Origin of the sequence: Bacillus sp. FSL K6-3312 (genome assembly GCF_038007485.1) — a bacterium.
Classification (GTDB): domain Bacteria; phylum Bacillota; class Bacilli; order Bacillales; family Bacillaceae; genus Bacillus; species Bacillus pumilus.
In genome coordinates this window covers 3,796,432-3,854,102 of sequence record NZ_JBBOXI010000001.1, presented here as the reverse complement: position 1 = coordinate 3,854,102, position 57,671 = coordinate 3,796,432, and the positions used below count along the sequence as shown (strand labels likewise).

The window sequence follows — 57,671 nt, the reverse complement described above, 5'->3', positions numbered from 1 at the left end:
TCCAAGTAATGCACTATTCGTTTCAACGATTGTAGTTTCGGTCGGTGCTCTTTTAAGCAAGCTGATTCCAGAGCAAGCCTTTGGTATTGTCACAACCATCAGTGCCATCTGTTTCATTTGGGTATGGAGTATTATTTTAATTTGCCATTTGAAATATAAAAAAACAAAGCCTGAACTGCATGCAGCATCTACCTTTAAAGCGCCGTTCACACCTTTTGTGAACATTTGTGTTCTTGTCCTTTTTGCTGCCATTCTTGTGATCATGCTGTTTGCGGATGCAACACGTCCGGCGCTCTTGTTAACACCGGTTTGGTTTGGTTTCTTATTATTGATTTATGCCCGAAAGAAACGCCGTGCGTCATAATGGACAGAAAAAAGCACAGCCTTTCCAGTAGGCTGTGCTTTTGTTCATTTAACGATTTCTAATCCTGAACATATAATTTGCATTCAAAATGATTAAAACAAGTCCAATCACGATGATTGAGAAGAGTTGAGAGTGATTGGCTCCAAGGGAATACACAATCAGAATAAACATGGCACTGGTCAATAAGATGTTCATCATTTGATACGTGTGAAACAGTCCGCCAAGCATCACATGCTTTTCACCTTCGTCAGAAATAGCGAGCAGCTTTTTACTATAATCTTTGTCAGACGGGCTTGGGAGATTGCGATTAGGGTAGACAAGCTTTAGAACGGATATCGCTACGTAAGAACTGATAATGGTGACGATAAATAAAGCAACATTGACGAAAATCAGCCAAATAGGCTGTTCGGTGACAATGGCCATACCGATGGCAATAATGGACAAAATGGTACTCACCGTATTGGCTAAAGTCAAATCAGTAAAGGTGCGATACTGTTTTACTTCGAGTTCATCCTCTTCATCTCCAGATACCGAAAGTGATACTCTTTTCTTCATACGTGAAATCCCTGAAAAACAATAAACAATCAATACAATCGTCAAGCCGCTGATGACAAGAGTCGCTTCAAATGCAACATCAAGAAGGGTCATCTCAAATTCAGCTGCAAGCAGACAGTAAGCGCCGAGAAAGCCAAGGAGAGCACCTAAAAGCATTTTGTATATAGTTTTCATGATAGTTCATCCTCCTCGAATAGAAAAATACGTTCAATGGGTTCCTGAAAAATTCGTGAAAGCTTAACAGCGAGCAAGAGAGACGGCATTAATTCATCGCGTTCCATTAAGCTGATGGTCTGACGAGAAACTTTTGCACGCTTGGCAAGCTCAGTTTGGTTCAAACCATCACGCGCACGAAGCTCTTTTAATCGATTTTTCATTCTGTCACCTCAATTTTGATCTGATTCTTTCTTTGATTGTAAAGCATATTATTCAATTTGACAAATAAAGTTGTCAAATTGATAAAAATAATTGTCAGAAAGATCATCTTTCTTCAAAAGATGAACCATGATACGCTAAAAGAAAGAGAAACAGAAAATAGGTGATGCCCGTGTTCATTGACCAATTAAAAAATGACTTACATCAATCTCAACCGTTATTTATTGGAGAAGAAACAGCGTTCAAAGCTGCAGTCCTTGTCCCTTTGGTGCAAGTAAACGGAGAATGGCATATTTTATTTGAGGTGCGATCGCTCATCATGAGAAAACAGCCGGGAGATATTAGTTTCCCTGGTGGCAAACTCGACGGCAGCGAAACAGCACAGGAAGCTGCATTGCGAGAAACACATGAAGAGCTGGGCATTCCGCCAGAATCGGTGGAGATTCTTGGACAGCTTAGTCCTTACATTGCGTCTCCATCCTTCGTGGTCTACCCATATGTCGGGATCATTGATGAACAAAAAGTGAAACACTCCTTCAATCAAGAAGAAGTAGAAGAGACCTTTACCGTGCCTCTATCATGGCTAATTCAATATGAGCCGTACCTACATCATGTATCCGTTCAGCCAACTCCTGCTGAGGATTTCCCTTATGAAAAAATCATGAATGGTGAGAAGTACCGCTGGGGAAGCCGTTCGATAGAGGAATGGTTTTATGATTATGAAAACTACACCATTTGGGGATTAACAGCCCGCATATTAAAACATTTTGTGACCGTTGCAAAAAGAAATTCCTAGAGATTCGCTCTCTAGGAATTTGTTGTTTTCAGCCGTTCTTTCGCTGTTTGTTTTCCTTTACCAATTTGAATAGACGCTCTCGCTTGGCTCAATCCATAAGAAGGCATATTCACATAGACAGATCCATACGAGCCGGCTTGAATTTGATAGGTTTCATGATAAATACCCACTGCGTCATTGTTCTGAGCCCTCTGATGAAAGTTCTTCCAAGCTGCCAAATGTTTTTCCATCTTCGCATAAGCCAGAAGGTCATCTGTTGATTTCCAATATTGGATCATCGCTGTCGTACGTAAGCCAAAGTAATTCTCTGTCCCGAGGAAACCAAGCTCATCTTGATGGGTATACAGCTCTCTGATCATGCCAGGCATCGACATGAACACAGGCATCCATTGATGAACCGCCCAGCGTTTGTTGATCCGCATGCCGATAATAAACACAACAATCGAGTCAGAATTCTCTGTTGTAAACCTGCCAGCACGTATGTCTTTTTTCATTCATTTACCCTTCCTTCTTCATCAAGTGGGATGTTTCCACGCACCAATCAATTCCTGCTTGAGCCACTCTTTTTCCGTAATCTAAAGTAAACAGCCAATACTTCGCATCTGCTTCATCTGGATAAAGCTCTTGAATGTTTTCTTCAATCGAAACATAGGTCTCATAACGGATACGAAGCTGCCTTTCATAATCCTGTAGCAGTACCAGCTTTTTCTCAATCGAAAGATATTGACCGAAGAATAACTTTAATAACACTTCATTTCGTTCCGTTGGTAACTGATCGAGAGGCTTTGCCAGCCACTCTCTTAACGTCTCCAGCCCTTTTTCAGTCAAATGATATTCCCGCTTGTCTGAGCGGCCTGACGAAGAAGCAGGTGAAACCTCAGCAAGCCCTTCCTCGACTATTAACTTTAAAGCTGGATAAATTTGTCCATAACTAATTTTCCAAAAATGATGCAAGCTCTTATCAATTAATTGCTTCACTTCGTAACCAGACTTACAATCTGTCGTTAAAATACCTAAAATCGCATACGTCGTATCATTGTATTTTTTCATATCAGCACACCTATCTAAAAGATATATCAATTAGATATATAATAAGCGATGTGCAGTGGCATATACAAGAGGATTTTAAAAAATACATTTTATAAAGGAGGTGAAGAGACAACAGATTTTGTGAATTGGGAAGATGAATCACTCATATAAATTGACATGACGATGGAGAAAAAAATAATGATAGCGGAGGGGGACAAATGAGCAAATCAAAAATTTGGATCATGGCTGTCCTGACGGTACTAGTCATTGGTGCAGTTGGCTGGATAGCATATCAAGCAACCGCAAAAAAGAGTGCACTGAATCACTCCTACGCCTTTGCGTATAAAACAAAAGATCGTGTGAATTGGTTTAAGGTAACGGAGAGAAAAGGGAAAGTAACAGGTCATCTGAATGAAACCATTCTGGAAGAAAATCCGGAAATGCATTATGATCCTAATCTATTTAAAAATAAAAATCAATTAACTGGAAAAGTAATTGAAAACGGTTACGAATTTCAAGTGAAGCAAGGAAAAGATACGGCTATATACGAAGTTCATATTGCTGGAAAAGATCTTTCTGTGAAAAAACAAGGTGAAAACAAAAGCACCACATACAAAGCGGTTGATCAAAAAAAGCTAAAGGCGTATCAAAAAGTCATTCAAGATCGATATGATGAACTAATAGATGACTCAGAAAATAGATTTTATGATTATTTAAGAGACTACATCAAGAAAGTAACAGGCGCTTACGGTTATCTGTATACTGCGGAGGATGATTCATACCAACTATTTCTACAAGTAAAGCACATGCATATTGAGTCAGAATGGTCAGGGTCTTTTCTGATGAGAACAGTTCCAGGGGATGGTAGTGAACCTTATAAAGAGACGAAACATAAAGCCAGTGGTGTTTCTGATGGAATCATGTTTGATATCAGTACCTATCCTCAAATCGAAGAGCACAAAACGGGTATTATCGTAGGTTCGACGAATCGAGGTGCAAAATCAATAAAACTTCCTCTGAAAATAGCAGGCGGCACTGTAGAATTTAAACCAGTCACGAAACAGGAATATCAAAAACAATCTGAAGCATTTAAAAAGCAGGCGGAAGAAAAGAAAAAATAGACTGTGTTAAACCAGATGAGTGAGTCAACTTATCTGGTTTTTTTATGGTGGAAATAGTTCTTATTAATGATAAAAGGAAATAGGTGTATTAAAAAAAGAGAAAGGCTGCTTCAAGTAATTAAAAAAAGCAATTTAGGTATATGGACCTTAATAATTTTTAGAAAAATAAATGTTGACGCTTTCATATAATCGATATATACTAAAATCAAATCCAATATTGATAAATTAGACATGTGACTGGTCATGCAGGCAGGATCTAAAAACGATGAATTTCTTTAATTTGTCGTTTTAGGTCCTTTTTTTGTTGCTAAAATATAGGTCTCATGTATGAGAAAAGGGGGAGAAAAAATGGATTACACACAGGTTGCCAAAGACGTTTTACAGCATGTAGGTGGCAAAGAAAACATTGCGCACCTTGAGCACTGTTCAACAAGACTTCGCTTCACACTAATTGATCAGAAAAAAGCAGATGTACCAGCACTAGAAAAAACACCAGGTGTCATAGCTGTCAGAATGTCAGGACAATGCCAAGTGGTCATTGGGAATGACGTCATTGAAGTGTATCAAAAGGTAACAAAATTAATGGGCGGCAGCTCGCCTGGACAAGACGTGCCATCCAATCAGCCAAAAGAAAAAAGAAAAATAGGCACAGTTCTGTTAGATTTCATTGTAGGTGTCTTCCAACCGCTTGTTCCAGCTATCGCAGGCGGAGGGATTTTAAAATCATTTCTTCTCCTTTTCTCTCTATTAGGCTGGATGGATGCAAAGGGTCAAACCTATCAAATATTGAACATGGTAGGGGACGCACCGCTTTACTTCCTGCCTTTACTAGTCGCTGTAACGACGGCGAATAAACTAAAGGTGAACCCACTGGTCGCATTATCAGCAGTCGGTGCGCTTCTTCTTCCGAACATGACGGCTATGCTTACTGAAGGTGCGCAATTGCTGTCATTCGATGTGAAAAATATAGCTTATGCGTATCAAGTGTTCCCAGCAATCCTTTCTGTATTGCTTTACGCTCAAATGGAAAAATTCTTCACACGATTTTCACCAAAACCAATTCGGATTTTCTTTGTTCCAATGATGTCATTGGTCATTACTGTACCAGTTACATTACTTCTATTAGGACCGATTGGTTTTACAGCAGGACAAGGTTTTTCATCTATCATTCTCGCAATGTTTAATACAGTAGGCTGGGTAGCTGTCGCGATTTTAGCAGCAGTCCTCCCATTCATGGTCGCATCAGGTATGCACAAAGCAATGGTCCCTTATGCAGTCACAACGATGGGTACCCTTGGGAAAGAAGCACTTTATTTGCCAGCATCACTTGCGCATAATATTGCGGAAAGTGGAGCATGTTTCGCTGTAGCACTACGCACAAAAGACAAGGTACTCAGATCAACAGCCATTTCGGCAGGGATTTCAGCATTTTTTGGTATCACAGAGCCTGCTTTGTATGGTGTGACACTTCAAAATAAGCGAGTTCTTGGAAGTGTCATGATTGGTTCGTTTGTTGGCGGGATCTTCATTGGATTAGTTGGTATACAAGCCTTTGTACTTGTTGGCCCTGGATTAGCAAGTATGTCGATGTTTATATCAGATGAGCTCCCACGAAATCTAATGTTTGCTGTCATTGGAGCAGTCATTTCCTTTATTGTCGCCTTTATCGCTGCTTTTGTATTAGGTAAGGATAAAACAGTAGAAGAAAAGACAAATGATCAAGCGGCATTTGCTGAACAAATTGGAGCAGGTGAAACATTCAAAAGTCCTGTGATTGGTCAAATGATCTCTCTATCTGAAGTAAAAGATGATATTTTCTCTTCAAAGGTCATGGGAGACGGAATTGCCATTGTCCCTTCAGAAGGAGCGCTTTATGCACCAGTAGATGGTGAGGTGACCATGCTGTTCGAAACAAATCATGCACTTGGTATGAAAACGGACCAAGGCGTTGAAGTATTATTCCATATCGGCATTGATACCGTGCAATTGGAAGGACAGTATTTTCATCCAAAAGTTCAGGCAGGAGAACGTGTTCAAGCAGGAGATTTACTGATTGAATTTGATGTAGAAAAAATCATAGCAGCAGGTTATGATCCAGTTACACTTGCTGTCATAACAAATACAGATCAATATGATATAAAGGTACAGCCATTACAAGAGGTCAATCGTCAAGATACATTGATGGTGGTCACACAATTAGGAGGCTAAATATATGACAACAATTAAAGGTTTTCCAAAAGGGTTTTTATGGGGTGGCGCCATTGCCGCCAACCAGGCAGAAGGCGCTTGGAATATAGATGGAAAGGGACCATCAGTTGCAGATATTGCAATGTATCGTTCCAATTTAAGTGTAGAAGACTATGAAGGACATCTTGCTGTGACTTCTGAAAATATAGACCGTGCAATAAAAGACCCAGATGATAAAAAGTACCCTAAACGCAGAGGTGTTGATTTCTATCATCACTATAAAGAGGATTTGGCTCTATTTGCTGAAATGGGCTTTAAAACACTTCGCATTTCTATTGCGTGGAGTCGGATCTTCCCTACTGGAGAAGAAGCTGAACCAAATGAAAAAGGGCTGCAATTTTATGATCGTGTATTTGCCGAAATGAAAAAACTCAATATAGAACCGATTGTGACACTCTCTCATTATGAAATGCCTTTAGCCCTTAGTGTGAAATATAACGGCTGGGTGGAAAGAAAAGTGGTCGATCTCTTTGTGAAGTTCGCCAATGTTTGTTTCGAACGTTATCAACATGATGTGAAATATTGGCTGACCTTTAATGAAATTGATAGTATTCACCGCCACTCATTCATTACAGCAGGAATTATTCCTGATCGTTGCCCAGAAGGTAAAGTAGAAGAGACCGTGTATCAAGCACTCCATCATCAATTTGTTGCATCTGCTCTTGTAACAGCTGATTGCCATCGTATTATCCCAGGTAGCCAGGTTGGGTGTATGCTGACAAAATTGACAACGTATCCGCATACGTGTCACCCGAATGATGTGGAACAAGCCTTGAAACAAAACTTAGAAAACTATTTCTATGCAGATGTTCAGGTGTTTGGCGAATATCCGCCACTGATTACACGGATGCTTGAGAGAAAAAATATTCATATTCATATGGAAGCAGAAGATCTCAACATTTTAAAAGAAAACACAGTCGATTTCATCTCTTTTAGCTACTATATGTCTTTAACTGAATCCGCCCAAGAAGGGTTAGAACAGACAGAAGGGAATACGATTCGTGGAGTCAAAAACCCTTATCTGCCTTCAACTGACTGGGGCTGGCAAATTGATCCGGTTGGTCTGAAAATTTCTTTAATCGAACTGTATGATCGCTATCAAAAACCTCTTATCATTGTCGAAAATGGAATGGGTGCAAAGGATAAAGTTGAAAGTGATGGCTCTATCCATGACGACTATCGGATTAACTATTTTAAAGAGCATTTCCGTCAGATGAGAGAAGCGATTGAAGAGGGCGTCGATCTCTTTGGATATACGAGCTGGGGCTCAATTGATATTATTAGTGCAGGTACATCACAAATGTCAAAACGCTATGGCTTCATTCACGTAGATCAAGATGATGATGGGAACGGAACATTAAAACGATCTCGAAAAGACTCTTTTTATTGGTACCAAAAAGTCATTGAGACAAATGGTGAATCGCTTGATTGAACACCACAATCATGAAAACAGGTGATGACGATGTTTAAAATCAAAAAAGTTTTAAACTCGAGTGTGGTCCTGGCTGAAGATCAGAACCAACAGGAGATGGTTTTGTTTGGCCGTGGGATTGGCTATGGACAGAAACCGGGTCAAATGATAGAAGAGAAAAATGCGGATCAAGTCTTTATGTCAGTCGATAACATGAGAGCAAAAGAATTTCTTCAATTGTTAGATTCAATGCCTCAAGAGTTTATCGATTTAACTCAGCGCATCGTCCAATATGCAGAAAAACGGTTAAATTCAAATCTAAATACAGGTGTTTATTTTACCTTAATGGATCATTTGAATTTTGCTGTTGAACGACATAAAAAGAATATTAATATTACGAATCGCGTGTACTGGGAAATCAAAAATTACTATACTGAAGAATTTGAAGTAGGGAAGTACGCTCTTGAGTTAGTCAATGATACATTGGGCATACAATTACCAAAAGAAGAAGCTGCCAATATCGCCTTTCACTTAATCAATGCATTAGGTGAAGAATCCGATTCAAAAGATAGCATGAAATATGCCAAAATGATCGGGAGCATTGTCAATCTTGTGCGCTATACATTGAATAGGAAAATGGACCAAGAGAATATTCATTACAGTCGGTTCATTACACATGTGAAGTTCTTTGTAGAGAGGTTTTATGCAAATAAATTACTGTCGGATCAAGAAAATGAGTTGTTTGAACAAATTGCACACTTGTATCCTCAGGCGATGGATGTTGCTTTTAAAATCAAAGATTATATTAAACAGGTGCATAGTATCGTCATTCCTAATGATGAGCTTACTTATCTTGCGGTACATATACACCGCCTCATATCTTATCAGCAATTAAAATAATGGTGGAACCACTTGCCTTGTGATCAGGCAAGTGGTTCTTTGCTGTGATCAATTTTTATATTAAGTTCCGATAGGTCGTTCTGTTGTGCCAGGATTCGTCTCATTTAACGAATTGAAAGACACTGTTTGTCCGAAAACAACGATGGTTAAAGCGAGGATCAATAAACTCATTTTTTTCATTAGAATTCCTCCATTCAAATATAGGATGGTTCATGTGATAGGCTTCCTTCAAAAAGAGATAGGCTTGATGAATGGCACCTAAATCTTCAAAGTGTTTTGCAGCTAATGCACTTAATTCACAGGCACCTTCAGCATCCTTTAATTCTTTTAGAATGCTGATTTCCTCGAAACAGGCTTGAGCTTTTTGAGACATATCCTCAGTAAAATATAGATGGTAAAGCAAATTCATTTTTGCTGTATAGATGGGGCATTTCTCTGATTCGTGTTTTTGGTTGACCAATTCGAAGTAATAGAGAGCTTGTGTTCTTTCATCAATAGAGAGCAGCTCTTTGACTAACATAAACATGGTGTGATGGAAATAGCACGATGAGAGGTAGTGTTCATCACTTAGAGCCTTTTCTAGGGCATCGATACATTTTTTCGATTCTCCAGCTTCGGCATACAGAATACTGATATTATGAAAAAGTTGTGAAGTTAGAAAATGATCATTTAGATTGTCAGCGATGTGTAATGCTTTTTTGTAGTAGTTTTCTGCTCTTGTGAAGTCGCCAATATCCATATAATTAGCAGCGGCGATGACAATGGCTGTCGCTAGTCTTCTTTCATATCCTTCATGACTTTTGAAAATATCTATAGCATTCTGAATATAGTGAAGAGAAATTAGGCTTTGACGAAGTAGCATATATAAGTTTGCGATTTTCGTATGGAATTCAGCTACTTCTATTTCATCCGGAATGTTTTGCAGTTTTTTCTCGGCAATTTTAAACAGTCCAATGGCTGATGCATAGTCTCTGTTATATGAAGCGTAAAGGGCTTTGTATAGGTAAAAATAGTATTCAATTAAGTCGTTTGTTTTAGAGGGGCAATCTAGCTCTGTCTGTTCATTCAGTTTTTTACCTCTTCGTTCATATATCATGAGTTTATACTTGCCTTCTAGCAATGAATAATAAGTCAATACCTCCTGATTCTCTTCCATTTCTTGAAGCAATTGCTTTAATTCTGTGTACATTGCGTTAGCACTTTGTACATCATGTTTGCGAATCGCAATTCGCCAATCATTTAAACGGTTCCCCACCTGTTCAGCAGAAATGATAGCCATGAAATTTCACCTCTTTAAGATCCTTTCACCTGTTTCACTAAAAAACGATATCACAATTTTTGGAAGAATATAATCATTTCTGTGAGGTGATTGCCAAGAGGTAATAAAAAGGACCTATGGTCATGTGATGTACGAAATTGTAATGGTGATTGAATGTTTTTACAAATGATTAAAATCTTTTTTTAATCGTCTAAAAAAGGAATATATACAATGGGTTTTATGATTATGATCAAAAATATCACTGGTATATTACAAATAAAGAGATTTTAGTTAATCGGTGGGTAAGTTGGAAGGTCGATCTATTAAAGAAAATCAGTTATGATGATGCTAGACCAAATTTGGAATAGACACGGATAGAAGCAGACAAAAATTAGTCTGTTGGAAAGGATGTTGATATGAAAAAAAGATTTAAAATCTCAAATTGGCAAATCACAGTGATTATGGCGACGCTGTTACTTGTTTTAGTGACTCTGTATATGTCAAAGAGATACTTTTATAGCAAAGAAATCGAATTGCTGACAGAATCTTGTCAACAAGTAGGCGGCAAAATCATACTAGAGACTAATAGTTTGTCTATGGATTATTCATTTGAGTGCCAGGAAAAGTAAAACAGGCAGAAAGGCTGCCTGTTTTATTCCAACTTAAAACCCTAAATCTTGAAGCCATTGATTTAATCTGGTCTCCCGTTTCTCGGCAGTTGACTCATCATCATATCTCCCTAAATGTAAGCTAGCCGTTATTTCTCCGTCATTCATAAACATGATTCTTTCAGAACGAAGAGCAACCTTTGGGTCATGTGTGACGAGCAGTAGTGTCGCTCCTTCAGAATGGATTTTCGAAAATATATTCATCACTTCCTTCGTTGCATTGGAGTTAAGAGCACCTGTTGGTTCATCAGCGAAAAGAATGTCTGGTTCATTCATAAGCGCTCGACAGATAGAGGCTCTTTGAAGCTGACCTCCTGATACTTCTGACAAATATCTATCTGCTAAATGATCAATATCAAGCTTCTCCATTAAATATCTAGCTCGCTCATTCACTTCTTTTCTTGGCTTTTTCTTTGTTAAGTAAGCTGCAACAATGATGTTATCAAATAGATTAAGATTTTTTAGTAAGTGGCTGTGTTGAAAGACAAATCCCATATCTGTTAAACGCAGAGCAGTTAACTGTTTATCTGTCATTTCTGATAATAAACTGCCTTTATATTTGATCTCTCCTGTTGAGGCTGATTCTATCCCGCTAAGCTGATAAAGCAAGGAGGTTTTCCCGCATCCGGAAGGTCCCATAATGGTCACAAATTCCCCAGGATTTATCGATAAATGGATATCTTTAAGAATGATTTGTTTCTGTCCTTTTAAAGAATCAATTTGCAAAGACAATCGCTTTGTTTCAATCAAGTGTTCCATGTGAAACATCTCCTTATGAAAGTGTATGACGTGTAGTTTGACTAGTAAAAAACGTCTTCAATAACGAAGCAGTTAAAGCTAAGCTGACAATCAATAGTGTGATTGGGTACACAACTGACACCCATTGTGGTGCCAGCCACTGGAGGCTTGATGCCCCTAAGGATGCTCCACCTACACTCATTAAAGCTGGTCCAATCGAGTGGACAGCGATCGTGCCAATAAATGTGCCCAAAAAGATAACGACGATAAAACTTGTGATATATTGTACTGTTACATCTTTTTTAGAAAATCCAATCGTTCGTAATAAATGGTTTCGGCTTGAATCTTTTGCTTTTAACATGTGCAGAAACATGAATAACATCAAACTGGCGGTTCCAAAAGCAGCTAATGTAGACAAAAATGCAACGACTTTTACTAAAGATGCTGTGCTGCCGATTGTTTGATGAACGTATTCTTTCATATCTGTTACTTTTGCAGGAGATATCTCTTTTTCAAATACTGTCTTTTTCTCAGCAATTTCTACTCCTTGGTTTAGTTGGATTTGAATGGTTTTCCAAAGAGCTGTTTGAGGAAATGGCTGTGATATTGCTTTTGCTGTTTTCCCGCCGTTGGTGACATCCTGATAAATGCCAGTCACAGTTTTTTGAATTTCCTGCCCGTTTGTTACGAGAGTAATTTTTTCTCCAACCTTTTTCTGGAGTGAATCTGAGCTGAGCACTGATAAGGCAATTTCTTTCTTCTTTAAAGGCTGTCTCCCTTGTAAATAGGTGAGAGGAAATGCTGAGAGATTACCTGCTTCTAAATAGAGTGTTTCTAATGAATTCTCCTTTGATTTTGCCTGAAGAGAAGTTGTTTCATATATGGCTGATGCTTGAATGTCTCCATCATCACGAATCATTGATTCTATTTTATTAGTATTTTCCTTTAGATGATTTCCTTGTCGTATATCAATTCGAAGGTCACTTTGACCAGAGCCAAGATATGTGATGAAATCCGGAGATTGTAAGGTGTACCATAGCTGAATAGGCAGCAGCATCAAAAATGTACAAAGGGCCATAATACAAGTAATCGTTGTGTACAACTTCTTTCGTGATAACAGATCTTTTAAACCAAGCCAAATATTGACTGATATGAACCTGTTTTTCTTGAGATGCAAGGGTATTTGTTTTTTATCATTCGTTGAAATGACGCTGCCTTGAAGTGCTTGAGCAGCTGATACTCGACCAAACTTTCTTAGGACAGTATAGCTGAAAGAAATGATGATCATTGCCATCACAATAGAAACACAAAGCGGGATGAACCAAGAAGTGAAAGAAGGCTGATTCCCCATGTATCGCTGAATATTGGCTGTAAACATATCACCAAATATAAACGTTAACCCATATCCTGCTATACACCCTATACCAGCAAGCAAGGCATACTTTCCAACGTATAATTGCTTGATTTTTGTTAAAGGAATCCCAAGTACCTTCAATATTCCAATTTCACGTTCGTCCTCTTCTATAGAAGCCGTCATAGCAAGGTGGAGAGAGAGAAGGGCTATACCGATGAGCAGCATGCAAGCAAGCAGCAGAATGGCGATCACCATTCCATCTGTCAATGCGTTCAGCATACGCAGCAAAGGTAATGTGACAGCAGGACCTTGTTGTGGAAGCTGTGATGACTGGTAGATTGCTTGAAAGGCATCTGCCTGCGCGGCATCATGCAATAAAAATTCAATTAAATATTCCTTTTTATGAAACACTTGATTCATTGCGTCCCAATCCTTGTGATGAAGAAGGAATCTTTTCGAACTAACAAGACTGGGGTTCATTTGTGCATCTCGCAAGAATGCTTTGATGCGGAAAGAGAATTGATTAGACCCTTTTCCAATCAGTAACGTTTCTCCTATTTTGAGATGATACTTTTGTTGAAAATAGATAGGGACAGCTACTTCACCTTTACTGACAGTGAGCTTTTCATTTTGTTCATTTAAAAGAAAATCAAAATAACGATTTTGTTTTACAAATAAATGATCCATCACACCTGCTTTGGCGGGTTCGTTTCCGAACTTGATATTTGCATGTTCAATTGGAATCATTGGGACGATTTGATGTGCTTTTACCATGGACTGCTTGCTTGAAAATGCCTCAATATCTTTTTCCTTTAGGCTGCCGTCATGCATTTGGACAAAGTCTGGTGCCTTGGCTGAATGGAGCAGATTAGAAATGGAACCATTCAGTTGTACTGTCATTTGAGCGGCGCTTGTTGCTAGAAATGATGTCATCATAATGCATATGGTTAAACCGATGGAAATGAGACGGTGGCGGGTTAAGTCCTTCTTTATAAACGTCAGTCTCATGAGGCTGATTCTCCTTCATGTTGAAGCATATTTTTTGTTAAGTAGGCAAGGACAAACATGAAAGTACTGACTATTAATACTGTCACATACATGTTTGCTGAAAACGTATTGAACAAGAACCCATACATCATTTGACCAAGCGGGGCAGCACATTGAGAAACCATTGTCAGATTTGCCATCACTTTTCCTAATTGACTATTTGGCGTTTTCTTTTGAACATGTGAAATCACAATGATTGAGATCATTGTAAGAAGCATAGCAATCGGAAGACATCCTGCTAGAAAGAGAAAATAAGCTGGATAAGTGCCAAATTGAAGAGCTGTGTTGGATGTAGAGAATGCGACAGGTAGCAAGATGATCGCGATGACGATCAGCCAGCGATATAAAGTAGGGATGCGCCAATGCTTTGCTACAAGTCCAACTAGCAGAGCTCCTGCGATGACAGCGAACTCAATCAAGCCCATGCCTACACCATACATGATGTCACTACTTTTCATTGTGACCCTTAAAATGATTGGACCACCTACGATAAAAAATGGCGTGAGGATGAAATTTAACATTGCAGCAAGCAACATGGCTCTTTTTAAAAATGGCTGACTGCCAATATAGGAAAATCCCTGTTTCATATCTTTTACGAGCACTTTGCCCATAGTTTCTGTAAGCGGGCTAGGTGAGAAGGATATGTTTAATCGTAAAAGCATGCATGCTGATAGAAAAAACACGATGGCACTGGCACCTATAATGGATTGACTTCCAATCAGTCCGTACAGAACCCCGCCGATAATAGGAGCGAGAACACCTGAAAGTGCCTGCACGCCATTGACGATCCCGTTTGCTTGTTCTAATTGTTCCTGTTTTACTAACTGTGGAATGCTGGACATCACAGCGGGAGCATAGAACGTACTCATCACACCAAGAAGCACCATGACCGCTCCGATCATAAAGAGTGAATCATTGCCTGAGAATAACCAAAAATAAAAAGCCAGAATCATGATGCCGGTGAGAACATCAAATAAAATCATTAAGTTCCTTCTGTTAAACCGGTCAGCGATTGCGCCTGCTAAGGGGGAAAGAAGGAGCGGTACATTGGATAAAGCGAACAGTAAGGCATATAAGTCAACACGCTGAGTCATATCCAGCACGTGTAAAGATAGAACAAACCGAATTAAGGAAGACCCAAAAACAGAAATAATCTGTCCGAGCACGAGGTAAATAAAGTGGGATGATCCTCTTTTGGATAATAAAGACATGGGTATCACTCTCCTTTTAGACCGACCGTCAGTCTATAATGTATGCAGGATTGGTATTGAAGTGACCAATCACTGATTATGTTCATCAAGTTCTCCAGTTAAACGTTTCAGAAGAAAGGAGAAGCTCCCCTTTTCTGCATGTAATGAGGATTCGAGGATATCGATAAAAGCTAGCGCGCGCTGCATACTCTCTTCGGCTGTCCATTGAAAAAGGCCCTCATCAAATATGACCTGTGCAGAAGCAAGAAGGAATTCCACCGTTTCTTGCGGGTACTTTGTTTTGAATGTCCCTTCTCCCACCCCTTGCTGAATGACATCAGCTAAAACGGGTGATAGTTCTTTAATCGCTTTGATTAAGCTTTTTTGGTGCATCTCCGCATTAGAAGGCTGATGAAATTGTTCAATCATGCCCTGTTTATTACTTCCTTGCTGCGGTGATTGTGCCATGATAATACGAAATAGTTTGTCGACGACTGGAAGGTCCGGCTCAGCTGCGATACGTTTTGCCACGATGATATCTGCTTTGATGATCCTGTCAATAATGGCATCCATTACTTCTTCTTTGGATGAAAAGTAATAATAAAAAGTGCCTTTTGCAATGCCAACAGCTTTCAGAATGTCGATAATCGTTGTTTGCTGATAGCCTTTGGTAGAAAAAAGCTCTTCGGCTGCGTTTAAGATGTCATTTTTACGTTCTTCAGGATGTTTAACGGTTCTCATAAAGCCATCCTTTCTTTTGACTAGACTGTCGGTCGGTCTCTTGATTTGATTAAACACTTTTCAATGTACCTTTGTCAATGCCCCAGTTTTAAACACTTTGCATTTATTGTGCAATGACACTATGATACATTGAATGAAAATACCTTCAGGAGAGATGCCTCATGCAATTTTTAACCACTGAATTGGCACAAGAAATGGTTGAACGTACGATGCGTATTTTAGATAAAAATATCAATGTGATGAATGCGGATGGTATCATCATTGGTTCTGGTGAACGAAACAGGATTGGTCAGAAACATGATGGTGCACGACTTGTGCTAACAAGCGGGAACAGTATGGAAATTGACCACGAGGCGTCCTTGCACTTAGAAGGAGTGAGACCAGGAATCAATTTGCCCATTTGCTTTCGTGAACAAGTAGTTGGTGTGATTGGCATTACTGGTGAGCCAGAGGATATTCGGCATCATGCCGAGCTGGTGAAAATGGCAGCTGAGCTGGTGTTAGAGCAGTCTTTTCTGCTTGAACGAGTTCAGTGGCGGCAGCGAATAGAGAGTGAAATTGTTAATCAGTTAATTTCTGATTCGGACGTTGGTGATCATCAGCTAAAGAACCGAGCTGCATGGCTGGGAATGGATTTAGATAAGCGTCGAATGGCCATCGTTTTTCAGCCAGTTCCATCCTCAGAAGACGCTGTGCATAAAATGATGCATGCGATTCAATACGATAAGAATGCGGATGATTTGCTTGGCATGACCTTTCGTCATGAATTGGTTCTTTTAAGGCAGCCGATTTCTGATCATTTTTTAAAGCATGTGGTTGGGCAGCTGCAAAGAACAATGGAAAAAGCAGTAGGAGGCCAGGTGCTGGTGGGGATAGGGACTGTCGCCGACGACATAAGCCAGCTGTCATTGTCCTTTGAGCACGCAAGAGATTCCTTGAGGTTGGGGAAGGCTCTTGATCCTGAGGAAAGTATTTATTTTTTTGAATCTTATCAGCTGGAAAGCTTATTCGTGACAGCAGGAGCTGCTGAAGAAAACAGGAGATGGACTGACTTTTACAAGCCATTAACACAAGAAGCTGAGCTTGTCCACACATTAAGAATTTACATTGAAGAGGGCGGTGATTTACAAAGAATTGTTGATCGGTTATTTATTCACCGGAATACATTGCGATATCGTTTAGATAAAATACAAGCTTTGACCGGAAAAGATCCCCGTCATGTGAAACAGTTGATGGAGCTTTATATGGTGCAGTTGATGAGTCAACTATCTTGATTGTGCATATGCACAATGAATTGAAGAGATAAATTAAAAAAATTCATCTAGAGTCACAACCTGATCCCCATTAGTAATCGCTTACAATTAAAGAAAGACATTTTGGGGGGATCGAGGATGAGTGGAGATGTGACAGTAAGTACACTAGGGGCCGTGACGGCACTTGTGGTTGCGATTGTTCTTATTCTAAAAAAAGTATCACCTGCATATGGCATGCTGGCAGGTGCTTTCATAGGCGGCTTGGTAGGCGGTGTAGATATTGTTCAGACTGTTAACGTCATGATGGAAGGCGCTAAGGATATGATTCCAGCTGTCCTCAGAATTATGGCGGCAGGTGTACTGGCTGGCGTTTTAATTGAGTCGGGTGCAGCTTTATCTATCGCCGAGGCGATCGTGAAGAAGCTTGGAGAGGCGAGGGCGTTATTAGCACTTGCACTGGCAACCATGATTTTAACAACAGTGGGTGTTTTTGTAGATGTAGCCGTTATCACAGTGGCACCTATTGCACTTGCCATTGCCAAACGGGCAAAGCTGTCAAAAACGGGAATTCTACTTGCTATGATTGGAGGAGGGAAAGCAGGGAATATCATGTCACCGAATCCGAATGCCATTGCCGCTTCTGATGCGTTTGGTGTACCGCTTACTTCAATGATGGCAGCAGGTATCATTCCGGCTATATTTGGCTTAGCTGTCACATACGTGTTAGCCAAAAAGCTTGCTAAGAAAGGAGCGCCTGTACTTGAAGAAGAAGTTAATCAAAGCCAGTTTCAAGTACCTGCCTTTTTACCAGCGGTGGTCGGTCCACTTGTCACCATTTTATTGTTGGCTTTAAGACCGCTTTTTCAAATCAATATAGACCCAATGATCGCCTTACCGATCGGAGGCATTATAGGCGCTCTTTTCATGAAAAAAGGGAGGTTTCTCAATGATTATGCGATGTCGGGGCTTCATAAAATGTCGGGTGTAGCAATTATGTTATTAGGGACAGGCACACTAGCAGGAATTGTATCGAATTCTTCCTTAAAAGATGTGTTGATCCAAGCACTCGATGCTTCGGGATTACCTCCGTATTTACTTGCACCAGCTTCAGGGATTTTTATGTCAGCCGCCACTGCTTCGACAACAGCAGGAACGGCGGTAGCGAGTGGCGTATTTAGCGGTACACTCATTGGGCTTGGTGTATCGGCTCTTTCAGGAGCAGCCATGATTCATGCTGGTGCAACTGTGCTTGATCATATGCCGCATGGGAGCTTTTTTCATGCAACAGCAGGAAGTGTTCAAATGGACATCAAAGAGCGGTTGAAACTCATGCCTTTTGAATCGTTAATTGGTTTGACATTAACTGTCGTATCGACCATTATTTTCGGCATTTTTCAGTTGTTTGGCTGATGACATTTGATAAGAAACGAGGGGCTTTAGGATGAAAATTGTGATTGCACCAGATTCATTTAAAGAAAGTTTATCTGCATATGAGGTAGCATGTGCCATCGAACGAGGATTTCATGCGATTTTGCCAGACGCTGAATATATTAAACTTCCCATGGCAGATGGAGGAGAGGGAACTGTTCAATCACTAGTTGATGCGACCGGCGGGTACATGATCAATCAAGTAGTCACAGGCCCGCTTGGTGACCCTGTCGATGCCTTTTTTGGCATGTTAGGAGACGGTGAGACGGCCGTTATAGAGATGGCCGCAGCCTCTGGGTTACACCTTGTTCCGCAAGAAAAACGCAATCCGTTACTCACGACATCCAGAGGAACTGGGGAATTAATGCTTGCGGCACTAGATCAAGGAGCGAAGCATGTCATCATTGGGCTTGGCGGAAGTGCAACAAATGATGGCGGCGTTGGGATGATGCAAGGATTAGGTGCGGCTTTTCTTGATCAAGCAGGACAGGAGCTGTCGCCAGGCGGTGGAACCCTTCATCAATTAGCTTCTATTGATCTATCTGGACTTGACCCAAGACTGCAATCCGTTCGGCTGGAGGCAGCCTGTGATGTGGATAATCCTTTAACGGGTGAGAGAGGAGCGTCTGCTATATTTGGTCCTCAAAAAGGTGCAAATGAAGAAATGGTTCAAGTGTTAGACAAGAATTTAGCTCATTTAGCTCACATAGCAGAAAAGCAGTTTAATGTATCCTTTGAAGATGCAGCGGGGGCAGGAGCGGCAGGAGGACTTGGTGCGAGTTTATTAGGCTTTTTACACGCCGATTTGCAGCGAGGAATTGATATTGTGCTGAAAGCTGTTCAGTTTGATGATGTCATCAAGGAGGCAGACCTAGTCATTACTGGGGAAGGTCGAATTGACCAGCAGACCATTTATGGAAAAACCCCAATCGGTGTAGCCAAAGCAGCAAAGCAGTATCATCTGCCTGTGATTGCTATCGCGGGCTCCCTCTCAAAAGACAGTGCTGTCGTACATAAGCATGGCATTGATGCCCTTTTTAGTATCGTTCCAGGTGTAACTTCTCTTTCTGAGGCGATGAGAGATGGGGCTATTCATGTAGAGAGAACAGCTCGAAATATTGCGGCTGCTATATCAATTGGAATAAATAAGTAAACGATGAAAAATGTTTCCTTTTCTATCACATTCTTTCTATAAGAAATGTGGTAAAATTGTATGAAATGAAATAGAAAGTTGGAGGAAACACAAATGTCTAATCTACCAAATTGTCCTTCATGCAGTTCAACGTATACTTATGAGGATGGCAGTCTGCTCATTTGTCCTGAATGTGCGCATGAATGGTCACTTGAACAAGAACAAGCCGCAGAGGAGCAGCTTGTGGTCAAAGATGCGAATGGAAATCTATTAAGTGATGGGGATACGGTCTCTGTCATTAAAGATTTAAAAGTAAAAGGTTCTTCTTCTGTCTTAAAAATAGGGACGAAGGTCAAAGGCATTCGTTTAGTGGAAGGCGATCATAACATTGATTGTAAAATTCCTAGCTTTGGTGCAATGAAGTTAAAATCAGAGTTTGTGAAAAAGGTATAATAATGAAAGGAGGCTGTCAGTAAGAGGCCTCTTTTTCATTTCTTCATTTATAGGTGAAAGGAATAATCTTAAACAAAATTCAATACATATATACCTGTTGAAAAAAGGTTCATTTTTAAAAAATCAAGCCTCTTTTCACATAAAAAATTGTTGTTTTCTTAACCCTACCTTAAAAAAGGCAGATGATTCACTAAATTTTGGCTCATCCCCTTCACAACTTTTGGGCATTGCTGTACCATATGGAAGTGTTCTTTTATTTTTAACGGATCATGGTGTTTATCAGGAAATAGATGATAGATGATACTTAGACAAAGAAGGAGAGGTAACGTGACGAACGTTTTAGAACTGCATAATGTATCTAGGCATATTCACGGGAAAAAGATCGTTCAAGACTTGAGCTTTTCTGTGCAAGCGGGCGAAGTCTTTGGCTTCTTAGGACCAAATGGCGCAGGGAAAACGACAACCATTCGTATGATGGTCGGTCTTTCTCCTATTACATCTGGTGACATTCTGATTAATGGTCATAGTATTCAATCCTCATATCAGCATGCTATCCAAGATGTTGGTGCCATTATTGAAAACCCAGAAATGTATAATCACTTAACAGCCAGACAAAATCTTGTTCACTTTGCCAGAATGAATGGGAAAGTGGATGAAGGGCGAATTGATGAGCTGCTAGAACTAGTCAGCTTACAGCACGTGAAACATAAGCGTGTTCGAACGTTTTCATTAGGAATGAAGCAGCGTTTAGGTATTGCGCAAGCACTTATACATAGACCGAAACTGCTGATATTAGATGAGCCGACCAATGGACTTGATCCAGAGGGAATTCGCATGATACGAGATTACTTGAGAAGGCTTGCAAAGGAAGAAGGGCTAGCTGTCATTGTTTCAAGTCACCTCATGTCAGAAATGGAATTGATGTGTGATCGTTTTGCGATTATCCAAAAAGGTAAGCTGATTGCGATTGAGGATCAGCGTGCAGAGACGAATCAAGACGAATTGGTCAATTATCGAATGAAGGTCGCATCTGGTGAGCTGGAAGAAGCGCAGAAGCTCATTGGTATATTTGAGGAAGGCACGACTGTAAGAGAAGAGGAGCAGTATTTATTCTTCTCCTTGGCAGAAGAGAAAATGCCGGAATTGATTCGTCATTTGAGCGGCGCGTCCATTCATTTGTACGAAATCAAAATAGAAAAACAAACCTTAGAAGATAAGTTCTTAAGCTTAACAGGTAAAAAGGAGGCAGACGTATGATACGCCTCATTCAAAACGAGTGGATGAAGATCAGTTATCGTGTTGGAACTTGGATTATGGTTGGACTTCTTGTTTTAGGTATGATCGCCACGCTGATCTTTGTAGTGAAAACAAATGACAAAGATCAAGCTTCAGGTGATTGGCAAACCCAGCTAGAAATGATGAATACGGAGAACAAGAAAGAGCTCAAAGAGACAGAAAATGGTTTCTTTAAAAGAAACCTTGAAAAAGAGATCGCTATCAATGATTATCGAATCAAGCATAACTTGCCGCCAGCTGATCAGTTTAGCCACAGTGTATGGGATTATGTGAAAACAAACGCCAATTTACTTCAGCTAGTAGGTGTGTTTGTGATCATTATTGCTTCCACTATTGTGTCGGCTGAATACAAGCATGGTACAATAAAATTATTATTGATTCGTCCACCATCAAGGCTAAAGATCCTAATATCTAAATATATTACAGTACAGCTGTATGCTCTTTTACTTGTTATGGTGCTATTTATCTTGTCCTTCATATTGGGTGCTATTTTCTTTGGACTTAACACTGATTATGTGAATTTGGTGTATCACAATGGTGAAGTGATTGAACGTTCGCAGTTTGCAAATATGGTCTATTATTATCTTGCTCATTGTGCAATGTTTGTCGTTTTGGGTACCCTTTCGTTCGCCATTTCTACAGTATTTAGAAGTGAAGCTATCTCCATTGCCATTAGTGTGTTAGCTTATATTGTGGGTGGGTCAGTTACAGGTATTTTAATGCTCTTCTTTGATTGGTCAAAATATTTGTTATTTGCAAACGATCCATCCCAATACTTTATGGAACAGGTTACTCTTATCGAAGGTATGTCTCTAGGATTCTCATTAATAGTTCTTGTCATCTATTGGGCTATCTTCTTGGCGATTGCTTTAATTGTCTTTCAAAAGCGAGAAGTAAAAACAGGTTAATTTAAATTTTTAGGAGGTTTACACATGATTAGACGTAAAGGTGAAAAAATTATGGGGATTATTAGTATTGTCCTCAATGTCATTGGTGTTGGAATTGGAGCATTATTCCTCTCCATAGGTCCATCAGTTTATGATCAAATCAATGAAGTGTTACAAGAGGAAGGAGAAACATTGCCAATTGAAACGCTTCAGGCTTCGGTTCATGCATTTGGTACTCAGTACATGGTTGTTTCCGCAATTGCGGCTGTGCTATCGATTGTCGGTGTGGTTCTTTTGAAAACAGACCGCCGTGCCGTGATTTCAGGTATTCTTTTCTTGGTTTCTGCTGTGACTCTTTTGATTGGAACAGTTGGCCTTGCATTTGCTCCAATGGTTCTATTGTTTATCATTGGATTGATGTCTCTTATTAGAAAGCCGAAAACAGAAGACATTCACACAAATGAATATCCTTCATAATACAAAGAAAAAGACATGCGTCGTTGTACGCATGTCTTTCTTTTTTTAAATGATACCGATCAGCATCGCCACGAACAGAAGGATAATACTGAATCCCCACATCCAAAAGAAGGAGTAGCGGATATGTTTCCCCATATCGACCCCTGCAAGACCGATCGCAAGCCAAACGGCTGGAGCGAGTGGACTGACAAAGGTTCCGATGATGTTTCCGATCATCATGGCATACGCCGCGGAAGTGCCTGTCACGCCAACCTCAGATGTGATTGATTCGACAATTGGCAGAAGTGCATAATAATAAGCGTCTGTACTTGTCAGCATATCCAGTGGTACCCCAAACATCCCGACAATGATATGTAAAAATGGAAGCAGGAAAGCAGGTAGAATCTGAATGCTGTCCACAGCAATAGCTTTTAGCATTCCCGTTCCTTCGAGAATTCCTAGAAACGAACCTGCGGAGAAAATAACAGCGGCCATCATGAGTGCACTAGGTGCATGCGCCTTGATTCTTTCCATTTGTACATCCACTTTCGGATAGTTAATTAATAGTGCGAGAGAAAGACCAATCATAAACATATAACTAGCCGGAATCACGTTGAGTACAAGAAGGACAACAACGGCTATAAACAGAATGAAATTCACCCAAATCAAGTGATAACGTTTTAAAGCGGCATCACCTGTCTCGCTAATGGATTGAATAGCCTGGTCCCAATCTGCCCCTTCTAATTGAACAGCAGCGATTTCATTTGCGGCGATTTTGACCCGAATGCGTTTTTCTTCTCTTTTTCCTAAAATAAATGCCATTCCTAATACGAGAACGACCCCAATGAGCTGAATGGGAATGAGCGGCACCCAAAGTTCAGATGGATCCATATTCAACACACTTGCTGCCCGTCCTGTGGGGCCAGCCCACGGCACCATATTCGTTAAGCCGGCACTTGTCCCAATCAATAACAGCAATAAGTACGGACTCATATGTAATTTTTTATAAAGTGGAAGCAGTGCAGGTACAGTTAATAAAAATGTAGTCGCTCCAGCTCCGTCTAAATGAGCGATGACTCCTATTAGAGCTGTTCCCATCGCAACCGTGACAACATTTCCCTTTGTCAGTTTAATCAGTGTTTTTATTAGAGGTTCAAAGAACCCTGTATCTTGTAAAATGCCGAAAAATAAAATGGCGAAGATAAACATGGTCGCCACCGGCAATACTTTGATAATTCCTTCTTCAAAAAAGGTTTGAATGTCATTTATCCCAAATCCCGCAATCAGTGCTCCTATTAAAGGCACCATGACCATAGCGACAATTGGACTTGCTTTCCCCCAAATCAGCAATACAACAATCGTTAAAATAATCAACAATCCAACAAGCGTTAACATAAGACCCTCCCCCTACAATAAACCGTTTACATTTGTTAGCTCTTTTTATAACAATGCAGTCCCACAGCTGCATTGAAAAAAAGAGTATCAAAAATATGAGCATTAGGCAACCGCTTTCATACCTATACAATGGTAAAAAAGGATGGTGAATCCATTCATGGCGCGGTATCAAACATGTCAAAAAATTTAGATAAAATATAACGCTTCAAATATATTTATACTAATAAATATATTTATATAGGTATTTAAGATCATTAAAAAAGAAGTGTTCAATGAATGAACACTTCTTTTAAATTATTTTTTCAAGATGACGTACTCGTAAGGGTCAAGCTGAAACTTCTCTGGCACCTGCTCGTCAGTCAGCATATTTTCATAGCTTTCCGCTGAATCTAGTGATATGTTCTGCTGCTCTTCTGTAAAATTCATCATAAACACATATTCCTGAGTGCCATCTGTTCGTTTTTGTACACTGACTCCCTCTGGAATCACCGCTGATAGGACGGGCTGTATATCCATTTCTGCGATGAGTTCCTCGTAAAACTCATCATAAAAAATCTGCTCATTTTCGGAAGCCATATAGTATGCTTTTCCATCTCCAAAAGGATGGACAGTCAGGGCTGGCTGTCCTTCGTAGCAGCCGTTCTCAAAATGTCCTAACACAGAGGCCGTTTCAGGATGAATGGATTCGCAATATTGCCCGACATGGTAGGTGCGTCCATTTCCTGTGGTCATTAATACATGTTCATCTGGCATCAATGTGTTGATTTCCTCAGCCCAAATGCCAAGTACATGGCGGAGAGGACCGGGGAAACCGCCGAGGAAACAGAGGTCGTTTTCATCGACCATGCCGCTCCAGTATGTTGCGATAAAAATACCGCCCGCTTTAACAAAGGCTTCGATTTTTTCTGCCACGCTTGGTTTGATCATATAGAGCATTGGACCAACGAGCACACGATAGGATGAGAAATCCATTTCCATGCCGACAATGTCAACAGGAATGCCTTTTTTCCAAAAGCTTCGATAGTGAGTTTGACAAGCCTCTACATAGCGTTTGTTTGTATTATTTAAGCCTTGTGCATCATCAATGGCCCAGTGGTTTTCCCAATCGTATATGATGGCGACTTCTGGTTGAACGGATGTCCCCGCGATAGGCTGCAGCTGCTCCAGCTGTTTCCCTAGATCAGCGACCTCTTGAAACACGCGCGTATGTTCATGTCCAGAATGATCAACTACCGCGCCATGAAATTTCTCGGAGGCACCTCGCCCTTGGCGCCACTGGAAGTAAAGCACGGAGTCTGATCCGTGAGCAATCGCCTGCATAGCAGACAGATGAGCCATTCCTTGATGTTTGACTTTATTCACATCATGCCAATTCACGAGGCTAGGCGTGCTTTCCATGACGAGAAATGGCTGACCGTCCTTTAATGAACGATATAAGTCGTGAACGAAGGCAACGTTTGACGCTAATTCAGCGGTTGTTTCCCTGCCGCTATGCCATGCTGGATAGCTATCCCATGAAATCACGTCGACCTCTTTTGCAAATTGATGATAATCCAGCCCAAGAAATGGGCGCATATGTGGGTAGTCGCCCATAAAGTTGGTGGTCACTGGAATATGAGGTGTCAATTCTCGGAGCGGTTCAATTTCATTTTGATAAAAATTGATCGTTTGCGCGGTGACAAAGCGCTTCCAGTCTAGGTTCATTCCATGGATCATGTGCTCCCCGTGCGGTGCAGGTGACTCGATTTGTGACCAATCACTATACGTGTGGCTCCAAAACCCCGTCCACCATGCTTGATTCAAAGCTTCAAGGTCATGATTGTACTTGTCTTTCAAATAGCCTTGAAATGCTTCCTGGCAGAGATCACAATGACATTCGCCGCCGTACTCATTCGAAATGTGCCACATGATCAGTGCTGGGTGATCCTTGTAGCGTTCAGCCAGTAGCCGGTTTAGTGTATTCGTTTTTTCTCGATAAACTGGTGAGGTGAAGCAATGATTATGGCGCAGTCCATGTAAATTGCGCTGACGGTTCGCTTCAACGCGCAATACTTCTGGATATGTTTGCGAGAGCCAAGCAGGTCTTGCTCCGCTTGGCGTTGCAAGAATGGCGTGTGCCCCCTGTGCTGCCAAGCGGTCCATGATGTCATCCAGCCATGTAAAATCATATTGACCTTCTTTTGGCTCTAGCTTACTCCATGCGAAAATGTTTATGGAGAATGTTTGACAATGTGCAAGCTTCATTAATCGAAAATCTTCGTCAATGATCTCCGGCATATGGAGCCATTGATCTGGATTATAATCGCCACCATGTAAGAATCCGTTTACATTGGGGTGAACGAGTGGGTAACGCTTTCCCATTTTGTCACGTCCTATCCTTTTAATTACGGTGTCATTTGTTTAAATACATCAAGAGAAGGCAGTGCTTTTCCGTTGAAATCAAACATCGCTTGATTTTCCCAAGCATTTCCGGCCGTACCGGTTGTTTGGATATAAGCCAGCCCATATAGACTAGACCACGGAGCGCCTTTCGCTGGAATCCAAAGTGGCTCCCAATAAAAGAAACCTTTCCCGCGATTGTTTTTCACTTGTGAAATTTTTTCTGATAGATCTCGTATAAAAGAAGCCTGGCCTTGAGGTGAAGCTGGGTAGCCGGCAGTATTGACTGAATCTTGGTTAAATGAGTTTTCTAGGTTGTCGCCATTTGCTGTTGTAAAACCGTAGGCGGTTTCTACCACGATGACGTCTTTGTTATAGCGAGCGCTAATGTCATTCATATTGTTAGTAAGACCGCTAAATTCGCCGTCCCAATACGGGTAGTAAGATAAACCGATCGTATCGAACGAGACACCTCGTTTGGTGATTTCATCAAACCACCAGCGGGATGCACCATTGTCCCCACCGTGGGCAAGGTGAAGCATGATGTTGATATTCGAATCGACAGAGCGAACAGCATTTGTGCCAGCCTTTAGCAAAGCGGCAAGCCGGTCAAATTCACCGCCGCCTTCACCCCAGCTTTTGCCGTTCGGCCACAGCATGCCTGAGTTCAATTCGTTTCCGACCTGTACCATGTTCGGCAAAGCATTTTGGGCTCTCATCGTTTTGAGTACATCCCCTGTGTAAGTGCCAACCGCTTTTACTAAATCGTTTTGTGAAAGGGAAGCCCATGCTTTCGGTTTGAACTGTTTACCAGGATCGGTCCAGAAATCACTGTAGTGAAAATCAAGCAGCACTTTCATATTTTGTGCTTTTGCGCGTTTCGATAAAGCGATGGCTGTATTGAGATCATTTGTCCCGCCATTATAGGCACGACCTTGGTTGTCGTATGGGTGGTTCCACAGTCTAATGCGCACATAGTTGACGCCTTTTTCCTTTAATAGCTTGAGCGGTTCCACCTGTTTTCCATTCTGGTCGAAGTATCTGCCGCCGCTTCTCTCCACTTCCGCAAGCATGGAGATATCTGCTCCTTTAATGAAATCATTTTGCAGTCCATTGATCGGCTGAACTGAAATTGCATCCGCTTTTGCTTCAGGTAAAATCCCTAACCCCATCAAAAAGAAAACGACAACCGTGACGAGCATCCATTTCTTCATCAAATCTCCCCTTATCCTTTTGTCCCGCCTTGTGTGAGGCCGGACACAAATTGTTTTTGTAACACAAGGAACAATAAAGCGACTGGAATCGCAATGAGTAAAGCCCCGGCTGCAAAGGTCGTGTAGCTGGCCCCCATTTTGTCTGATACAAGATTGTACAGACCGATTGGGAGTGTATACATTTCGGGTGAGCGGACAATGACACTGGAGATGATGAAATCACCCAGTGGTCCTGTAAACGAGTTGATGGCGACAACCGCTAAAATGGGCTTAGCAAGCGGCATAATAATTTGGATGAAAATCCGGAAATGCCCTGCGCCGTCCATTCTGGCTGATTCGTCGAGATCCTTCGGAATCGCATCAAGATAGCCTTTCATTAAATACGTATTCATCGGAATTTGTCCGCCTGCATAAATCAAAATCAGTGCAAGATGGCTGTTAATCAGTCCAAGCATTTGAGCCAAAACGAAAATCGCAATCAGTGCTGAAAATTGAGGAATCATTTGCAGCAGTAAAAAGAGCATCAGCCCATTTTTCCGTCCTTTGAAACGGAATCTAGAAAAGGCATAGCCTGTAAAACTAACAAGAATCAGCGTTAACAACATTGTGGCAATACTGATCTTCATGGAGTTCCAATACCATTTTGCATAAAGTGCTCCCGGGCCGAAGAAGAGCTCGGTAAAGTGACTGAACGTTGGATTTTTCGGAAACATACTTGTACTCATGAGGCTGTTTCCAGGATTAAAGGAAGCACCGATCGTCCAAAGCAGTGGATATAGAATACAAATGGAGGCAATGAAAAGGATAAAATAAGTAATGCTCAGGCGAATGAGCTTGTTTTGTTTTGATCCCATATCACATCATGTCCTCCTCTTTGAATGAATTCGTTCTCTTAAACTGCCAGAGTGCAATGGCGATCACAAAGATTGAAAGTAAAATCGTGACAGCCGCAGCGAGTGCATATTGAGAGGACTGCATCGTGAGTTTATAAATCCAAGACACCAAGATGTCCGTTCCCCCAGCGGTTGACCCCGCAACAGGCGGTCCCCCGCCATTAAATAAGTAGATAATATTAAAGTTGTTAAAGTTAAACGTATATTGTGTGATGAGGATGGGTGCAATGGAATAGAGAACAAGCGGTAACGTGATGGACCGGAATTTCTGAAAAAAATTGGCTCCATCAATGGTCGCAGCCTCATATAAATCCTCGGGAATCGCCTGCAAAACGCCTGTTGTCATAATGAAAACGAAAGGAAATCCAAGCCAAGTCTGCATCGCAATGAGGGCAATTTTGCTCCAAAATGGATCTGTTAGCCATGGTTTTGGATCAATCCCTATCGATGCAAAAAGTGTATTGTTAATGGCCCCAAATGTATCATTGAACAGTCCAGCAAACACCAAAATGGTCACGAAGCCCGGAACAGCCCAAGGGAGAATCAAAATGGTTCTAAAAAACCGTTTTCCCTTTAAATCCTTCTGATTGAGCAGAACCGCTAAAAAGATGCCGAGGGCACATTGAAGGGTCGACACAGCCAAAGTCCATACGACGGTCCAGCCAAGTACATCAATGAAGGTGTCTCTCCAAATATCAATGGAAAAGATATTTTGAAAGTTCTTGATTCCTACCCAGTCGATCAGATTGGCAGGAGGCGAGTGATATAAATCATAGTTCGTAAAGGCAAGCGCAAAGCTGAACATAATAGGAAAGACAACAGAAAATAGAAGTAAAAAGAAAGCAGGAGTGCTCATTAAGTAAGGGAAGCCTTGATCGATGAGCTGATGATATTGAGCACGGATGGAATGAAGTGGAACCCCTTGATCCCGTTTCTTTCCATTCATAAAAGCATCACGCATCATGAGTACATAAAAGCCGATACCAAAACCAGCTGTTAACAGCGCAATAATCCCCTTTGCTAAAAGAAAAACAGAGTTGTCACGAGGCAGCATCGTCCCAAGTGTGAACAGTCCCCAGAAGCCAATATTGAATAAATCATAAAATACAATCAAAAAAGAGACGCCGAACAGGAAAAAAAGTGCCCCTTTGCCGTACTGTTTGTTGTATATCTGCCCCATCCCGGGTATAAAGGAGAACATTAGCGCCCGTCTCCGGTGTGTCTTTGATTCCACTGTGTGTGTGCGGTCTAGTTCAAGGTTACCCGTCACGTCTAACACCTACTTCATATAAAATTAGATCAACTACGGGCAGTTTGATAGACTACCCGCATTTGATGGTTATTTGGAGTGATTTGCTTTAATTTGAGAGTCGATTTGATTGACCGCATCATCAAATGCCTTTTTCACATCTGTACGACCAGTTGCAATCAGTCCTAATGCACTATCAATCGGCTTCCACACCTCTTCCATTTCAGGATTGTTCGGTGTTAGTGTGGCGTATTTCGTTTGTTTAGAAACAGCATCCGCATTTGCGTTTTCCGTAATGATTGGATCTTTCATCAGTTTTTTCACTGGTGGAATTTCCTCTGTTAATTCAAAGCGCTTCTTTGAATTTTTTTCGTTCGTGATAAATTCAACAAATTTCTCAGCAAGTTCTTTATTTTTAGAATAAGAGGAGACGTTGTAGCCTTTTACACCTAAGAATGAGCTCATATTTTTTCCGTTAGGGAGTGTTGGCAGCTCGGCCACACCATAGTCAATACCCGCCTCTTTATATGGACCAAATGACCAAGGACCAGAAATGACAGCTGCTGCTTTTTTCTCTGTAAATAAGGAGTTGAGGACATTGATTCCTTGTTCACCAATGATGCCTTTCGGGAAAAGACCTTCGCTAAAGAATTTTTGAATGTATTCTCCGCCTTGGATGGCGCCATCGTTGTTCAAACCAATGTCATTAACATCATAAGAGCCATCGCTTTTCTGCTTGAAAATATAGCCCCCAGATCCGCCTAAAACACTTTGCGCATAGTAAATTTCATCCCATTTCGCAACAAAACCGTACTTTCCGTCTTTTGTCAGCATTTTCGAAAGATCATACCAGCCATCAAGTGTCGTTGGTGCCTTTTTGACAAGATCTTTGTTATAAAAAAGGACAGTGGTTTCAACGGATTTTGGCAGACCATACAGCTTGCCATCTACCGTTTGTGATTGAATCGATTCGTCTGTGAAGGAGTTGATCACTTTTTGATCTGGCTTGATTTCTTGTAATAGCCCCTCAGTGACAGCTGATCCAATTTGATTGTGAGGCATCGTGATGACGTCTGGACCTGTCCCAGCTGCTCCATCTAGACGGAGAGCTTCGATTTGGTCGGCATAAGCTTTTTCGACCACTTTGATTTTCACATCATGTTGTTTTTCGAATTCTTTTACAGCGTCTTGAATCCCCTCAGTTTTTTTGACATCCTCCCACACTAGTAAGGTCTTTGTACCTGTAGATGCTGGCTGTGTTCCGCTTGAATTGTCATCTCCCGGTCCGCAAGCTGAAAGCAGAAGCACAGCAGTCCCAACGACTGCTGATAATGTCGCCCATTTTCCCTTTTTCATTAGTAATCCCCTCTCGTTCTTTTTTCACAGATGATAAGAAAACGCTTTCTTAATGTGAGAATATCAACTTGAGTAAAAAAAGTAAACATATTTTATTAAATTTATTAAGTAAAATTTTTTACTGATGTAGAGAGAAAAGAAGCCCTCCACATTGGACGGGGCTTCTGGTTGTTTATATCGTACTTTTTCGAAAGACAGGTTCTGAGGCAATCAGCACAGTTTTCGGTAATGTTCTGCCGTCCACAAGTCTTTCTAACAGTAAATCAACTGCTGTTTCACAAAGTAAAGACGTGTGGATATGATACGTGGTGAGCGGTGGTGACACATATTGAGACACATGAATATCGTTGATACTAAAGACGCTCACGCGGTTCGGCAGAGAAAATCCGCGCTCATTTAATGCTTGTAAACAGCCGATGGCAAGAGGATCACTAGCGACACAAAAAGCGGTGGGCAGGTCATCACCAAGCTCATCAATCGCCTTCATCATCAGCGCATAACCATCATCTACTGAGAAATGGTGACTGACATAGACCAATTGCTCATCAAGGACATTGCGAGCCATCATATATTCACGGAAAGTCGTTTCGCGAATATCTGGAATATGCACATTCGTATTCAGATCAATGTCTGTGCCGCCAACGAATCCAATGGATGTGTGTTCTTTTTCAATAAAAGAATCGATGATCCTTTCAACAATTCGTTTCAGGTTTGGCTTTACTGAATCAAAACGGTCTTCATCTGGTGACGTATCAATAAAAACGATATGTTGGGTGATCGCATATAATTGATCAAGCTCTGACGTTTTAAATCGGCCGAGGGCGATGATCCCTTCTGTAGAAGGATCAATGGAGAGAAGCCCATCAGATGGATTGTAAGCGGTGACATTTAAACTCCGAGTATTCGTAAGTTCCTCAATGCCTAGACGAATGGATTTAAAATAAATATCTTCAAGCTCTTCCTTTTCGGTCATCCAATAGAGAAAGGCGATTTTTTTTAATGAATGTTTGAAAGTTTTCTTTTGATAGGACAAAGCTTCAGCGGCGGCGTATACTTTCTCACGTGTTTGATCCGTGACAGATAGGTTGGGATCTTGGTTCAGTACGCGAGATACAGTCGCAATGGATAATCCAGCTTTTTCAGCAATGTCCTTTATTTTAGCTGCCAAATCAGCACCTCCTATAGAAAATATCTCCTTCTAGTATAGAGTCTTTAAAAAAATTAGTAAATATTTTTATTAAATTGTTTTCAGTTAAGCGCTTCTTTACGCACTGGGAAGGAATTAGTAAGATATATATATGAAAGGTTTTGGATTAAGATTTCTGATAGGAGAGGGACCGATGTATTATGATGCACTGAAGACATTTGTGACAGTTGTGGAAGAGAAAAACTTTACAAAGGCAGCCCAAAAGCTGCGGATTTCTCAGCCAAGTGTCAGTCTTCATATTAAGAACTTGGAGCAGGAATTCCAGACCGTTCTGCTGAATCGTTCGCCAAAGCAACTAACTGTTACACCAACTGGGGATATGCTGTACCATCGATCAAAACAAATCATTCGTTTATATGAACAGGCGAAGCAGGATATTTATGAGCATCATCATCTGGCAAGAGGGAAGCTGACAATCGGGGCGAGTTTTACCATTGGAGAGTACGTGCTGCCGCAAATATTGGCAGAGTTTCATCAGCTCTATCCGCATGTGGACATTGAGGTGGTCATTGATAACACAGAGGCGATCGCCAGTCATGTCCGCTTATTCCATGTCGACATCGGTTTGATCGAAGGACAGACGAATGACAAAGAACTGACTGTAGAAACTTTTCTAGAAGACGAGCTATATATCGTCGCGCCATTAGATCACCCCTTTGCTAAGAAAAAGGATGTCACGATTGATCAACTGCAAAACGAAACATGGATCACAAGAGAAGAGGGATCAGGTACCGGGGAATACTTACAGCACGTCCTGAAATCAAATGGACTGAAAGCACGGACATTTGTGACGTTTAGCAGCAATCAAGCGATTAAAGAGGCTGTGATTCATGGAATGGGGCTTTCTGTTTTATCTAAATATGTCCTCCAACGAGGCAGCATTGGCGGTGAATTGGCTGTCATTTCTGTGAGAGGAATGGATTTTAAACGAAAATTTTCCTATGTTGAGTCACCGATGACAGGGGGAAATAAAAATAAAGAATTGCTCGTTGAATTGTTAAGGAAAGAGAGAAAAGATGCTTCTCCTCGGTAGGAGAAGCATCTTTTTTATAACCCTTTAATGTTGATTTCATCAACTGGAAGGAAGATTTCACCTGTATCTGTGTATTTCATGGTGACCTGATCGCTTTCTTTTAAATAAATGACGAGAGGTTCTTTTTCAGATGACATGGTGTAGCTTTTCCCATCGTCTAGCAGGAAGGTGACGGTTGTATAATCACCGGTCTTTTCTTTATACACTCGTTTGACTTTCCCTGTAGTTTCTTTCTTTTCCTGCTTAGAGGAACTGTTAACGGTACCGCCGCCTTTTTGCAGAGCTGTCTTATAGGCTCTCAGTGCTTCGTTTGGTGTTGAAGCGTACGCAGCGATTTCAGGATTGGCTGCCGAAACGATAAAGTAGTTTTGCAGGAAGCCATTTGAATCGAGAACTGGTGTGAGCCAGCTGGCTTCTCCATAGAAATTATAGAGAATCGGCATGCGGCCTTTCCATTTCTTTTCGATGAAACGTTTCTCAATAATTTGCAGAGCGCCTTGAGAATCCATGTAGGACGCTTCAAGATTTCCGGTATAATAAGTCGCTTTTCCTGTCCGGGCATTTGTCAGGGCATACCCAAGCATCGAATCAACGCCCTCTTTCGGACTTGTGAAATCTGTGAAGTAGTACATATCTCCTTTTGCATCAAACACCGGACTCACATTGGCTTCTGTTCCTTCATCTGAAGGCAGCTTTACATCTGACTTTCCAAACATACTATTCCAGAACCCGTGAATATAGTTTCCGAAATAACTGTTTTGCAGACTGACCGCTTCTGGTGAAACAGCACCATCAATAAAAGCAGGTACTTGATCTAGAGCATATTTCTTCGTTGCACCTGTTTTGGCATCAACAACGACCACGCCTGATGCTTTAAAGCCGTTTCGCGCCGAGATAAAATCGCCATACGTGCGAATGTAATAAGGCTTTCCATCATCATTGATTTCCAGCTGTGTGTCGCCGTAGAAAATCAAATCAGGGTATTGAAGGCGAATATGCCGCTCAATTTCTTTGTTGAAATAAGAGGAAGGCGTGTAGACCATCTCTGTTTTCACAAACTTTGGATTGGCAGATGAGTCGGTCGCACTTAAAGTAAAGTAACCCGGCGTACTCCCTGAACGAATCCATTTAAAGAAATCCGAGAATTCCACTGGGGCGATGTACACATACTCACCGTTGACCTTCTGGATTTGCAGGCTGCCAAGCTCATAGTAGCTTGTGTTTGGAACCTGTCCGAACGATTTCTTCATTTTGTTCCGAGCAAATTGAGGCGGTACACTTGCAGGTGTTTCCGTCTCATCAAACGCTTTGATTTCCACTTTTTGTTCCATTTTGGAGACATCAAATTTCTCATTCGCATTGAATAGAAAAGCTGTCGCCATATAAACACCGAGCAGTAATAAAATAAGAAACAGCACGCCTTTGATCTTACGCTCCAGCCCAACTGATAAAAAGGCGCCTGCTGCTGTCACAACAAGTCCAATCAACCATAGGGATGAAGGGTTACGATCCAAATTGGTCATATAATAGAAAACAAAAATACCGACCATGAACAGTAAAGCAAGGCCTGCAATCCACAGAAGCGGAACCTGTTGTTCTGTCCCTTTCTTTCTAATGATCAACTTGAGTGGTGTGAGCAAGAGGGTCAAGACAAGACCGATCACAACCGAAAATAACAAAATATATCCCACAAACAGATCTCCTTTCAAATCAATCACTCTTTTAGTATATACGAGTGAGATGGGGAAAAGATTCATAAGACGGAAGGTTCATCTAAATGCCAATCGAGTCGATGGCGGATTGAACATCTTCTTTCAGTTCGTAAAACTTGAGTCTTTGCTCGATTTTCTCTGTTAAGGCGTCAATGGCTTGTCCTGACATATGCGTATGGATGCGCTTTTGATGTTTATACACTTTGTTCTGAAGTTCATCAATTAGATCTAAAATTTTTCCCGCTTCTTGGCGGTCTTCTGCAAATTCATGTTGAAGCTGATGCCGGATGGCTCTGATTAGCGCTGTTTTCTGTTCTTCTTTGATCTTTGCTTTCAAAGCAGCCAGCTCTGCTGGTGTCATGTCTTCAGTGTGAAAGTTTGTTTGAGAAAAGACGGAGCTTGATGTATGCGTATCTGTCATTCGTTGCAAAAAACGGTCTGCATCTGTTGGTTGTTTCTTTGAAAATTCCATTCCTCGTTCTCCTTAAGAAATGCCCATATTCTTTGCCAGGGCTGTATCTGCATCATGGTATTCTTTTCCTAGCTGGCTCATATCATCTGATATTGAGTCCAGCCACCTTTTTATATTCATCGCGCTATCAATCGCTGTATCATACTCTTTGACGGAATAGAACTCATTCTCAAGTCCCTCCGTTTTTAAATGACGAATCACGGTATCCACATCAGAAGCCGTCAGCTGATCATAGGAACCAAAGCCAACGATCTGTTTGTATCTCGAGCGTACCCGTTCCACAGACTGATCCACTTTGTCATCGAGCTTCTCGATTTTGCGAATAATTTGCTGCATATGGTGCTCGGCATATGTCGAGAATTTACGACCTGTGTTCATGAGAACATGCGACTTGATTAAAATCGCCACCACACTTTGCGGGTGAACATTCGACTGACTCAATTGATGTAACATGGCGGCAGTGAGAGAAGGGTTTTTTTTCAACATATCATCAATGGTTTCAACGGAGCCATCTGATGAAAAGGCATACCGATCTAAGCCATGGCTGCCAGCAAGGGCTTCAAGAAATAAATTCGCATCCAGTGAAGGATTCACACTCATTGCCCGATTGAGGAGATCTTTCATGAATTGGACGGCTTTGGAGGAGTCCTCGGAGTAATCGACGCCTTCAGGTAAAGCGGCATCATACATCACTTTCAAACGACCGATTTCTGTCGTATGTCGATTTAAAAGAGAAAGCCCGTCATTGAGATTGATATATTCTGTTAATCTACTACGGTAATCACCTTTTAATGCTTTGGCTTGGAGGCCGTCCGATAGATTGGGGTAAATATTCGGATTCTCAAAGGTGACCCCGCCTTTAATAAAATCATTTTTAACAAGAACATAGGATGCATTCGACCCGCCGAGTGAATGACCTGTCACATACATCTTGGCATTCGGCATTTTCTTATGTATTTCTTTCGCATACCGATCCGCTTGAACCATTTGATTCTCTGCGCCATTTTCAAAGGGAATATTTTTAATCAGATACTTTGTATCCGAAACCATCCAATCTTGAACAATTTCATTTGTATAGGTGGTTGTGCCTGTTGTCATCTTAGTCGTCACTTCCTGTGAAGCCTTCGACCGACTAAAAGGAGGTAGCTTCGTCAAAATGGTAGAAAGAAGATCATCTGACTCTTTTTTTCCATGTTTTTTAATGGTATCTTTATATTGGCCTGCGCCAATCGGTTCAGAGCCACGGTAGGCGATGACTGCGTTTTTGATTTTGGTGAGGTCTTTTCCTTTACCGGATCTAATATAGTCATCCATTAAAACGAGAGTCAATGCGTTAAGTCCTTTTTCTGTTTCTTTATAGTCAATGACATACATTTTTCTACCATTGCTAATTTCTATTTCTTTATAGTCCTTATAGTTTTTAATAGCATAAGATTTTGTTGATATTTCTTTATAGTCTTCGTCAGTAAGCTTAAATTGAGTTGACTTTATGGTCAATATTAACACTCCTGTTATCTTTATACTTGGTAATTATATTATATAGTGGTATAAATATCTATTTTAGATCTATCGCTTATTATACAAAAAATATCTCTATTATATCAATAAAAGGTGGATATTATTTAAATGAAAAATACAATTAAAATTATATGTGTTCTAATTCTCGTCATAGTTATCTCAGTGATTTTACTTATTCTGGAATTTGACAAGAAAAAAGAATCAAACGATGCGGGAGGAAAAAATATCGTGGAAGAAAGAGAAAAGAGTGATCAAGAATTAGCAGAAGAGTTTGCAGAGAAGATGAAACCCAAGATTGAAGAGCACTTACACAAAAGAGATATTCATAACTTTATCAAAACCATCACGTTTGAAAAAGATGTGACCATTAACCCAATGGGAGATATTACGATTGATGGTTATGTAAATGATGAACCGGAAAAGTACGGTTTCTCAGCTTCTTTACAATATAGAGCTAAAAAAATCGGTTCAATGAGTTATGACCCTGATTTATCAGACCGCTTTATAGATTGGGAAGAATATAAAGATGAGCCGGAAGTGAAAGAAAATTACCTTAAAAGTTTTACTAAGGAGGAACGTGATCAGTATCTGAGAGACATTGGAGAAAAAGAGTAAAACAGGTACTAGCCTACCTGTTTTTATTTTGTCAAATTCAATAGTCAGCTGATTAAAGTTCATCAAGGAGTTTTGCTTTTTATGAAAAATATCATGAAATTTTCTATCATAATTGTGGTCGCCGTCATCTCCGTAATTGTGTTTGTTGTAGAGTACATTCATCAGAGTTTTTCAGATGAAGTAGTGCAAGAGAAAAGCGATCAAGAAAAGGCCGAAGAATTCGCAGAAAAGATGAAACCAAAAATTGAAGAATATTTACATGAAAAAGATATTCACAATTTTATTAAAACCATCACATTTAAAAAAAATGTATCTATAAGCCCTATGGGTTATGTCACAGTTGATGGATATATAAATAAAGATGCAGAAAAATATCATTTTTCTGCATCATTAATATACAAATCTAATGAAATAGGTTCGATGAGTCATTCTCCTGATTTATCATATCGCTTTAAAGACTGGGATAAATATAAAGATGAGCCTGAAATAAAGGAAAACTATCTTAAAAGACTCTCTGAAAAGGAACGAGAACAGTATCTCAAGGATATTGGGGAGAAATAACAAAAAGTTAATAAATTACCTTTTTTGTTTTTCATTATTAAGAAGGTGGCAACGGTAGACATGAAAAACACAATAAAACTTGTATCTGTTTTGGTCGTTATCATCATTGTCTCAGTGACTTCGTTAATCACTCAGCACAATAAGCAAAGTAAATCAAATGATGTGGTAAAAGAAAAGAGCGATCAAGAAAAAGCAGAAGAGCTCGCAGAAAAAATGAAGCCTAAAATAGAAGAATTTTTACGCAAAGAAGACATCCATCAATTTATTAAGACCATAACGTTTAAGAAGAGGGTAACTATTAATCCAATGGGCTACATCGTAATTAGAGGATATATAAATGGTGAGCCAGAAAAGTACGAGTTCTCCGCTTCATTAAAGTATAGAACAAAAGAAATCGGTTCAATGAGTTTTTCAGCAGAACTAGGAGATCGTTTTGAGAACTGGGATGATTTTAATCCTCAAGTGAAAGAAGACTATCTGAATAGTTTATCTAAAAAAGAACGCGAACAGTATCTCAAAGACATCGGAGAAAAGGAGTAATTACAAGTGTTCAACTTCTGATTATCTCCAAATCGTTGAAAAAGGAATATGCTATCATTCCTCTAACAACACTTTCAAATAAGGGAGAGATTTCAATCATGGCAAATAAAAAGAAATTGATCTTGGACGTAGACACTGGAATCGATGATGCGATTGGGATATTGCTTGCAGTGAAAAGTAATCGGTTTGATATCTTGGGGATTACAACGGTGTGTGGGAATGTGTCTGTCGATGCGGCTACATTGAATACGTGTAAAGTGCTTGAGCTGGTTGAGGCAGATAATATTCCTGTCATCAAAGGTTCAGCAACTCCTCTTTTAAGAGCGCCCCATTATGAACATCGGGTGCACGGAGAGGATGGGATTGGCGGTGCTTTAAAGGATGCTCAGCCTAAGAAGAAAGCATATGCTGGTTTTGCGCCTGATTTTATCATCGACCAAGTGATGCAGTATTCGAAGCAGGTTACGCTTGTGTTGACAGGGCCTTTAACGAATTTAGCCCTTGCAGTGAAAAAGTGTCCTGAGCTGATTCATCACGTGAATGAAGTCATTTTTATGGGTGGTGTCGTTGAGGGACAGGGGAATGTCACGCCGGTAGCGGAATTTAATACATATGCAGACCCAGAAGCGGCGAAGTTAGTGCTGGATGCAGGGTTCCCTTCATTGACTCAAGTAGGATTAGATGTCACGAGACAGGTCTTGCTTACGGATGAAAGAATTGATGCGATTCAGAATGAAACGTTGGCCCATTATATTAGAGAGAGTACAAGCATTTACTGCCAGCGCTATTTTGAACGAAATGGTGTGTGGGCGTGTGCCATGCATGATCCGCTTGCTGTAAGTCTTGCCATTGACAAGCAGCTCGTGAGCACACAGGCTTTTCATGTGGACGTCGAGACGAAGAGTGAGTTTTGTGATGGACAGATGATCTGTGATTTTCAGCATCAATGGGAGAAAGAGCGCAACGTTCAAGTGTGTATGGATGTAGATGCTGACGCTTTCTTTGATTTATTGATCAACACAATGAATGCTTAAAAAAGAAGTCTGTGCAAACGGGCTTCTTTTTTATAAGATGGGAACATGAGGAAATGTATGCGTTCACATGAATAAGGGAGGAGTGAAGTCAATTGGCTTCTGTTAGTTTAAGTAGTATTGAAAAAATACGAGCAGCAAGCAGAGGATTGCCGCCAAAGCTCAAAGCAATTGCAGAGCATATTACGAGTGAGCCCCGCGACATCATCCATTTGTCTATTGTCGAGCTTGCGAAAAAAACTGCAAGCTCAGAGGCAACGATTTTTCGTCTTTGTAAAAGGCTTGGATTTGAGGGATTTCAAGATTTGAAGATTGCTATTGCCCAGGAAATAGACCAAACAAAGCCTAATTATGTAGATGAAGAAATGAGTCTTGATGATGATATGGCTATTTTTATGCAAAAGGTTTTTCAGACGAATATATCCGCTTTAAAGGATAGCTTTCAATTGTTGAATCCAGAGGATGTAGAAAAAGCCATACAAATCATTCATGAAGCAAAACGCTTAGAGTTTTATGGAAGTGGTGGGTCTGGCCTCATTGCGACAGACGCTTTTCATAAATTTATGAGGACAGGCATCAACTGTATTGTTCACACAGATTCTCACTTTCAAGCGATGTCTGCTGGTCTTCTTGATCAGCACAGTACAGTGATCGGTATATCTCATTCTGGACGAAATAAAGATTTGCTCGATGCGATGAAAACAGCAAAGAGTAAAGGAGCTAAAACCATCGGTATTACAAGCTATCAGCGCTCACCATTGAGTCAGCTAGCAGATGTCACGTTGTATACTGCGACACAAGAAACGGCTTTTCGAACAGAAGCGATGTCTGCAAGACTTGCTCAGCTGACGGTCATTGACGTTCTATATTTTGCACTTGCTCACTTAAGGCAGCAGGAAACAATAACGAATTTAAAACAAATGCGAGAAACCATTTCACAAAAAAGGGTGTAATGATTCCAAAAATAAATTTTTCTGATAATGAAAAATGCTGATGTGGTAACGATTGTGAGCTTTTTAGTGAAAATAATTTTCTTTTCGGTCATTGAATGTCGAAAAAATTATTTTTATAATGGGATCTAACAGGCAATTCAAAAACTACATATGTGACTTCAAATCATTGATTGGGCGTGATACAGATGAAGGGGAACCAGGCGGTAATTGGTTTGGATATTGGAACAACAAGTACAAAGGCGGTTCTGTTTGGACCTCAGGGGAAGGTATTAGCGAAGCATTCAGTTCCTTATGAGCTCATTCAGCCCCAGCCAGCATGGGTTGAGCAGGATCCTGAAAAGATATTAGAAGCCGTCATTGCGAGTGTAAGAGGTGCATTGACGAAAGCAGCATTTGATGAAGAAAATCTTATAGGCATCGGGATAAGTACAGCGATGCATTCCTTAATTGTGATGGATAAGGATGGAAAAACATTAACGAACAGTATCATTTGGGCAGATAACAGAAGTGCAGAACAAGCGAAACGAATCAAATCAGATATGGATGGCTTCCACATTTATAAAAGGACAGGTACACCGATCCATCCAATGTCACCGCTTTCAAAAATACGTTGGATGAAAGAAATGGCACCGGATGTCTTCAAGAAGGCAGCAAAATTTATTTCGATCAAAGAATATATTCTTTATCATTTTTTCGGTCAGTATGTCGTCGATTATTCAATCGCTTCAGCAACGGGACTGTTCCAATTGGAAGCGCTTCGATGGGATGAGAAGGCGCTTCGTATTGCTGGTATTGAAGCCAGTCAACTATCTGAACTTGTCCCAACGATATATCAACTGAAAGGACTTCAGCCAGAGATTGCACTGCGCATGGGCATTAAAGAAGATACACCATTTGTCATTGGTGCGAATGATGGCGTTCTAGCGAATTTAGGTGTGGGCGCGATTGGCAAAGGAGAGGTGGCTGTTACGATTGGGACAAGCGGTGCTGTCCGTACGGTTGTAGACAAACCAATTACAGATGAGCAATCAAGAACGTTCTGCTATGCCCTGACAGATAAGCATTGGGTTGTAGGAGGACCGACCAATAATGGCGGGATCATGCTGAGATGGCTGAAGGATGAATTCGGGTCATCAGAGGTGGAGGTAGCAAAGCGTCTAGGTGTGGACCCTTACGATCTGATGATGGATATCGCGGAAAAGGTTCCAGCTGGTTCTGAGGGTCTGCTGTTTCTGCCATTTTTATCAGGTGAGCGGGCACCTTATTGGAATCCAAATGCGAGAGGCACCTTCTTTGGAATCGGTCTTCAGCATAAGCGGGAGCATTTTATTAGAGCGGTGTTAGAAGGCGTCATTATGAGTGTTTTCTCGATCGGTGTTGCCTTAAGGGATTTAACCGGTTCAGCAAAGGATGTCAGAGCTTCGGGCGGATTTGCACGATCTCCGCTGTGGCGGCAAATTTTAGCGGATACGATGGGTAGAGAAGTGCTTGTTCCAGAAAGCTACGAGGCGTCAGCACTTGGGGCGGCTGTCCTTGCACTTTATAGTTTAGGTCATATGGAAGAGATAGAAGAGGTTCAAGAGTGGATTCGAATCTCTGCTCGTCATGAACCTAATATGAAGAACAATGAAACTTACATAGAGCTGTTTTATTTATATGAGCGCCTCTATGACAAACTGAAGGATGAATTTGATGTCATTAGTGCGCTGCAATTAAAACAAAATCGTTAAACATCAGGGAAAAGGTGGGAGAACATGCTTTTATTCATCGTGATTTCGGCGATTGTCCTTTTACTCATTCTCATTACAGTCGCTAAGTTGAATCCGTTTGTGAGCTTAATTATTACTTCGATGCTAGTGGGCTTTGCGACGGGGATGGATTTGCAGGAAATCATTCAATCGATTAAAACGGGATTAGGCAATACGTTATCATTGCTGGCCATTGTTCTAGCGCTTGGTACCATGCTTGGGAAAATGATGGCTGAATCAGGGGGAGCAGAGCGGATAGCTCAAACTTTAATCGGCCGGTTTGGGACGAAGAATGTGCATTGGGCAATGATGTTTGTTGCTTTTATCGTGGGGATACCTGTCTTTTTCCAGGTCGGTTTCGTTCTTCTCATTCCTTTACTTTTTACAATTGCCATTGAAACAGGCATCTCGCTCGTGACCATTGGGATCTCGTTAATCGCTGGCTTGTCTGTCGTGCATGGGCTAGTCCCGCCTCATCCAGCGGCAATGGCAGCCGTTGGCATCTATCATGCCAACGTGGGGAAAACCCTTTTCTTCTCTATTATTGTGGGATTGCCGACAGCGATTATTGCAGGACCGCTGTACGGTAAGTGGATTGGAAAACGGATACATAAACCCGTTCCGGAGATGCTGAGAAAGCAATTCACTGAACGAAATGAAGATCGGAGACTCCCCGGCTTTGCGAATACGATGTTTACCATATTGGTACCGGTGATTCTGATGCTTCTTGCCACACTGGCGGACATTATCTTACCAGAGGACAATATGTGGTTCCAGGTATTCAAGTACATCGGAGATCCAATAACAGCACTGCTGATTGCAACAGTTTATTCATTTTTCAGTCTTGGCTTTATGCAAGGAATGAGCCGTGACCGGGTGCTTTCCTTTAGTAATGAGTGCTTAGGTCCGATCGCTTCCATCTTGCTTGTCATTGGAGCAGGAGGAGCTTTCAATAATGTGCTGATTGATTCAGGTGTCGGTGAATATATTGCAGATGTAGCCAAACACTCGCCGATTTCACCGATTTTGCTTAGCTGGCTGATTGCTGCGGTGATTCGTGTGGCAACAGGATCTGCGACGGTATCCATGATGACGGCAGCAGGTATTGTAGCCCCAATTGCTGCAACTATGCCGGATGTGAGCAGGGAGCTGCTTGTGTTAGCAACAGGAGCGGGTTCATTAATTTTATCTCACGTCAATGACTCTGGTTTTTGGCTGATCAAGGAGTATTTTGGTATGACCATTAAAGAGACGTTTTTGACATGGACGGCTATGGAGACGATCATTTCCGTTAGTGCCATTGCATTTATTATGATCATTAATATGTTTATATAGCGAACAACAGCCTAGTTCTTTGGAATTGGGCTGTTTTTAATATCACTTTCTTCAGATTGGGGTAAAATAATGATATTGAAATGTGGGAGGTGGACACGATCGAACCATTAAAACATGTGTACAATGAATTATTTATCCAAGAATTAGCGGAGAAACTTACGCAGGCTTCAACTGTATTTGATGTTGAGCCATTCCAGCGGCTCGTATTTCAAGAGGATTGGCAGCAGCTTGAGTTAAAAGGACGGATGAGACGAGTCACTGAATCGATGCATGCCTGTCTACCAGAGGATTATGAGCAGGCAATTGAGGTACTGCGTCAGGCAGCCCCGCATTTTTCAGGACTTAGTGCGCTTGTATTTCCAGACTACGTCGAGACGTACGGCCTTGCACACTGGGACCTCTCGATCAAGGCGCTCGAATTCTTCACACCCTTTTCCACTTCTGAATTTGCCGTTCGGCCATTTCTGATTCAAGATCAGGACAAAATGCTGGCGCAAATGCTCGTATGGTCTCAGGATCAAGATGAGCATTTGCGGAGGCTGGCTAGTGAAGGCTGCAGACCGCGTCTGCCATGGGGCTTATCTGTCCCTTCGCTTAAAAAGAATCCTTCGGTCACGCTGCCCATTTTGGAAAACTTGAAGGCAGATCCGTCGCGGTATGTGCAAAAAAGTGTAGCGAATCATTTAAATGATATTTCTGCAATTCAGCCAGATCTGATGAAGCAGACGGTTCAAAGCTGGTATGGAACCAACAAACATACGAACTGGATTGTCAAACATGCATCCCGTACTTTACTCAAAAAAGGAGATCCAGATATTATGGCGTTGTTTGGCTATGGGGACGATCCATCCGTTCAGGTAACGGATTTGAAGATCATACAAAACCCTATTCGGATCGGTGAGAAAATGACATTTCATTTTACCCTACAAGCCGATAAGCCGCTAAAGCTGCGTGTAGAGTATGCCATAGACTACGTCAAAGCTCGGGGGACCCGCAATCAAAAGGTATTTAAAATCACAGAGTTTGAAACAGACGCAACGTTACATAGAGAATTCGTCAGGACGCAGTCTTTTCAAAATATGACGACAAGAAAACACTATGAAGGAACCCATACATTAACAATCATCATCAACGGCATCCCGAAAGCGTCAGTTGATTTTGAAGTGACAGAAGACAGCAGCTCATGAAAAAAACCCGCCTCAATGGCGGGTTTTACAGCGTGTAGACAAACCCTCGCATTCGGTGTCAGGTCTGCGCGCTGGTGCTCACGAATGTTCAATTCGCTCCGCGCCAGTGCTCGGCCTTCCTAGACTTCAAAGGTTTTCAATCACGCTGAAAAGAAGACAAAGGGCTAAAATAAAGATCATTTTAGCCCTTTGTCAACAATCTGAAAAAAACCCGCCTCAATGGCGGGTTTTAGCGTTTAAGCCTTCTTTTTCATTAAGAATGAAGCAATGATGGCTGCGATTAAGAAACCAATGCTGATAATTGAGCTAGGCAAGTTTTCTTGTCTGAATAGGAACATCACAAAACTCACACTTAGTACAAGACCTGCAAATAAAGTCAAATACGGAAACAGCCACACCTTGAAATACGGCTCCTGTGGATATTTCGGGCGAAGTTTCAGATGTGCCATGCAAATGCTAATCCAAATGAGTGAAACAGCAAAACCAGGAATAGCCAGCATATAACTGAAGATTTGCTCTGGATATAAGTAAGCAAAGAATGTTCCGATGAGAAGAAACAGAATGGTCACCCATAAACTCAAAATGGGTACGCCTCTTTTATTGACCTGTGCCAGTTTTTTCGGACCGCCATCTGATTTAGAGAGAGAATGCATCATTCTCGTCGTTCCATAAATGCCAGAATTGGCCGCCGATAGAACGGCTGTAATCAATACGAAATTAATGAAGTGAGAGGCGCCTTGCATACCGGCTGCTGAAAAGACTTGAACAAATGGGCTGTTATTTGGATCAATTTGATTCCAAGGAATGAGTCCACAGATGATCAAAATCGGCAAAGTGTAAAATAAGATAATACGCCACATCATACTTTTAACAACACCAGGCAAGACCTTTTCGGCATCCTTTGTTTCTGTAATGGTCAGCCCGATCAATTCAGAGCCCCCGTAAGAGAAAATAACAACTAATAAAGAGGCAAAGATCGCACCCCATCCGTTCGGGACGAAGTTTTGATAGTTGGTGAGTGCAGATGTGCTTTGTTCGTTCGGAATGATCCCAAATAATAGGGCTGCACCAAGAATAATAAACACAATAATAACGAAAATCTTCATTCCAGCGAACCAAAACTCAATTTCACCAAAGTATTTTACATTATTTAAGTTAATTCCGATGACTAAGAGTGAGCAGAGTAAACATAGTGACCATAGCGGCACGTTTGGTAACCAGTATTGAAGCAGGCTGCCTGCCGCAATAATCTCGATGACACACACAGTGAGCCACATGAAACAGTAAACCCAGCCGACAACAAATGAAAAACGTTGACCAAGCGCAATCTGTATCAGGTCGCGAAGGTTATTTCCCGGATAGACAATCGCCATTTCAGCTAAGGCTGCCATCACGATGAGCAATAATAATCCGGCAAATACATAGGAAAAGATGACCCCAGGACCTGCTAAACCGATTGTATCGGCACTTCCTTTAAAGATTCCTGTACCAATGACCCCGCCCAATGCAATCATGCGAATGTGACGCGGTGATAAAAGCTTTTTTAATTCTTGTTGTTCCTGATTCGCGCTCATGACGTTCTCCTTTTTTAAAAATGCTTATGTTCCATTTTCTTTTTTCGGGACGTCAGTGTCAATATAAAAAAAGAGATTTTTCAGACAAAAACGGCGGTTGATTCTATCAAATGAGCCGTTTTCTTCCATAAATCCTTTCCATGACCCATCCCCAAAATCTGAAATTTCGTGAAAAAATGAACATTTGCCTTCATTCTGACATAAACAATTTTCAGTTTTTGTCGATATATCTTTTGTATTACTAAAGTCCTAATAAAGAATTGTTTATAACTGTAAAATATTTCAAAAAAGTATGAAGGAATGAAAGGAGTTATGAAAGATGTTTATGAGAAAAGCAAATGATTCGTCAGCGGGAACCCTTTTAAAGGAAAGCAGTCGATTAGTAGAACGAATTGACAAGGGAGACCTTTCAGCACGAATAGATACTGCTGCATTCTCTTCAAGTCAAACAATTGAAGCAGTAGCCCAAATAAATGAAGCTTTGCAAAAGATGCAGGAAGTAAATGAAGATATTCAAATGCGGATGAATTTGGTGACAAAAGCCATTCAAGTTGGTTTATGGGATATGGTCGTTATCGCTGGAGATCCGGTCAATCCAAAAAATGAATTCACATGGACGGATGATTTCCGCAAAATGCTCGGCTTTCAAAATGAGCACGATTTTCCAAATGTTTTAGACAGCTGGGCATCTCGAATCCATCCAGATGAACAAGAATATACCTTAAATGCATTCTCTTCGCATTTATTGGATCATTCGGGGCGTACACCATATGATATCGAATATCGCTTGAAATTGAAAAATGGAGATTATCGCTGGTTCAAAGCAACTGGCACGACCATTCGTGATCGAAATGGTGTCCCTCTTCGTGTGGCGGGAGCTCTTTTTGATATTCATGATCAGAAATTGAAAGAAGAAGAGCTGCAAGCATTCGTGACGAGATATGATTTGATCAACCGTGCGCTTGTGGAAGCTCCTTGGGATATGGTCGTAGAGGCTGGCGATTCAGTTAATCCACACAACGAATTCTGGTGGTCTCCACAGTTTAGAAAAACGCTTGGCTTCACAGATGAAAAAGATTTCCCGAACGTTTTGAGCAGCTGGAGCGATCGTTTGCATCCTGAGGATCAAGAAATGGCTTTGCAAGCCTTTGCGGATCATTTAAATGACCACTCTGGGCGCACGCCATTTGACATTGATTATAGATTGCAGAGTAAAAATGGTGATTATCGTTGGTATCATGCGAGTGGTGAAACCATTCGTGATGAGAAGGGTGTACCTCTTCGTGTTGCAGGAACCATTCGTGATATCACGTTAGAAAAAAATAAAGAGAAAACAGCCAATGAAATGGCTTCTCAGGTAGAACAGCTTTCAAGTTCTATTAGTGAGATGGTATCGGGCATTAGTTCTGTTACAAACCAAGCACAGGAACTTGCTGTAGCTCAAGAGAAGTCAACGTCTGCCGCAAATCTAGCGAAAAACAGTGCAGATGAGACGAAAAACATTTCTGACTTGATCAAAGAAGTGGCGAACCAAACGAACCTACTTGGTTTGAATGCTGCGATCGAAGCAGCTAGAGCTGGTGAGCAAGGACGCGGATTCTCAGTCGTCGCAGATGAAGTGCGTAAGCTGGCGCTTCATAGTGCCAATGCAACGGAGAATATCGAATCTAGTTTAACGGAAATGAAAACGCAAATTGATGAAATTCTTGAAAATATTTCGAACATGACAGCTCTTACACAAACACAGGCTGCTTTAACAGAGCAAGTAAATGCTGCAGTCGATGAAGTGAACCACATGTCTCAGCGCCTTGTTGCCTATTCAAAGAGTATTTAATCGTCAAAACCGCCCTCTCATAAGAAGGCGGTTTTTTTCATTAAAATTGATCTGCTGGGAAAACAATACCTGCATCTTTTCTTGCAGCATCAAGGACTTTCATGACGGAAAGACTTTCATCGAGCCATGCATAGCACTGTTCATGATTATTTGTTTCAATGATGTGCTGAAAAACCTCTGCTTCATAAAATAGGCGGTTTGAATTTGTTTGTGCATTGAGTGATATCACCTGGTCATTCACGTGAAGCAGCACTTCCTCGCAGCCATTCGCTCCATTTTTCACATGAATGAAGCCCTTTTCTCCTTGAATCAATGCAAAATTCATGCTGCTTGTATCCTTACTGCCGACACTTGTCGCAATGAAATCATTGTAGGTGAAAGTCAAAACACCAGATGTATCGATGCCATTTAGGTGACGGTTTGCCTGGTAGCGAACCTGCTCCGGTGATCCGAAGAGATTCATGATGAAATGGACATTATAAATATTAATATCCATCAATGCTCCTCCTGAAAATTCAGGGTTAAAGACATTTGGCGTTTCGCCGGCTAGCAGCTGATTATATTTGCTTGAATATTGACTATAGTTGCATTGAACCAGTTTGATTTTACCTAATTGATGAAGGTGCTTTTTGATTAAATGATAGTTTGGCATATGAACGGTCGTAATGGCTTCAAAGAGGAGAAGCTGCTTTTCCTTTGCGAGAGCGATTAAGGCTTCCAGCTCTTTGACATTAGAGGTGAAAGGCTTTTCGCAAATCACATGTTTTCCGTTTCTTAATGCAGCCGTGGCATGCTCGCTATGTAATCGATTCGGTGATGCAATATAAACAGCTTCAATGTTTGGATCTTCTAGCATAGCCGTTAAATCTGTATAAGTCGTTTTTACACCAAATTGGTCTGCGAGCTTCGTTGCCGTTGCTTCCTTTCTTGAATAGACGGCATGACAAGAAGCGCCGTCAAGCTGTTCAATCGCTTGCAAGAAGCTTTCCACAATCACACCTGTTCCAATGGTTGCAATGTTCATTCTATTCAAAACCCCTTCCACTCGTTTGATATCAAGTAAAGCTGTCTCTAGTATAACTGATGTTTGAATCGCACGCGCACTTGAGACCTGGGCGTAGAGGGGCGCCAGTGGCAAACACTGGCACATCTTTGGCAACCCTTACAATTAGCTGATGTTTGCTAATGTTTGTTTTGTTAACAATTGAATGGCAGCTTTCCTCTTCTTTAACTCTTGAATGGAGTGTTGAATATCCTCAACTTTTTGTTCGAGCAGCTGTTCAGCTTCTGTCTTTGATTGTTTTTCAAATAGTGATTTAATAATTTCACGAATTTCTTTGAGTGAGAAATCTAGCTTTCTTGCTTCTGTGATAAAGGATAGCATGAGTACATATTTTTTATCATATAAACGATAGCCGTTATGTGCTCTCTTTGGTTCGGGGAGCACACCCTCATTTTCATAAAAACGAATGGTTTCAATATGCACACCAGACATTTTTGACAATTTACCTCTAGTAAACGTAAGCATTCCCTGCACCTCCTTTCTTTGCTATCCATCATACAATTAGATTTGCTAGTTTCAAAATATTCAGTGGTGAACATTTGTTATCATTTCCCCGTTGGAAAAGGGCAGAAACTCTATTTAAAGCAGGATAAATAGAATACGATATAATAGAGAAGGCATATGACAATTTTGTTACAGTGAGGACAAGTAGACAGCGTGATGAAAAAACGATAGGCTAAAATAGGTAAATAGTAATGATATAACCTGTCATCATATAGATGATGGCCTAAAATAGTGCAGCACGTTTTTTGCTGAGAAAAGGGGACCAGTGAATGTATAAATTAGTTGCAATTGATATGGATGGTACGTTATTAAATGATCAACATATGGTGCCGGATGAGGTGTTTGAAGCCATTCAACAGGCGAAAGCAGAGGGTGTTAAAATCGTATTATGTACAGGACGGCCTATTGGCGGAGTGAATCGCTATTTAGATGATCTTCAGCTCAATCAAGAGGGAGATTATGTGATTGCCTACAATGGGGCACTCGTCCAAAACAGTCACACAAATGAAGTAGTGTCAGAACTGACGTTATCCTATGAGGATTTAACTTCTTTATATAAGCTGAGCCGTGAGCTCGATACACCGATGCATTATTTCGATTCCGCTCATTTGTACACACCGAATCGTGATATTAGTGAGTACACAGTACTTGAATCTTATTTAACAAAGCTGCCGCTTAAATATTTACCTGTTGAAGAGGCAGACCCTTCAATGAGACTTCCGAAGATGATGTATATTGATCAGCCAGAACGGTTGGAAAAGACGATACAAGCCATTCCATCTGAAGTAAAAGGCAAGTACATGATGGTGAAAAGTACAGATTTCTTCCTTGAAATCCTGCATCCTGAAGTCAGCAAAGGGAATGCCGTGAAGCTTCTAGCGAAAGAGCTGGGGATTGCTCGTGAAGAGGTCATGGCCATTGGTGACAATGGGAACGACGTATCGATGCTGGAATTTGCGGGCTGCGGCGTTGCCATGGGAAATGCCATTGATGATGTCAAAGCAGTAGCGGATGTTGTGACAAAATCCAATAATGAAGCCGGAGTAGCACATGTCCTGCATGAGTTAGTTTTAGGAAAATAAACAAAAAGCGGTCTACCACTGAGGTAGCCGCTTTTTTTATATGTGAGAGAAAAAGTAAACAAGCATCCGTCTACTGCTCAAATTTGTCTTTTGCAGCATCGCCTTCACATGATCATGGACGGTATGGGTTGAAATAAATAAAGTGCTGGCAATTTCCTTTGTAGACTGTCCTTTTAATAGGCAGTCGAGGACGTTCATCTCTCTTTCTGTCAGCTTGTATGTTTTTGCCGCATAAGGAAGAATATCATTGGTTTGGGCTCTCTTGATGTGAATCATGACAGCCTCTTCCTGACCGGCTGCCTGCGTTAATCGAAATGCTTGAAGAGAGAGGAACAGCCCCGTAGGCAATCTCGTCATGCTTGCCGCTGTTTGGTCGATGCCGCCGTATAAAAGTTTTGCCCCTAATGCTCTAAACGGGCGCGGCATAATCGCCCTGTCATGGATTTGTTCAAAGGCTTGAAACGTCTGAAGCCAATGAAGACCCGTCTCATTTCCATAAAGAAGGTTGTAATCGTGCGAGAGAATGAGGAAGCCTTGCTGCTCCGCCGCCGCGTCCTCTCCAGTATCTCTTTTCTTGAAAAGTTCATCTCTCAGCTTGGCTGCGAGTCTAGGCGTTTGTTCGATGACCGCTCTAATATCTTTTTCTTGAAAAGCTTCCTTGTCCTTTAGACGATAGAGGCTGGCAATACCCCAGCATTCTCCTTGAATCACAAGGGCTGCCCGCAATTCATCAGACCATCCTTTACGTAACAAAATGTCTTGATAGCGCTCACTGTTGAGATATTCTCCGCTTTGGACCAGGCTCGCAGCATGAATAGGACCTTTGGCTAGAGACTCATGCTGATGCACGTCCTTTTTTAAGAACTCATTTTGAAACAGCTGGTCATGAATTTCTTCAATCGGTTCATCTGTGAAGGAACCTGTCGAGAGGAGAGTGGCTGGATCAATGGTCGTGATACAGGCGGCATCAAAATCAAGGACGGCAGCAAGCTCGTCCCGAATGTGTTGTCTCAGCTGCTGAAAATGAGTGGCTGGATTGGTCACATGATCTCCTCCTCAAAAATCCCCACTTTTAGGGATCGTGTTTTCTAGTGTCTCTTTTTACAATAAAGATGTCATACCGTTAGTGTACAGGAAACGATGTAAAGCGGAAAGGAACTGGAGGAGAAGAACATGAAAGGAAACCAACATTGGCACGATCCCGTTGCTGAGTCATATGCAGCGACGATTGCCTATAAAGTACCCGGCTATCAGCTATTGCATGAGTTGACAATAGACGTATTAGAAACTGAATTAATGGGAACGGCTCCCCGCATCCTGACTGTTGGAGCGGGCGGGGGCGAAGAGATCATCAACATGCTTCAAAGAAAAGAAGACTGGCTCATCACAGGGATCGATCCGTCACCTTCTATGCTGGACATGGCGAAACGGCGAGTTACACAGCTTGAGATGGAGTCGCGTGTCACATGGCATGAGACCTCATTAGATAAGGTTTCTGCTGAACCTGTTTACGATGCAGCGGTGAGCTTGCTTGTCATTCATTTTATAGAAAAGCGCCAGCTCTTTTTAGAAGAGATTGCCCGCAGGCTTCAACCAGATGCGCCGTTTATGTTGGCATTTATACATGGAGAGATGAAGTCCCAAGCATTTCAACAGGAGCTTCACATGCTTTCTCTTTTCATGCAACGGCAAGGTCTAGAAAAAGAAGTGTTTACGTCCTTTAAAAACAGGCTGGGGAGCGCGACACACCCTGTTCCCGAGGAAGAGATAAAAGAGCATTTAATCAAAGCAGGATTTGAAGACATCAGACCTTATTTTCAGGCAGGAATGATTAAGGGGATTGTTTGCAAGCGAGGTCATAGAGAGGCGGATGAGAAATGAGATCACAGGTGATGGTGATAGGCGGCTATGGACATGTTGGACAGCAAATATGTCTTCAGTTAAGCGAAGTGTATCCAGGGCAAATTGTAGCGGCAGGCAGAAGCTATGAGAAGGCAGAGAAATTTTCACGCCAGACAAAAGGGAAAGTTCTTCCCTATCAATTAGATGTTAGTGAGCCGTTATTTTCGGACTGGATGGATCAAACAAAGCTGGTGATCATGTGCCTTGATCAAGAAGACCCGTCATTTGCTGAAACAGTTCTGCAGTCAGGTATTGATTATATCGATATCTCTGCGAAAGGGTCGTACATGGAACAGATGGCAAAGCTGGATCAGCAGTTCATCGGTGCAACGGCTTTACTCAGTGTCGGGCTTGCGCCTGGCCTTTCGAATTTATTGGCAGCGAAAACAGTATCTATGCTCTCATCAGTGAATCAAATAGATATAGGGATTATGCTTGGATTGGGTGATCAGCATGGAAAAGCCGCCATTGAATGGACGCTTGACAATGTCCATACTGACTATGTGGTTACTGAGCATCATCAGCGTAAAATAGTCAAAAGCTTTACTGGAGGCAAGCGTATAGATTTTGGTGTGCAACTTGGAAAGCGGCAAGCCTATTAGTTCCCCTTCTCTGATCAGCAGACATTGCCTTCGACGCTCAGCGTGCCTTCTGTGACAACAAGGCTTTGTTTTGATTCTCGCGTGGCAACGCGGGCGTTTGCCTTCACAAGGAGCCTTGGAATGACGTCCCTTCTCACTGTGCCGAAAATCAAGGAACGAGCCATTTCTATGATTCAATCTGCTCAAATGGGAACAGATCAATATGCAGTGAAAGTGGAGGCGACAGGAATGGAAGGGAACAAGATTCATCAAGCAGCACTTGGAATAAAAGGGCATGATGAGTCTCAAGCAACAGCTCAAGTCGCCTCTGCTGCGGCACTGCATTTATTGGGCAGGCGCTTTCAGACAGGTGTGTTTCATATCGAACAATTATTTTCATTAGCATATGAGAATGGTGATTTTGCGTTGGTGGATCAAACAACGAAGGAAAAGCGTGTGTTAGCGCTGAAAGCCAGCCTTTTAACGTCATAAAAGAAGACTAGCAAGATGCTAGTCTTTCTTATGACGATGACACATCTCCTTTTTTCTTGATACTTGCTGTAATGAGCTGTGTCAATGTATCAGAGCCTTTTGTTGAAAGGTGAACACCATCAGGCTGAAAATAAGATGGCTGTCCGGTAGCGGCTGAATGCCAATCGACCAGGGTCACATTGGAATGTTGATCGGCCACTCCCTGAATGACTGCATTCACATCATTTTCCCAAGACCTTGGGACTCTCGTGTTCACAAGGAAAATGTGCGCCTTTGAAAATTGCTGAATGAATGCTGTCAATGTGCCCTGAGTAAAATAGCCATTTGTGCCAAGCTCAATGATAACAGCGGCATCAGATTGATTAAATGAAGCATACTGAGGAGCGATGCTGACGGCTTCGTTCATTTGTCTGCCAACCTTTGCATCGATGGTGATTTGTGCATATGCCTTTTCAAGATTCGGTGCTATGTCCAGCATGACGGAATCACCAATAGCAAGAATTTGGTGGAACTGCTTCTGATCTGCTGCTTTCTTCTCGTGTTTTTCTTTCTTTTTTTTCGTTTTCGATTCCGTAGAGTCTCCTGCTTTTTTCGGTGCCGTCTTAATTTGTGTCACTTCCTTGGCATGTGGAGATGTATGGGATGAACTGGACATGCCAATGGTAAATAAGATTAAAAGAGCTGCAGTGATTCCAAGGAACACTTTATGAGACGTAGACCATTGTTTGAATCCCTTTTTCCAAATAGACCAAGAGGCAAAATATTGTCTGAAGCCAAGCCGGCGAATCGGCTGTTCGATGAAGCGGTAAGAGGCCTCTGCAATGAGTAAAATGGCAATGATCTGCAATGCGACACGCCCCATAGAAGGCTGTCCAATTTCAATGACAGGGGTGGTCAGCACGATGATGGGATAATGCCACAGGTAAATACCATAAGAACGCTTCCCGAGCCAGACGAGTGGCTGGTAGGAGAGCCATTTTCCCAATAGGCTTGCAGGGTGGCAGATGCACGCAATTAAAATCGCTGCATTAAGACAGAATAAAAGCATGCCGCCTTGATAGAGGAAGCCGTCAAATTCGTCCACTGCATAAACACATAGAAGAAAAACCGCAAAGGATCCAAAACCAGCGATATGTAAAATACGTCTGCCAATAGGAAGTAGCTTTTTGCTGGACAGTCTTTGCATGGGCCATACAAATGCTAGGCTGCACCCAATCAGAAGCGCAAATGCACGAGTATCTGTTCCATAATAAACCCTGCTTGGGTCCGTATCTGGTGAATAAAGAATTGCCATCCATAAGGCGGAGACAAGTGCAAGGCCAAAGGTGATCATTGGCAGATGGGATCTATTTTTTACCCATTTTAGCCCTGCAATCAATAGTACCGGCCAAATGATATAAAATTGCTCTTCTATCGCCAAAGACCACAAATTTTTCAGTGGAGATACAGCATTGAAGCTATCAAAATAAGACAGCTGATGGAAAATGTACCACCAATTACTGACATAAAAAAAGGACGATAAGGCATCGCCACGAATGGACAATAGTGCATTCGAACCCGCAATCGCACACCAGCTGACGGTTAAGAAGATCATCACGTAAGCAGCTGGAAGAAGCCTTCTGATCCGGCCCATCCAAAATGGCAAAAGCTCTTGATAACCCAAATCCTGTTTATGTAACAAGATCGTCGTAATCAAGTAACCAGAGATCACAAAAAACAAATCAACGCCAAGAAACCCGCCGCTCGCAGGTCCAATATGTAAGTGATAAGCAATGACCGCCAATACAGCAACGGCTCTTAGCCCATCTAATCCTAATATATAACGTAAACGATTCTCCTTGCTGTTCATGAAAATGAATCCCCCATTTATGTCAAAACGCTTCTTTTTTGTTGTCACTCCAAAAGAACAACGATTCTTTTATTTTATATAAGATTAGACGAATCAGCATCACATTTTGTTGGCGAATTTCTGTCTTTTTTTAAAATTTTTATATAAAGAAAGAATTGAGGTCTGGAAGGCTGCCTTATTTTTATACTCAAAGCCAAAATCCCTGTCATAATAAAAGAAGAAGGAAAGGGGATGTGTGAAATGAGAACAATTGAAAATGATCAGTTATTGATTCAGATCAATGAGAGAGGTGCCGAGGTCAGAGCGGTGCTTCACAAGGAAAGTGGACGTCAATATATGTGGTCTGGCGATCCTGCATACTGGGGCAGGGTGTCGCCTGTCTTATTCCCGATTGTTGGACGATTAAAGAATGACCAATACAAGATAGATGATCAAACCTATGAGCTCACGCAGCATGGATTCTTGCGTGATGTTGATTTTGATTTACATGAAGAAACGAAACATACAGTGACCTTTCAATATGAATCAAAAGGCAGCCACATCGATCAGTATCCTTATGAATTTACCGCCCGTATTCGATACGAGCTGTCGGAAAATGGTCTGACGATTTCCTGGGAAATTGATTATGCCGGAGATGACACGATGTATTTCTCCATCGGAGGTCACCCCGCATTTCAAGTTCCGCTTGTTGAAGGAGAGCGCACAGCGGATTATACCCTGACATTGACGCCGTCTACTGAGCATCTTCCTGTCCAATATGAACTAAAAAATTCACTTATCAGGGAGAAAGAAAAAGGGATTCAGCTTGAAACGATTCAGCTTCGTCCAGAGCTTTTTCAGCATGATGCGATGATCTTTAGTCATATCAATCGAGTGTCATTGATGTCTCAGGCAGGTCACGGGGTTGAGGTTGATCTCACTGGTTTTCCGTTCGTTGGCATTTGGTCACCTTATCGTCAAGAAAAAGGCACAATGGCTCCTTTTGTTTGTATTGAGCCTTGGTACGGTATTGCCGATGTTGAAGGGACGAATGGGCAGTACAAGGAAAAGTTCGGTATTCAAACTTTAGAGAAGAATGAGACCTTCCAAGCCGCCTATACGATTTTCTTCAAATGAACATTTGTGCATGATAAGTTGAACAATTTGTTATGATAGAAGAAAAAAGGAGGCGTACGAATGGATCGGGAGAAACAACAACTGAGTATTGAAGCGGCAAGGCTGTATTATTTATCGGATTACAGCCAGCAGGAAATTGCCAAACAGCTCGACCTGTCGAGACCAACTGTATCTCGGCTGCTTCAATATGCGAAGGAGAAGGGGTACGTCCAGATAACGGTAATGGACCCGTTTGAAGACTTGAATGAGCTGTCTTCATTGCTCAAAGAAAAATATGACCTGCTCGAAGCCCATGTGGTGTTTTCGCCCAAAGATGATTATCCAACGATCACCGAATACTTGAGCCAATTTGGTGCCGAGTACTTGCAAGACACAGTGAAAGACGGTGATATTGTTGGTGTGAGCTGGGGAACCACCATGTATCAAATTGCTCAAAAGATGCAACCTAAACAGGTCAAAGGTGTAGAGGTTGTCCAGCTGAAGGGTGGGATTAGCCACTCCCATGTGAATACATATTCTGCTGAAACCATCCAGCTGTTTGCTGAAGCCTTTCAAACCGCACCACGCTATTTGCCGC

General features: G+C 41.4%; 51 protein-coding genes and 1 pseudogene (2 of these 52 only partly in view). 28 read left to right on the top strand and 24 right to left on the bottom strand.

The genetic code is table 11. The features are described 5' to 3' along the window. Window positions 1-364, top strand: partial view of an amino acid permease gene (locus MHI11_RS20185; RefSeq protein WP_050944619.1) — the 3' end only. 983 nt of this gene lie to the left of the window's left edge; 364 of the gene's 1,347 nt are visible here — the last part of the coding sequence; the start codon falls outside the window, past its left edge; the stop codon is at window positions 362-364. 48 nt (window positions 365-412) lie between these two features. Here the strand turns inward: MHI11_RS20185 and MHI11_RS20180 are convergent, their stop codons facing one another. Together MHI11_RS20180 and MHI11_RS20175 are read right to left on the bottom strand one after the other, a co-directional pair. Beyond that, window positions 413-1,093, bottom strand: a complete 681-nt coding sequence (locus MHI11_RS20180; RefSeq protein ID WP_340962215.1) for a DUF3169 family protein — start codon at window positions 1,091-1,093, stop codon at window positions 413-415. Next, complete coding sequence (locus MHI11_RS20175; RefSeq protein ID WP_003215336.1) at window positions 1,090-1,296, bottom strand: helix-turn-helix transcriptional regulator; 207 nt, start codon at window positions 1,294-1,296, stop codon at window positions 1,090-1,092. Before MHI11_RS20175 ends, MHI11_RS20180 begins: the two co-directional genes overlap by 4 nt. Window positions 1,297-1,466: 170 nt before the next feature. On the opposite strand from MHI11_RS20175, the gene MHI11_RS20170 reads away from it, so the two are divergent. Further along, window positions 1,467-2,090: an NUDIX hydrolase gene (locus MHI11_RS20170; protein WP_137054133.1), complete on the top strand. Its 624-nt coding sequence runs from the start codon at window positions 1,467-1,469 to the stop codon at window positions 2,088-2,090. Window positions 2,091-2,101: 11 nt separating this feature from the next. On the opposite strand, the gene MHI11_RS20165 is transcribed toward MHI11_RS20170, so the two are convergent. Continuing rightward, window positions 2,102-2,584, bottom strand: coding sequence for a DUF4188 domain-containing protein (locus tag MHI11_RS20165; protein ID WP_340962214.1), 483 nt, complete (start codon window positions 2,582-2,584; stop codon window positions 2,102-2,104). Between the two features lie 4 nt (window positions 2,585-2,588). After that, window positions 2,589-3,140 (bottom strand): PadR family transcriptional regulator, encoded by a 552-nt coding sequence (locus MHI11_RS20160; RefSeq protein ID WP_106029401.1) that lies wholly within the window; start codon window positions 3,138-3,140, stop codon window positions 2,589-2,591. Window positions 3,141-3,337: 197 nt separating this feature from the next. On the opposite strand from MHI11_RS20160, the gene MHI11_RS20155 reads away from it, so the two are divergent. From MHI11_RS20155 to MHI11_RS20140, 4 genes are all read left to right on the top strand, one after another. Then, window positions 3,338-4,240 carry a hypothetical protein gene (locus MHI11_RS20155; protein ID WP_340962213.1) on the top strand — a complete coding sequence of 301 codons (903 nt, stop codon included), beginning with the start codon at window positions 3,338-3,340 and terminating at the stop codon, window positions 4,238-4,240. A 348-nt stretch (window positions 4,241-4,588) separates the two neighbouring features. Next, the gene (locus tag MHI11_RS20150; protein ID WP_340962212.1) at window positions 4,589-6,448 is read left to right on the top strand and encodes a beta-glucoside-specific PTS transporter subunit IIABC; all 1,860 of its coding nucleotides are present in this window, start codon (window positions 4,589-4,591) and stop codon (window positions 6,446-6,448) included. Window positions 6,449-6,452: 4 nt separating this feature from the next. Beyond that, the gene (locus MHI11_RS20145) at window positions 6,453-7,919 is read left to right on the top strand and encodes a glycoside hydrolase family 1 protein (RefSeq protein ID WP_340962211.1); all 1,467 of its coding nucleotides are present in this window, start codon (window positions 6,453-6,455) and stop codon (window positions 7,917-7,919) included. Window positions 7,920-7,949: 30 nt separating this feature from the next. After that, on the top strand, window positions 7,950-8,798 hold the full coding sequence (locus tag MHI11_RS20140; protein ID WP_340962210.1) for a PRD domain-containing protein: 849 nt from the start codon (window positions 7,950-7,952) through the stop codon (window positions 8,796-8,798). Window positions 8,799-8,898: 100 nt separating this feature from the next. Here MHI11_RS20140 and MHI11_RS20135 read toward each other — a convergent pair whose 3' ends face one another. The 5 genes from MHI11_RS20135 to MHI11_RS20115 form a co-directional block, all read right to left on the bottom strand. Further along, window positions 8,899-10,077, bottom strand: a complete 1,179-nt coding sequence (locus MHI11_RS20135; protein ID WP_044139115.1) for a Rap family tetratricopeptide repeat protein — start codon at window positions 10,075-10,077, stop codon at window positions 8,899-8,901. Between the two features lie 641 nt (window positions 10,078-10,718). After that, on the bottom strand, window positions 10,719-11,483 hold the full coding sequence (locus MHI11_RS20130) for an ABC transporter ATP-binding protein (RefSeq protein WP_044139118.1): 765 nt from the start codon (window positions 11,481-11,483) through the stop codon (window positions 10,719-10,721). Window positions 11,484-11,496: 13 nt separating this feature from the next. Further along, window positions 11,497-13,824 (bottom strand): ABC transporter permease, encoded by a 2,328-nt coding sequence (locus MHI11_RS20125; RefSeq protein WP_340962209.1) that lies wholly within the window; start codon window positions 13,822-13,824, stop codon window positions 11,497-11,499. Next, window positions 13,821-15,074, bottom strand: coding sequence for an MFS transporter (locus MHI11_RS20120; RefSeq protein WP_340962208.1), 1,254 nt, complete (start codon window positions 15,072-15,074; stop codon window positions 13,821-13,823). Before MHI11_RS20120 ends, MHI11_RS20125 begins: the two co-directional genes overlap by 4 nt. A 69-nt stretch (window positions 15,075-15,143) precedes the next feature. Next, on the bottom strand, window positions 15,144-15,794 hold the full coding sequence (locus MHI11_RS20115; protein ID WP_003215358.1) for a TetR/AcrR family transcriptional regulator: 651 nt from the start codon (window positions 15,792-15,794) through the stop codon (window positions 15,144-15,146). A 161-nt stretch (window positions 15,795-15,955) separates the two neighbouring features. Here MHI11_RS20115 and MHI11_RS20110 point away from each other — a divergent pair, with 161 nt between their 5' ends. From MHI11_RS20110 to MHI11_RS20080, 7 genes are all read left to right on the top strand, one after another. Beyond that, a complete protein-coding gene (locus tag MHI11_RS20110; RefSeq protein WP_340962207.1) occupies window positions 15,956-17,068 on the top strand; it encodes a CdaR family transcriptional regulator in 1,113 nt (370 codons plus the stop codon). A 117-nt stretch (window positions 17,069-17,185) separates the two neighbouring features. Then, the gene (locus tag MHI11_RS20105) at window positions 17,186-18,457 is read left to right on the top strand and encodes a GntP family permease (RefSeq protein WP_340962206.1); all 1,272 of its coding nucleotides are present in this window, start codon (window positions 17,186-17,188) and stop codon (window positions 18,455-18,457) included. A 31-nt stretch (window positions 18,458-18,488) separates the two neighbouring features. Next, window positions 18,489-19,628, top strand: a complete 1,140-nt coding sequence (locus MHI11_RS20100) for a glycerate kinase (protein WP_340962205.1) — start codon at window positions 18,489-18,491, stop codon at window positions 19,626-19,628. Window positions 19,629-19,721: 93 nt separating this feature from the next. Then, a complete protein-coding gene (locus tag MHI11_RS20095) occupies window positions 19,722-20,060 on the top strand; it encodes a zinc ribbon domain-containing protein YjdM (protein ID WP_106065925.1) in 339 nt (112 codons plus the stop codon). 327 nt (window positions 20,061-20,387) lie between these two features. Then, the gene (locus MHI11_RS20090; RefSeq protein ID WP_080772921.1) at window positions 20,388-21,317 is read left to right on the top strand and encodes an ABC transporter ATP-binding protein; all 930 of its coding nucleotides are present in this window, start codon (window positions 20,388-20,390) and stop codon (window positions 21,315-21,317) included. After that, the gene (locus tag MHI11_RS20085) at window positions 21,314-22,264 is read left to right on the top strand and encodes an ABC transporter permease subunit (protein WP_340962203.1); all 951 of its coding nucleotides are present in this window, start codon (window positions 21,314-21,316) and stop codon (window positions 22,262-22,264) included. The genes MHI11_RS20090 and MHI11_RS20085 overlap by 4 nt, the downstream gene beginning before the upstream one ends. Window positions 22,265-22,288: 24 nt before the next feature. Next, the gene (locus tag MHI11_RS20080; protein ID WP_113767930.1) at window positions 22,289-22,720 is read left to right on the top strand and encodes a DUF4064 domain-containing protein; all 432 of its coding nucleotides are present in this window, start codon (window positions 22,289-22,291) and stop codon (window positions 22,718-22,720) included. 45 nt (window positions 22,721-22,765) lie between these two features. Here MHI11_RS20080 and MHI11_RS20075 read toward each other — a convergent pair whose 3' ends face one another. From MHI11_RS20075 to MHI11_RS20045, 7 genes are all read right to left on the bottom strand, one after another. After that, window positions 22,766-24,094, bottom strand: a complete 1,329-nt coding sequence (locus MHI11_RS20075; RefSeq protein WP_340962199.1) for a CitMHS family transporter — start codon at window positions 24,092-24,094, stop codon at window positions 22,766-22,768. 294 nt (window positions 24,095-24,388) lie between these two features. After that, a complete protein-coding gene (locus MHI11_RS20070; RefSeq protein WP_340962197.1) occupies window positions 24,389-26,455 on the bottom strand; it encodes a beta-galactosidase in 2,067 nt (688 codons plus the stop codon). Window positions 26,456-26,478: 23 nt separating this feature from the next. Beyond that, window positions 26,479-27,687, bottom strand: coding sequence for a glycoside hydrolase family 53 protein (locus MHI11_RS20065; RefSeq protein ID WP_340962196.1), 1,209 nt, complete (start codon window positions 27,685-27,687; stop codon window positions 26,479-26,481). Between the two features lie 11 nt (window positions 27,688-27,698). Next, window positions 27,699-28,541 carry a sugar ABC transporter permease gene (locus MHI11_RS20060; protein ID WP_003215217.1) on the bottom strand — a complete coding sequence of 281 codons (843 nt, stop codon included), beginning with the start codon at window positions 28,539-28,541 and terminating at the stop codon, window positions 27,699-27,701. 1 nt (window position 28,542) lies between these two features. Beyond that, entirely contained in the window at window positions 28,543-29,781 is a 1,239-nt protein-coding gene (locus tag MHI11_RS20055) for a carbohydrate ABC transporter permease (protein WP_340962361.1), read from the bottom strand. Window positions 29,782-29,919: 138 nt separating this feature from the next. Continuing rightward, entirely contained in the window at window positions 29,920-31,185 is a 1,266-nt protein-coding gene (locus MHI11_RS20050; protein WP_340962194.1) for an extracellular solute-binding protein, read from the bottom strand. A gap of 172 nt (window positions 31,186-31,357) precedes the next feature. After that, window positions 31,358-32,353 (bottom strand): LacI family DNA-binding transcriptional regulator, encoded by a 996-nt coding sequence (locus MHI11_RS20045; RefSeq protein ID WP_185108150.1) that lies wholly within the window; start codon window positions 32,351-32,353, stop codon window positions 31,358-31,360. 172 nt (window positions 32,354-32,525) lie between these two features. On the opposite strand from MHI11_RS20045, the gene MHI11_RS20040 reads away from it, so the two are divergent. After that, window positions 32,526-33,425, top strand: a complete 900-nt coding sequence (locus tag MHI11_RS20040; RefSeq protein WP_044139135.1) for a LysR family transcriptional regulator — start codon at window positions 32,526-32,528, stop codon at window positions 33,423-33,425. A 14-nt stretch (window positions 33,426-33,439) separates the two neighbouring features. Here MHI11_RS20040 and MHI11_RS20035 read toward each other — a convergent pair whose 3' ends face one another. The 3 genes from MHI11_RS20035 to MHI11_RS20025 form a co-directional block, all read right to left on the bottom strand. After that, entirely contained in the window at window positions 33,440-35,116 is a 1,677-nt protein-coding gene (locus MHI11_RS20035; RefSeq protein WP_340962191.1) for a hypothetical protein, read from the bottom strand. An 82-nt stretch (window positions 35,117-35,198) separates the two neighbouring features. After that, a complete protein-coding gene (locus MHI11_RS20030; RefSeq protein ID WP_003215061.1) occupies window positions 35,199-35,609 on the bottom strand; it encodes a hypothetical protein in 411 nt (136 codons plus the stop codon). Window positions 35,610-35,621: 12 nt separating this feature from the next. After that, window positions 35,622-37,106, bottom strand: a complete 1,485-nt coding sequence (locus tag MHI11_RS20025; protein WP_340962189.1) for a lipase family protein — start codon at window positions 37,104-37,106, stop codon at window positions 35,622-35,624. A gap of 129 nt (window positions 37,107-37,235) precedes the next feature. Here MHI11_RS20025 and MHI11_RS20020 point away from each other — a divergent pair, with 129 nt between their 5' ends. From MHI11_RS20020 to MHI11_RS19985, 8 genes are all read left to right on the top strand, one after another. Further along, window positions 37,236-37,742, top strand: coding sequence for a DUF1433 domain-containing protein (locus MHI11_RS20020; RefSeq protein WP_340962187.1), 507 nt, complete (start codon window positions 37,236-37,238; stop codon window positions 37,740-37,742). Window positions 37,743-37,823: 81 nt separating this feature from the next. After that, window positions 37,824-38,303, top strand: coding sequence for a DUF1433 domain-containing protein (locus MHI11_RS20015; protein WP_340962186.1), 480 nt, complete (start codon window positions 37,824-37,826; stop codon window positions 38,301-38,303). 60 nt (window positions 38,304-38,363) lie between these two features. After that, entirely contained in the window at window positions 38,364-38,843 is a 480-nt protein-coding gene (locus MHI11_RS20010) for a DUF1433 domain-containing protein (protein ID WP_044140360.1), read from the top strand. Window positions 38,844-38,941: 98 nt separating this feature from the next. After that, a complete protein-coding gene (locus MHI11_RS20005; protein WP_044140359.1) occupies window positions 38,942-39,877 on the top strand; it encodes a nucleoside hydrolase in 936 nt (311 codons plus the stop codon). Between the two features lie 92 nt (window positions 39,878-39,969). After that, on the top strand, window positions 39,970-40,827 hold the full coding sequence (locus MHI11_RS20000) for a MurR/RpiR family transcriptional regulator (protein WP_044140358.1): 858 nt from the start codon (window positions 39,970-39,972) through the stop codon (window positions 40,825-40,827). Window positions 40,828-41,012: 185 nt separating this feature from the next. Beyond that, window positions 41,013-42,557, top strand: a complete 1,545-nt coding sequence (gntK, locus tag MHI11_RS19995; RefSeq protein ID WP_340962180.1) for a gluconokinase — start codon at window positions 41,013-41,015, stop codon at window positions 42,555-42,557. Between the two features lie 24 nt (window positions 42,558-42,581). Further along, window positions 42,582-43,910 carry a GntP family permease gene (locus MHI11_RS19990; RefSeq protein ID WP_340962178.1) on the top strand — a complete coding sequence of 443 codons (1,329 nt, stop codon included), beginning with the start codon at window positions 42,582-42,584 and terminating at the stop codon, window positions 43,908-43,910. Window positions 43,911-43,990: 80 nt separating this feature from the next. Then, window positions 43,991-45,097 (top strand): DNA alkylation repair protein, encoded by a 1,107-nt coding sequence (locus MHI11_RS19985; RefSeq protein ID WP_340962176.1) that lies wholly within the window; start codon window positions 43,991-43,993, stop codon window positions 45,095-45,097. A 236-nt stretch (window positions 45,098-45,333) separates the two neighbouring features. Here MHI11_RS19985 and MHI11_RS19980 read toward each other — a convergent pair whose 3' ends face one another. Beyond that, complete coding sequence (locus tag MHI11_RS19980; protein ID WP_340962174.1) at window positions 45,334-46,671, bottom strand: amino acid permease; 1,338 nt, start codon at window positions 46,669-46,671, stop codon at window positions 45,334-45,336. 319 nt (window positions 46,672-46,990) lie between these two features. On the opposite strand from MHI11_RS19980, the gene MHI11_RS19975 reads away from it, so the two are divergent. Beyond that, the gene (locus MHI11_RS19975; RefSeq protein WP_340962172.1) at window positions 46,991-48,505 is read left to right on the top strand and encodes a methyl-accepting chemotaxis protein; all 1,515 of its coding nucleotides are present in this window, start codon (window positions 46,991-46,993) and stop codon (window positions 48,503-48,505) included. 40 nt (window positions 48,506-48,545) lie between these two features. Here MHI11_RS19975 and MHI11_RS19970 read toward each other — a convergent pair whose 3' ends face one another. Both MHI11_RS19970 and MHI11_RS19965 read right to left on the bottom strand, forming a co-directional pair. Next, window positions 48,546-49,529, bottom strand: a complete 984-nt coding sequence (locus tag MHI11_RS19970) for a Gfo/Idh/MocA family protein (protein ID WP_340962170.1) — start codon at window positions 49,527-49,529, stop codon at window positions 48,546-48,548. 144 nt (window positions 49,530-49,673) lie between these two features. Beyond that, window positions 49,674-50,033 (bottom strand): MerR family transcriptional regulator, encoded by a 360-nt coding sequence (locus tag MHI11_RS19965; RefSeq protein WP_003215283.1) that lies wholly within the window; start codon window positions 50,031-50,033, stop codon window positions 49,674-49,676. Between the two features lie 308 nt (window positions 50,034-50,341). Between MHI11_RS19965 and yidA the strand changes: the two genes are divergently transcribed. After that, a complete protein-coding gene (gene yidA / locus MHI11_RS19960; RefSeq protein WP_340962169.1) occupies window positions 50,342-51,154 on the top strand; it encodes a sugar-phosphatase in 813 nt (270 codons plus the stop codon). 36 nt (window positions 51,155-51,190) lie between these two features. Here yidA and MHI11_RS19955 read toward each other — a convergent pair whose 3' ends face one another. Continuing rightward, a complete protein-coding gene (locus MHI11_RS19955; protein WP_106065947.1) occupies window positions 51,191-52,198 on the bottom strand; it encodes a helix-turn-helix transcriptional regulator in 1,008 nt (335 codons plus the stop codon). A gap of 129 nt (window positions 52,199-52,327) precedes the next feature. Between MHI11_RS19955 and MHI11_RS19950 the strand changes: the two genes are divergently transcribed. Further along, window positions 52,328-53,035, top strand: a complete 708-nt coding sequence (locus tag MHI11_RS19950; protein WP_340962166.1) for a class I SAM-dependent methyltransferase — start codon at window positions 52,328-52,330, stop codon at window positions 53,033-53,035. After that, a pseudogene (locus tag MHI11_RS19945) lies at window positions 53,032-54,129 on the top strand (saccharopine dehydrogenase family protein). The gene MHI11_RS19950 and the pseudogene MHI11_RS19945 overlap by 4 nt, the downstream one beginning before the upstream one ends. Before the next feature lie 28 nt (window positions 54,130-54,157). On the opposite strand, the gene MHI11_RS19940 reads toward MHI11_RS19945, so the two are convergent. Beyond that, on the bottom strand, window positions 54,158-55,978 hold the full coding sequence (locus MHI11_RS19940; RefSeq protein ID WP_340962164.1) for an acyltransferase family protein: 1,821 nt from the start codon (window positions 55,976-55,978) through the stop codon (window positions 54,158-54,160). 240 nt (window positions 55,979-56,218) lie between these two features. On the opposite strand from MHI11_RS19940, the gene MHI11_RS19935 reads away from it, so the two are divergent. Both MHI11_RS19935 and MHI11_RS19930 read left to right on the top strand, forming a co-directional pair. After that, complete coding sequence (locus MHI11_RS19935) at window positions 56,219-57,094, top strand: aldose 1-epimerase family protein (RefSeq protein ID WP_340962162.1); 876 nt, start codon at window positions 56,219-56,221, stop codon at window positions 57,092-57,094. A 60-nt stretch (window positions 57,095-57,154) separates the two neighbouring features. Further along, window positions 57,155-57,671 carry the 5' portion of a sugar-binding transcriptional regulator gene (locus MHI11_RS19930; RefSeq protein WP_113767912.1) on the top strand. Its footprint extends 428 nt past the window's final position, so the window shows 517 of its 945 coding nt (coding positions 1-517); its start codon is at window positions 57,155-57,157; the stop codon falls past the right edge of the window.

Coding starts and splice junctions, on each gene's coding strand:
- MHI11_RS20180 (WP_340962215.1), bottom strand. CDS start 1,093: ATGAAAACTATATACAAAATGCTTTTAGGTGCTCTCCTTGGCTTTCTC.
- MHI11_RS20175 (WP_003215336.1), bottom strand. CDS start 1,296: ATGAAAAATCGATTAAAAGAGCTTCGTGCGCGTGATGGTTTGAACCAA.
- MHI11_RS20165 (WP_340962214.1), bottom strand. CDS start 2,584: ATGAAAAAAGACATACGTGCTGGCAGGTTTACAACAGAGAATTCTGAC.
- MHI11_RS20160 (WP_106029401.1), bottom strand. CDS start 3,140: ATGAAAAAATACAATGATACGACGTATGCGATTTTAGGTATTTTAACG.
- MHI11_RS20155 (WP_340962213.1), top strand. CDS start 3,338: ATGAGCAAATCAAAAATTTGGATCATGGCTGTCCTGACGGTACTAGTC.
- MHI11_RS20150 (WP_340962212.1), top strand. CDS start 4,589: ATGGATTACACACAGGTTGCCAAAGACGTTTTACAGCATGTAGGTGGC.
- MHI11_RS20145 (WP_340962211.1), top strand. CDS start 6,453: ATGACAACAATTAAAGGTTTTCCAAAAGGGTTTTTATGGGGTGGCGCC.
- MHI11_RS20140 (WP_340962210.1), top strand. CDS start 7,950: ATGTTTAAAATCAAAAAAGTTTTAAACTCGAGTGTGGTCCTGGCTGAA.
- MHI11_RS20135 (WP_044139115.1), bottom strand. CDS start 10,077: ATGGCTATCATTTCTGCTGAACAGGTGGGGAACCGTTTAAATGATTGG.
- MHI11_RS20130 (WP_044139118.1), bottom strand. CDS start 11,483: ATGGAACACTTGATTGAAACAAAGCGATTGTCTTTGCAAATTGATTCT.
- MHI11_RS20125 (WP_340962209.1), bottom strand. CDS start 13,824: ATGAGACTGACGTTTATAAAGAAGGACTTAACCCGCCACCGTCTCATT.
- MHI11_RS20120 (WP_340962208.1), bottom strand. CDS start 15,074: ATGTCTTTATTATCCAAAAGAGGATCATCCCACTTTATTTACCTCGTG.
- MHI11_RS20115 (WP_003215358.1), bottom strand. CDS start 15,794: ATGAGAACCGTTAAACATCCTGAAGAACGTAAAAATGACATCTTAAAC.
- MHI11_RS20110 (WP_340962207.1), top strand. CDS start 15,956: ATGCAATTTTTAACCACTGAATTGGCACAAGAAATGGTTGAACGTACG.
- MHI11_RS20105 (WP_340962206.1), top strand. CDS start 17,186: ATGAGTGGAGATGTGACAGTAAGTACACTAGGGGCCGTGACGGCACTT.
- MHI11_RS20100 (WP_340962205.1), top strand. CDS start 18,489: ATGAAAATTGTGATTGCACCAGATTCATTTAAAGAAAGTTTATCTGCA.
- MHI11_RS20095 (WP_106065925.1), top strand. CDS start 19,722: ATGTCTAATCTACCAAATTGTCCTTCATGCAGTTCAACGTATACTTAT.
- MHI11_RS20085 (WP_340962203.1), top strand. CDS start 21,314: ATGATACGCCTCATTCAAAACGAGTGGATGAAGATCAGTTATCGTGTT.
- MHI11_RS20080 (WP_113767930.1), top strand. CDS start 22,289: ATGATTAGACGTAAAGGTGAAAAAATTATGGGGATTATTAGTATTGTC.
- MHI11_RS20075 (WP_340962199.1), bottom strand. CDS start 24,094: ATGTTAACGCTTGTTGGATTGTTGATTATTTTAACGATTGTTGTATTG.
- MHI11_RS20070 (WP_340962197.1), bottom strand. CDS start 26,455: ATGGGAAAGCGTTACCCACTCGTTCACCCCAATGTAAACGGATTCTTA.
- MHI11_RS20065 (WP_340962196.1), bottom strand. CDS start 27,687: ATGAAGAAATGGATGCTCGTCACGGTTGTCGTTTTCTTTTTGATGGGG.
- MHI11_RS20060 (WP_003215217.1), bottom strand. CDS start 28,541: ATGGGATCAAAACAAAACAAGCTCATTCGCCTGAGCATTACTTATTTT.
- MHI11_RS20055 (WP_340962361.1), bottom strand. CDS start 29,781: ATGTTCTCCTTTATACCCGGGATGGGGCAGATATACAACAAACAGTAC.
- MHI11_RS20050 (WP_340962194.1), bottom strand. CDS start 31,185: ATGAAAAAGGGAAAATGGGCGACATTATCAGCAGTCGTTGGGACTGCT.
- MHI11_RS20040 (WP_044139135.1), top strand. CDS start 32,526: ATGTATTATGATGCACTGAAGACATTTGTGACAGTTGTGGAAGAGAAA.
- MHI11_RS20030 (WP_003215061.1), bottom strand. CDS start 35,609: ATGGAATTTTCAAAGAAACAACCAACAGATGCAGACCGTTTTTTGCAA.
- MHI11_RS20020 (WP_340962187.1), top strand. CDS start 37,236: ATGAAAAATACAATTAAAATTATATGTGTTCTAATTCTCGTCATAGTT.
- MHI11_RS20015 (WP_340962186.1), top strand. CDS start 37,824: ATGAAAAATATCATGAAATTTTCTATCATAATTGTGGTCGCCGTCATC.
- MHI11_RS20010 (WP_044140360.1), top strand. CDS start 38,364: ATGAAAAACACAATAAAACTTGTATCTGTTTTGGTCGTTATCATCATT.
- MHI11_RS20005 (WP_044140359.1), top strand. CDS start 38,942: ATGGCAAATAAAAAGAAATTGATCTTGGACGTAGACACTGGAATCGAT.
- gntK (WP_340962180.1), top strand. CDS start 41,013: ATGAAGGGGAACCAGGCGGTAATTGGTTTGGATATTGGAACAACAAGT.
- MHI11_RS19990 (WP_340962178.1), top strand. CDS start 42,582: ATGCTTTTATTCATCGTGATTTCGGCGATTGTCCTTTTACTCATTCTC.
- MHI11_RS19985 (WP_340962176.1), top strand. CDS start 43,991: ATGTGGGAGGTGGACACGATCGAACCATTAAAACATGTGTACAATGAA.
- MHI11_RS19980 (WP_340962174.1), bottom strand. CDS start 46,671: ATGAGCGCGAATCAGGAACAACAAGAATTAAAAAAGCTTTTATCACCG.
- MHI11_RS19975 (WP_340962172.1), top strand. CDS start 46,991: ATGTTTATGAGAAAAGCAAATGATTCGTCAGCGGGAACCCTTTTAAAG.
- MHI11_RS19970 (WP_340962170.1), bottom strand. CDS start 49,529: ATGAACATTGCAACCATTGGAACAGGTGTGATTGTGGAAAGCTTCTTG.
- MHI11_RS19965 (WP_003215283.1), bottom strand. CDS start 50,033: ATGCTTACGTTTACTAGAGGTAAATTGTCAAAAATGTCTGGTGTGCAT.
- yidA (WP_340962169.1), top strand. CDS start 50,342: ATGTATAAATTAGTTGCAATTGATATGGATGGTACGTTATTAAATGAT.
- MHI11_RS19950 (WP_340962166.1), top strand. CDS start 52,328: ATGAAAGGAAACCAACATTGGCACGATCCCGTTGCTGAGTCATATGCA.
- MHI11_RS19940 (WP_340962164.1), bottom strand. CDS start 55,978: ATGAACAGCAAGGAGAATCGTTTACGTTATATATTAGGATTAGATGGG.
- MHI11_RS19935 (WP_340962162.1), top strand. CDS start 56,219: ATGAGAACAATTGAAAATGATCAGTTATTGATTCAGATCAATGAGAGA.